The organism is Pseudomonas sp. SAR267 (assembly GCF_052077595.1).
GTDB classification, from domain to species: Bacteria; Pseudomonadota; Gammaproteobacteria; order Pseudomonadales; family Pseudomonadaceae; genus Aquipseudomonas; species Aquipseudomonas vlassakiae.
This window is the reverse complement of record NZ_JBQIHU010000001.1, coordinates 2173233-2229000: the sequence shown is the minus strand read 5'-3', so window position 1 is coordinate 2229000 and position 55768 is coordinate 2173233. Positions and strand designations below refer to the sequence as shown.

Below are 55768 nucleotides of genomic sequence, written 5' to 3'. Positions count from 1 at the left end.
TGATGGGCTTCGCGCAGCAGCTCAAGGAGCTCCTGGCGGTTTTTCGGCTCATGGGCAAAAGCCTGGGTCAGTTTACCCAGCCAGGACTTCTGCCCGTTGCTCGATCGATCTTCGCTCATGGCGGTTCTCGTGATCCTTCGTGTATCAGTGTGTGAGAGGTTCGTTTTCATCGTCGGCGTACGGGTCAGGGTGACCCAGTTCCGCCAGCAATTCCCGTTCCAGCGCTTCCATTTCCTCGGCCTCGTCGTCTTCGATGTGGTCGTAGCCGAGCAAGTGAAGGCAGCCGTGGATGACCAGGTGCGCCCAGTGCGCTTCCAGCGATTTGCCCTGTTCGGCCGCCTCGCGCTCGACCACTGGCACGCAGATCACCAGGTCGCCCAACAGCGGGATATCGAGCAGGTCATCCGGCACGTCGGCCGGGAACGACAGCACATTGGTCGCGTAGTCCTTGTGCCGGTAGGTGTGGTTGAGTTCGCGGCCTTCGCCTTCGTCGACCAGACGAATGGTCATTTCCGAATCGGCCGTGCGCTGGCGCAAGGCCAGTTCGCACCAGCGGCGGAAGGCGGCGTCGTCCGGGGCGGCAGCATCCGTGGCCCGTTGCAGGTCAAGTTCAAGCATCTTTGCCGGGTGCCTCGGGCTTGGCCTGGCGGGCATCGAAGCGGTCATAAGCCTCGACGATACGCTGCACCAGTGGGTGACGAACCACATCTTTGGGTTGGAAGTGGGTGAAGCTGATCCCCGGTACGTCCCTGAGCACCTCGATCACATGGGCCAGGCCCGACTTGGTGCCACGGGGCAGGTCGACCTGGGTGATATCACCGGTGATCACCGCCGTCGAGCCGAAGCCGATACGGGTAAGGAACATCTTCATCTGTTCCAGCGTGGTGTTCTGGCTTTCGTCGAGGATGATGAAGCTATTGTTCAGGGTGCGGCCGCGCATGTAGGCCAGCGGGGCGATCTCGATCACCTGGCGCTCGATCAGCTTGGCCACATGTTCGAAGCCGAGCATCTCGTACAGCGCGTCGTACAGCGGGCGCAGGTACGGGTCGATCTTCTGGGCCAGGTCGCCAGGCAGGAAGCCGAGCTTTTCGCCCGCCTCGACCGCCGGGCGTACCAGCAGGATGCGGCGCACTTGCTCACGCTCCAGGGCGTCGACGGCGCAGGCCACGGCAAGGTAAGTCTTGCCGGTACCGGCCGGGCCGATGCCGAAGTTGATGTCGTTGCCGAGGATTTCCTTGACGTAGCGCTGCTGGTTGACGCCGCGCGGGCGAATATTGCCCTTGCGCGTGCGCAGCGAGACGCTGACTTCATTGACCGCAGGATTGTCGATGTTCTCTACCGTCGACTCCTGCAGGTACAGGTGCACGGTTTCCGGCGACAGGTCCGTGGCCTTGGTCTCGCGGTAGAGGCGGCGCAGCAGTTGCTCGGCAGCGGAAGTGGTCTTGGGTTCGCCGATCAGCTCGAATTGGTTGCCGCGGTTGCGGATTTCGATGGCCAGGCGTTGTTCGATCAGGCGCAGGTGCTCGTCGAACTGGCCGCACAAGTTGGCGAAACGGTGGGCCTCGAAGGGTTCGAGGATGAAACGATGAGGTTGTATGGGTGCGTTCAAGGTCGTTTTTAGCCGCTCGACGGCAATGAATGTGAACTCAAGAATAACCCTTGAAGGGCAGTGGCGAAAGCACTGAAACGATCAAGGGTTGGTTCAGGCTGTGTACCCGCCCGGGCCGGGGCCCGCTCTGCTATGATGCGCGCCTTTTCTTACGCATGTGTTATCCCGCCGAACATGAGCAAACGCGAACCCGCCATCTACAAAGTGATCTTCCTCAACCAGGGGCAGGTCTTCGAGATGTATGCCAAGCAGATCTACCAGAGCGACCTGTGGGGCTTTCTGGAAATCGAGGAGTTCGTTTTCGGCGAACGCACCCAGGTGGTGGTCGACCCAAGCGAAGAGAAGCTCAAGAATCAGTTCGAAGGGGTGATCCGCAGTTTCGTACCGATGCATTCGATCGTGCGGATCGATGAAGTGGAGCGCCTGGGCACGGCCAAGATCAGCGAGGCGAAGGTCAGCGGCAATGTGATGCCGTTCCCCATGCCGATGCCGGAGCGGTAAACATCAGGGCAGCGGCGAGAACGGTGTGCGTCCTTCGGCGTTCTGCAGTTCCAGCAGGTACTTGCGGAAGATCTGGCCAAGCACCTGGGTGGCGTGCTCAAGCTCGTCGCGAGGCATCTGTTCGGTTACTTCGTCGGCCATGTCCAGCGCATCCTCGGCGCCGTTGACCGCGGCCATCTTCAGCAGGATATAGGCCTGCACATTGTTGGCCTTTACCCCTTCGCCATGAAAGAACATGGCGCCAAGGCGGTACTGGGCTTCGGCGTGGCCTTGCAGCGAGGCCTTCTGGAACCAGTCCAGCGCCAACTTCAGGTTTTTCGGCGTAAGCGTGTAGTAGTACTCGCCCAGCTCGAACTGTGCCTGGGCGTCCCCGGTCGCCGCTGTTTCTTCGCAGGCTTTCAGCGCGTTCTGCAGGTCTTCTGGCTGAACGTTGAGCGTGCAGCGCCCCGTTGCCGGAATCAGCAACGAGTTACCGCCCTCCGCCAGGGCCAGCAGGGGCTGAAGAAGCAACAGGCAGCCCAAGGTGAGGGCGCGGCCGGTGCGGTTCATGGGGATCGACTTACCTCTGCAAAGCTGCGGCCAATATCTCTGGTGGCACATTATGGGATAAGCAGCGCCAACCTTACAAAGTTTTACGCGAATTTCTGTCTTGCTGGTGGATTGGATGATTGTGTAGGAGCGACCTTGTGTCGCGAAAGGGCCGCAAAGCGGCCCCGACATTGTCTGTGTCAACGCTAAAACGCTGGGGCTGCTCTGCAGCGCTTTCGCGACACAAGGCCGCTCCTACAGCGGCCGCGTGCTGGCTTATTTCAGCGCGGCAAAGGCTTTTTCGGCCGCATCCAGGGTGATCTGCAGTTCTTTTTCACCATGGGCGATCGACGTGAAGCCCGCCTCGAACGCACTTGGCGCCAGGTACACGCCACCGTCGAGCATCAGGTGGAAGAAGCGCTTGAAGCGTTCGGCATCGCTGGCCATCACGTCGTCGAAGGTGACGATGTCGTCGGCGCCGCTGAAGTACAGGCCGAACATGGCGCCGGCCTGGGTGGTGACGAACGGCACGCCCGCGGCATCGGCACGCTGCTGCAGGCCATCGAGCATACGGCTGGTGAAGGCGGTCAGCTCGTCATGGAAGCCAGCGCGGCTGATCAGCTTCAGGGTGGTAAGGCCAGCGGCCATGGCCAGCGGGTTGCCCGACAGGGTACCGGCCTGGTACACCGGGCCCAGCGGGGCGATGCAGCCCATGATTTCGCGTTTGCCGCCGAAGCAGCCAACCGGCATGCCGCCGCCAACGATCTTGCCGAAGGTCGACAGGTCAGGCCTGATCCCGTAGTAACCCTGGGCGCCGCCGAGCGAGACGCGGAAACCGGTCATCACTTCGTCGAAGATCAACACCACACCGTGCTTGTCGCAAAGCTCGCGCAGGCCTTCGAGGAAGCCGGGTGCCGGCGGTACGCAGTTCATGTTGCCGGCCACCGGTTCAACGATGATGCAGGCAACGGTCTGGCCGACTTCGGCGAGGGTCTTCTCGACTGCGGCGATGTCGTTGAACGGCAGGGTCAGGGTGTGCTTGGCGAAGTCTGCCGGTACGCCTGCCGAGCTTGGCACACCTTGGGTCAGCAGGCCGGAACCGGCCTTGACCAGCAGACTGTCGGAGTGGCCGTGGTAGCAGCCTTCGAACTTGATGATGGCGTCGCGACCGGTGTAGCCACGGGCCAGACGAATGGCGCTCATCGTCGCCTCGGTACCGGAGCTGACCATGCGCACCATTTCCATCGACGGCACCAGCGAGCAGACCAGGTCGGCCATCTCGGTTTCCATCGCGGTCGGCGCGCCGTAAGACAGGCCGTGTTCCAGCTGGCGACGTACTGCATCGAGTACGTCCGGGTGGCCGTGGCCAAGGATCATCGGGCCCCACGAGCCGACGTAGTCGACGTAGCGCTTGTCATCTTCATCGACGACGTAGGCGCCTTCGGCATGCTTTAAGAACAGTGGGGTGCCGCCGACGCTTTTGAAAGCGCGGACTGGCGAATTGACGCCGCCAGGGATGTGCTTCTGGGCTTGGGCAAACAGGGCTTCGGAACGGGACATGGGTCTTCTCTCGAAATCAGGAAGCGAACAGGGCGTTGAAGGCGCGGGCGCGGCGGGTGACTTCCTGCGCGCTGTCGGCACCGAACAAGCCGTGGATGACCGCCAGCAGATCGGCACCGTGGGCGATCAGCGGGGCGGCGTTGTCGAGGGTGATGCCACCGATCACGGCGATCGGCAGTTTTACCTGGGCGCGGGCCTGCTCCAGCAGGTCGACGTTGGCAGCCGGCGCACCGGGCTTGGTGACAGAATTGAAAAAGCGGCCAAAGGCCACGTAGCTGGCACCTTCGTTGGCAGCCTGGGCGGCAAGTTCGACGCTGGCGTGGCAAGTGGAGCCGATGATCGCCTGGCGGCCGAGCAGGGCGCGAGCGGGTGTCAGCGGGCCGTCGGTCTGGCCCAGGTGTACGCCGACGCCCAGGCGTGCGGCCAGTTCGGCGTCGTCGTTGATGATCAGCTGAGTGCCGTAGCGTTCGCAAAGCTTCATCAGGGCTTCGGCCTCGCGCAGGCGGCGGGCGGCGTCATCGCCCTTGTCGCGGTACTGCAGCAGGCACACACCGCCTTCCAGGGCTGCTTCGACGTGGGACAGGAAACGGCCGGCGAGCAGCTGGCTGTCGGTGATTGCATACAGACCGCGTAGCTTCATTGAACGCCTCGTCTCAGGAGCAGAAATCCAGGGGCAGGCGACGCGGAACGTACTGGCCTTTGCCCAGCTGTTCGGCGTCGCGCAGGGTACGCCAGGTATAGTCCAGGGCGCTTTTCACCGCGCTTTGCAATTGCTCGCCGAGGGCCAGGCGACCGGCCAGGGCGCTGGCCAGGGTGCAGCCCGAGCCGTGGTAGCTGCCCGGCAGGCGCTGGCAGGTCCAGGTATGGCTCTGGCCGTCGCGGCTGTACAGGCGATTGTGGATTTCTTCCTCGTCACCGTGCCCACCAGTAATCAGCAGGTTTTTGCAAAACGGCAACAGTTTCTCGGCACACTCGTCGGCGGTGCCTTCAGGGAGTTCGGCCAGGATGCGCGCTTCTGGCAAGTTCGGCGTGGCAATGGTCGCCAGCGGCAGCAGGCGTTCGCGCAGGGCATAGCCAACTTCGTCCTTGCCCAGGCGGCCACCGCCACCGGCTCGCAGCACCGGGTCGCAAACCAGCGGCAGGTGTGGGTGGGCACTGAGCAGTTCGGCGACGGTGTCGACCATGTCGATCGAGCCGAGCATGCCCAGCTTCACGGCGGCGACGGTGGAGTCAGCCAGCACGGCATTGGCCTGGGCCAGGACCCACTCGCGGTCGAGCACACGGAAGTCGGAAACGTTGACGGTATCCTGCACCGTCAGGGCAGTCACGGTAGGTGCGGCGTGACAGCCTTGGGCGAGCAGGGCTTCTATATCTGCCTGCAAGCCGGCGCCGCCACTTGGGTCGTGGCCGGAGAGACAGAGGACAACGGGGCGGGAGCTGTAGGTATTCATGGTCGGCGAGCTTACCACCAAACCCCTTTGTGCGGATCGTCCTACAAACGAGTTTTGTTGATCAAGTGGTCAGATTTTCTCGCGTGCTTGCGCTGAAAGTATTGTCCTAGAGCCTTTTGTTAGAAAATTGGAGTGGCCCGTCGCCAGCCTTGAAAGCTATGCTAGAGTGCTCGGATAACTCGACAAACGGGCTCTGCCGGATTTCGTCGTCTCAAAGGGATTGGAGGCCATCGCGACGCGACCGGACAGGCCATGCTGGGGCTGTATGCGCTATTTGCTGATTATGCTTCTGGGCTTGTTGCCCGTGCTGGCCGGAGCCGTCGAAATCGACGAGGCGACTCGGCATCTTCCCTTGGGCAAGATCATGCAGGTCTACGAAGACCGTGATGGCAGCGCGAGCATCGCCCAGGTCAGTGCGCCTATCTTTGCCAGCCGTTTCCGTACGCATCACCAGGACGTGCTGAACGCCGGTTACTCGCATTCGGTGTTCTGGCTCAAGGTCGAGCTGCATTATGTGGCTTCTGCCAATGCGCAACCGCGCCAGTGGCTGCTCGAGCTGGCATACCCCCCCATGGACCATATCGAGCTGTACCTGCCGGGCAGCGATGGCGAGTTCGTCCTGGCCCGGCGCACCGGCGACGCATTGCCCTACGCCAGCCGCCCGATCCGCCAGAACAATTACCTGTTCGAACTGCCACTGCAGCCCGGGCAGTCGACCACCGCCTACCTGCGCTTGCACAGCCAGGGTTCGGTACAGGCACCGCTGTCGTTGTGGTCTGCCGAAGCGTACCTGGAAGACCAGCCGACCCGCCTCTATGTGCTGGGCATGATCTACGGCGTACTGCTGGTAATGGCGGTGTACAACCTGTTCATCTACCTCAGTGTGCGAGACGTCAGTTACCTCTACTACATCCTCTACATTGCCTCGTTCGGCTTGTATCAGGTGTCGGTGAACGGGGCAGGGGTTGCCTACTTCTGGCCGGACAGCCCGTGGTGGGCCAACGCAGCAACACCGCTGTTCATCGGCGCTGCGGGCTTGTTCGGGTGCCAGTTCGCCCGTCACTTCCTGCAGCTGGGCAAGATCAGTCGCGGCTTTGACCGCTTGCTGCAACTGCTGATGCTGGGTGGCGTACTGGTGATGGTGCTGTCGGTGAGCATGCGCTACGGCATCGCCTTGCGCATGGCCACGGTGCTGGCCTTGCTGTTCACCGTGAGCATCTTTGCTGCCGGCTTGTATGCCTGGGTGCGGGGCCTGCGTGTGGCGCGCTGGTTCATCATCGCCTGGACGGCGTTCCTGCTCGGTGGGCTGGTCAATACCCTGATGGTGCTGGGTTACCTGCCTAACCAGTTCATCACCATGTATTCCAGCCAGCTGGGGTCGGCGCTGGAAGTGGCGTTGCTGTCGCTGGCCCTGGCCGACCGCATCAACAGCATGCGCGAACAGCAGGCACAGACCTTGCGCGATACCGGTGAGGCGTTGGAGCAGATGAACCAGCAGCTGGCCAGGAGCAATCACCTGAAGGATGAATTCCTCGCCACCGTTACCCACGAACTGCGGACACCGATGAATGGTGTGATCGGCTCGCTGGAACTGATGCACACACTGCCCATGACTGCCGAGATGGCCCAGTACCACCGCACGGCGGTCGGCTCGGCCCAGGACATGATGGACATGGTTGACGACATCCTCACGTTGACCGAACTGCAGGCCGGCCGTATGCGCCCGCAGGCGCTGCCGTTCAGCTTGCGGCGCACGCTGCAGGACCTGCGTGCCGGTTATGCCGGAACGGCCTTGGGCAAGGGTCTGTACCTGAGCCTGGACATCCCCGCCGAGCTGCCGGACGAGTTGCTGGGCGATGCGCAGAAAGTGGCCCGCTGCCTGGGCTGCCTGGTGGACAACGGCCTGAAGTTCACCCATCACGGTGGGGTGATGATGCAAGTTCGCGGGCGCCGCCTTGGCCCCGACAGCCTGGCGTTGACCTTTACCATCAGCGACAGCGGCATCGGCTTCGATGATCTGGACCAGGCGATTCTCTATCAGCGCTTCTTCCAGGTCGATGGCTCGATGACTCGCCGCTATGGCGGGCTCGGGATTGGATTGTCGATCTGCCGGCAACTGGCCGAACTGCTTGATGCCAAGCTGTCCCATGAGTCGACGCGGGGACTTGGGAGCCGGTTCGAGCTGGCCTTGAACGTCGCCATTGCCCAGGTGCAGATGCCGCCGGGACGGGCCGTGTCGGGGGCTACGCGGTTCTAGGGTCTGCCTTGAGGGTTTCAGCGCCTGCAAGATCGGGCGCCGCCCTCGCGGCGCTCGATCTTGCAGGCGCTGAAATTATTGTGGCGAACCCTTGGCAGCCCTGAGCCACATGTTTAGTCATTATTGTCACTACTACTCACCGGCAGGGAGTGCTTCACTGGGCCTTTCAGGCATACCCGGATCCAGGAGCTCCCGAATGAACCTCCACCAGTACGCTGAAACCCACGAAGTCACCAACCAGCCACCGTCGCTCGACGGTGCCAACCTGTACCGCCTCGACCTGCCGCTGCAGGAATGGTCGCGGCGTTTCGGGGCTGGTTGGGCCGAAGCGCGGATCGACGCCTATGGTGCCTTGGCCGGCGGTCCGCTGATGGCAGCAGGCTTTCTGGCCAATGCGCACAAGCCGGAATTCAGCAGCCATGACCGCTTTGGCCACCGCATCGACCTGGTCGAGTTCCACCCCGCCTACCACGAGTTGATGCGCACCGCCGTCGAACACGGCCTGCCATCATTGCCCTGGGCCGAACCTCGGCCCGGTGCCCACGTGGCGCGGGCATCGATGACCTACCTGCACAGCCAGGCCGAAGCCGGTACCGGCTGCCCGCTGACCATGACCTTTGCGGCCGTGCCTGCGCTGCGGTTGCAGCCAGAGCTGGCCGAATACTGGCTACCGAAGATCCTCGCCTGCGAATACGACCCGCGCAACGTCGGTGACCGTCACAAAGCCGGCGTGACCCTTGGCATGGCCATGACCGAGAAGCAGGGCGGTACCGACGTGCGCGCCAATACCACCCGTGCTTACCCGGTCGGCAGCCCCGGCCCCGGGCAGCCCTACGAGCTGGTCGGGCACAAGTGGTTCTGCTCGGCACCGATGTGCGATGCCTTCCTGACCCTGGCGCAGACCGACAAGGGCCTGAGCTGCTTCCTGCTGCCGCGCCATCGGCCCGACGACAGCCGCAACCAGTTCTACATCCAGCGCCTGAAGAACAAGCTGGGCAACAGCTCCAACGCTTCCAGCGAAGTCGAGTTCCGTGGCGCGCTGGCGTGGATGGTGGGCGAGGAGGGGCGCGGCGTGCCAACCATCATCGAGATGGTGGCCATGACCCGTTTCGATTGCATGGTCGGCTCCAGCGCGTTGATGCGCCAGGCGCTGACCCAGGCGGCGCACCACTGCGCCCATCGCAAGGTCGGCGGCCGGGTGCTGAACGAACAACCCTTGATGCAGAACGTGCTGGCTGATCTGGCGCTGGAAAGCGAGGCCGCGCTGGCCCTGAGCCTGCGCATGGGGCAGGCCCTGGAACAGCTCGACGACCCGCAGCAGGCGCACTTCGCACGGCTGGTCACGGCGGTGGGCAAGTACTGGATCTGCAAGCGGGCGCCGGCCATGATCAACGAGGCTGCCGAGTGCCTGGGCGGTGCCGGTTATGTCGAAGACAGCATCCTGCCGCGGTTGTATCGCGAAGCGCCGGTCAACTCGACCTGGGAGGGTTCCGGCAATGTGCAATGCCTGGACGTGCTGCGGGCGTTGTCCAAGGAGCCGGGGGTGCTCGATGCGCTGTTCGCCGAACTGGGCGACGGGCATGGCGACCCGCGCCTGGCCGCGCATATTGGCAACCTCAAGGGGGCGTTCGCCGATACCAGCGATATCCAGTACCGGGCACGGCAGCTGACCGAAGACATTGCCTTGGCGTTGCAGGCCAAGCTGCTGCTGGAGGCGGGCAATGCCGTGGTCAGCGATGCGTTCATTGGCAGCCGGCTGAACGGTGGCGGGCGGGTGTATGGCGCATTGCCGCGAGGCATCGATGTCGAGGCACTGGTGGCGCGGGCGACCCCCGCCTGGCCCAGCTGAACACAGCGGCTGACCATCGGGGATGTATTTAGTAACAAAGGCAGGCAAGATGGCTGACATGCATGTCCAGACAGGAAGCCCAGTGTGAGCCAAGCTTTTGTAGTCGTTGATACCCCCGAACAGGCCGTCGACCGTCTGGCGGCCCTGCATGAACAGGCCACCGGGGCTCTGAGCCAGGCCCTCAAGCGATACCTGAAAGACCGTACCGAACCGAGTGCCGACGAGCGCGCCCTGTATCGCTACCCCGCACTGCGCCTGACTTATTACAGCCACGGTGAAGTGGCTGCCACCACGCGCGCCTATGCCAAGGTCCAGGTGGCGGGTACCTACAGCGTCACCGTCACCCAGCCGGCGGCATTCCGCGGTTACCTGCTGGAGCAGCTGCGACCGCTGATGCATGACTACACAGTGACTGTGGAAGTCGGCGTCAGCGAGCAGAACATTCCCTACCCCTACGTGGTTGACCAGGGCGATGAGCTGGCTGGCAGCGGCATTACCGCCGCCGAGCTGGCGCGGGTATTCCCCAGCACCGACCTGTCGGCAGCCACCGACAACATCGCCGATGGCCTGTACGACTGGGGCAATGCCGAAACCCTGCCGTTGGCGCTGTTCGATGCCGCCCGCGTGGATTTCTCGCTGCGTCGCCTGGTGCATTACACCGGCAGTGACTGGCGCCATGTGCAGCCCTGGATCCTGCTGACCAACTATCACCGCTATGTCGACCAGTTCATCAGCCACGGCCTCGAGCAGCTGCGTGAAGACCCGCGCTTCGTGCGCATGGTGCTGCCAGGCAACGTGGTGATCGAAAAGGGCATGGACCACGGCGAAGCACAGGCATTGGTCGCCAGCGTGGTCTGGCACCGCTACCAGATGCCGGCCTATCACCTGATCGCCGGTGACGGTGATGGCGTGACCTTGGTCAACATCGGCGTCGGCCCGTCCAACGCCAAGAACATCACCGACCACCTGGCGGTGCTGCGCCCGCACTGCTGGCTGATGATCGGCCACTGCGGCGGTCTGCGTCAGTCGCAGACCATCGGCGACTACGTGCTGGCCCACGCCTACATGCGCCGCGATGGGATCCTCGACCGCGTGGTGCCGCCGAACATTCCGATTCCGGCCTTGGCCGAAGTGCAGTTGGCACTTCAGGAAGCCGCGGCACAGGTGACCGGCGAGCGTGGCGAAGAGCTGAAGAAGCGCCTGCGCACCGGCACCGTGCTGACCTACGACGATCGCAACTGGGAGCTGCGCTGGGCCCAGGAGCGGCCGTTGATCAACCTGTCGCGTGCCGTGGCAGTGGACATGGAAAGCGGCACTATCGCCGCCCAGGGCTATCGCTTGCGGGTACCGTATGGCACCTTGCTGTGCGTGTCCGACAAACCCCTGCACAGTGAGATCAAGTTGCCCGGCTCGGCCAATGCCTTCTACAACCGTGCGGTCAGCCAGCACCTGAAGATCGGCATCGCCGCCCTCGACCTGCTGCGCACCGAGCTCAATTCGTTGCACTCGCGTAAACTGCGCAGCTTCGATGAGCCGCCGTTCCGCTGAGGATCCATGCCACTGCCACCCCGTTCCAAGCCGCGCCGCCCCCAGGCGCGGCCTGCCGGCCCCCGTCGCCAGGCCAAGGCGCCACCGGCCGAGCCAGGCCTGATCCTGTTCAACAAGCCATTCGACGTGCTGACCCAGTTCAGTGACGGAGAAGGGCGCGCGACGCTCAAGGATTTCATCGATATCCCTGGCATCTACCCGGCCGGTCGGCTCGACCGTGACAGTGAAGGCCTGCTGCTGCTGACCAACGATGGCGGCTTGCAGGCGCGCATTGCCGACCCCAGGCACAAGTTGCCCAAGACCTATTGGGTGCAGGTGGAAGGCGAACCTAGCGACGAGCAGATCCAGCGTTTGCGCGATGGCGTGGAGCTCAATGATGGCCCAACCCTGCCAGCCGAAGCGCGGCGCCTCGACGAGCCCGAGCTATGGCCGCGCAATCCGCCGGTACGGTTTCGCAAGAGCGTACCGACCAGCTGGCTGGAGCTGGTGATTCGCGAAGGGCGTAATCGCCAGGTGCGGCGGATGACTGCCGCGGTCGGCTTGCCGACCTTGCGCCTGGTACGGGTGCGGATCGGCGACTGGGCGCTGGATGGGCTGGAGCAGGGCTGCTGGCGCGAGGTTGCCCCGAAGCTCGCGCGTTGATGGCCTAGACCCCTTCGAGAAACGCCACCACCACGCTCTTGATGATGAAGGCCAGCACTCCCAGCCCGAGCACGAAGAACAGGATCATCGTGCCAAAGCGCCCGGCCTTGGACTTTTTCGCCAGGTCCCAGACGATGAAGCCCATGAAGCCGATCAGTACAGTAACCAGCACGATCATCATCCACTCTTCAAATACGGCGGGATCCATCTGTGTTCTCCAGGCAGGCTGAGCTTGCGATTATACGCGGGCGAGTGGAGGTTTAACGCAGGTGCGTCAGTGGCAGCTCGGTGCTTGCCAGAACCTGGTTGAGCACGAAGCTCGAACGCACGCTGGTCACCCCTTCGATGCGGGTCAGGCTGCCCAGCAGCAGTTTCTGGTAGTGGTCCATGTCTGGCACCACCACCTTCAGCTGGTAGTCGGCATCCATGCCGGTGACCAGGCTGCACTCGAGCACCTGCGGCAGGTTGCGGATGGCGGCTTCGAATGTCTCGAAGCGCTCCGGGGTGTGCCGGTCCATGCCGATCAGCACGTAGGCGGTGAGGCTCAGGCCGAGTTTCTTGCGATCGAGCAGGGCGACCTGGCGCGAGATATAGCCGTCGTCTTCCAGTTGCTTGACCCGACGCGAGCATGGCGATGGCGACAGGCCGATGCGTTCGGCCAGCTCCTGGTTGGAGATGCGCGCGTCGCGCTGCAATTCGGCGAGGATGCTCAGGTCGTAGCGGTCAAGTTTGCTCATGGAAAAGGCCTTTTCTGTTCGGATTGCGGTGAATTATCGATCCAGGGTTAAAAATTGCGCAAGCGCTATTTATCTGAGCAATCTTCGCAATCCTGTGCCGCTACCGCTCCCGTATCGTTAACCCCAGAATCACTGCCCGGACATCAGTCCACGGCGACGCGCCCTAGGCGGGCGGTCGCGGCCAGCCATCCAACAGGATCTGCAGGCCCCCGGGCTACACAGCTTCCAGAAGACGCTGTGAGGTGAGCCGGCGCCACAAGTGCCGAGCACGGACGACAATTCTCAAAGGGAGGCCAATGGCCTCCCTTTTTTCATGGCCGCAATTTCATCTGCCCTTAGTGCCAGCGCGGTAGACTGGCAGCATGCCGTTTTCTTTACCGTGAGGAACAACATGAAGTCGCGCATCTGGCAGTTGGCAGGTGTTGGTTTGCTGGGCTTGAGTATCAGCCTCGGGGCTATGGCCGAAGGCCCGGGCGAGGGGCACGGCAACGAGGGAGCCCCTGGCCGCGCTCTCAACTCGCGTGACGAAGTGCAGCAGACGCAGCCCGCGCGGCAGGGCTATTACCAGGATATCCCCCGGCACAACGGCGACTACCGCCACTGGCAAGCCGGCGGCCCAGGGCAACGGCCCGGCGGCGACTGGCAGGGGCGCCCGGATGGCCACGGTAATGGCTGGGGCCCCGGGCCGCAGTATCGCCCGGGGCATACCATCGACCACTTCCGGGACCGCTACTGGAAGGTGCCCTACCGCGGCGATGATTACTTCTATTCCGGCGGTTACTGGTATCGCCCGCATGGGGGCAGCTACGTGGTGGTAACCCCGCCCTACGGCGTGCGGGTCAACTACCTGCCTTCCTATGCGCGGGAAGTCTGGCTGGGCGGTGCATTGTTCTTCCTTGTAGCCGACACCTACTACCAGTACCTGGCCGACAGCCAGGAGTACGTCGTGGTCAACCCGCCCGCCATGGCCCCGGCACCGTTGTCGGCGGCAGCGCCGGCCGGCAACAGCTACGACGTGATTGCCTACCCGATGCATGGCCAGGGGCAGGAGCAGCAGGACCAGGACCGCTACCAGTGCCACCGCTGGGCGGTAAGCCAGTCAGGCTTCGACCCGGCAACGGCGCCTTATGCGCCTCCCGGCGAAGTGGCGAGCAACTACCGACGGGCGCTGAGCGCCTGTTTCAGCGGCCGCGGCTACAGCGTCAACTGACGCCTGAGAGGAACTGCTCGCTCCCACAGGGATCGAGCCGACCTTGAAAAAATGAGCAAGACAGTGCCTGCCAATGATCACACCGGGTCGGCATGCACCATCACATCCGCCTGTGGATAACGCTGGCGGATGACGTCCGATGCCTGCACGCACAAGTCGTGCGCCGCATTCAGCGGCAGCTGCCCGGGTAGCTCCAGGTGCAATTGCACGAACCACTGGTTACCTGACACCCGGGTGCGCAGGTCATGCACGCCTTCGACACCTGGAATGCCCAGCACCAGTTCGACCATCCCTTCGCCGATGTCGCTTGGCAGTTCCTTGTCCATGAGAATCGCCGTGCTCTCGCGGGCGATCTGCAGTGCACTCCAAAGGATGTACAGCGCGATGCCCAAGCCGAACAGCGCATCCATCTGCGCCCAGCCCAGGCGTGCCAGCAGCAGGGCCAGCAGGATGCTGCCGTTGAGCAGCAGATCGGACCGGTAGTGCAGCGAGTCGGCGCGCACCGCGGTCGAGCCGGTCAGGCGAATCACCTTGCGCTGCAAGGCCAGCAAAGCGACGGTCAGCGCCAGCGACAACAGCATCACGCCGATGCCGATGGCTGTGTCACCCAGCGGTTGCGGGGCTTGCAGGCGCTCATAGGCCTGTATCCCGATCAGTACCGCACTGACCCCGATGAACAGCGCCTGGGCCATGCCCGCCAGCGCCTCTGCCTTACCGTGGCCAAAGCGATGGTCGTCATCGGCAGGGCGCAGGGCGTAGTGCACGGCAAGCAGGTTGAGGAACGAGGCGACGGCGTCCAGCGCCGAGTCGGTCAGCCCGGCCAGCAGGCTGACCGAGCCGCTCAGCCACCAGGCCACGGCCTTGCTTACCACCAGTATGCTGGCCACCGCCAGTGATGCGCGGGTGGCCAGGCGCAGCAAACGCTGATGCTCGGCTGGGGTGATCATGCTCAGGGCGTTGTCCTTGTCAGTGTCAGGCTGCGGGTACCAGCCCCAGGGCCGCCAGTTGCTCCACGCTGCCGCGGTGCTGGATCAGCCGCGGGTCATCCAGCGGCAGGCGCTGGCCCAGTTCGCTTTCCAGAATGGCCTGCAGCTTGAGGTTGTCGACCTTGCCATCCGGGCTGACGGCGTCACGCAGTTTTACCGGATCGACCTGGGCGGTGTGCCCGCCTTTGTAGTAGATGGCGCCCGTGGCGAAGTCGATGCCAAAGGCGATCAGGCCTGGGATGACATAGAACAGGATGCCGATGGCGTCCATTGCCGCCACGACGGGGTCGATCTTGCCGCCGATCTGGCCACGGCGCTCTGGGTAGAAGATGGTGCCGCAGGCCGTCAGTTGGGTCAGCAGCGTGACGATCAGGGCGCCACCGATGACACGGGATGGGATGCGCATGTAAATCTCCGAAAAGTATTCAGCAGGGCAAGCGAAGCGCCAGCACCTGAAGCTAAGACCATGATAGAGCAGGCTGGGTTCGCCGTTATACTCGCCAGACTGTTCGAGGACCACCATGATTTCTTTACCGATCGATGCTGTCTTGCCCGCCTTGCGCGAAGTCCTGCATAACCGCGATGAAGCCGTGCTCGAAGCGCCGCCTGGAGCGGGCAAGACCACCCGCGTACCGCTGGCGCTGCTCAACGAGCCGTGGCTGGCCGGGCAGACCATCCTCATGCTCGAGCCGCGCCGCCTGGCGGCGCGGGCGGCGGCCGAGCGCCTGGCCAGCGAACTGGGTGAAAAGGTCGGTGAAACCGTGGGCTACCGCATCCGCCTGGACAGCAAGGTCGGGCCGACCACGCGCATCGAGGTGGTCACCGAAGGCATCCTGACCCGCCGGCTACAGTCCGATCCGGCGCTGGACGGCGTGGGCCTGCTGATCTTCGACGAATTTCATGAGCGCAGCCTGGATGCTGACCTGGCCCTGGCGTTGAGCCTCAATGGCCGCGAACTACTGCGTGACGAGCCTGCGCTGAAAATCCTGCTGATGTCGGCGACCCTTGAAGGCGAGCGCCTCTCGCGGCTGCTGGGCGACGCGCCGGTGGTGCGCAGCGAAGGCCGCATGCATCCGGTGGATATCCGCTGGGGCCGGCCATTCCAGCCGGGCGAGTTCATCGAGCCGCGGGTGGTGGACAACGTATTGCTGGCGTTGGCCGAACAGCCTGGCAGCGTGCTGGTGTTCCTGCCTGGCCAGGCGGAGATCCGCCGTGTGCATCAAAGCCTGCAGGACGCCCTGGGTGAGCGGCCAGATGTGCTGCTGTGCCCGCTGCATGGTGAGCTTGACCTCAGTGCCCAGCGCGCCGCCATCGACCCGCCGGCCCAGGGCCTGCGCAAGGTGGTGCTGGCCACCAACATCGCCGAAACCAGCCTGACCATCGACGGCGTGCGCGTGGTCATCGATGCCGGCCTGGCGCGGGTGCCGCGCTTCGATCCGGGGAGCGGCATGACCCGCCTGGACACCCAGCGCATTTCCCGCGCCAGCGCCACCCAGCGCGCCGGCCGGGCAGGGCGCCTGGAACCAGGGGTGTGCTACCGCCTGTGGTCCGAGGCCCAGCATGACCAACTGACTGCCCACGGCAGCGCCGAGATCCTCCAGGCCGACCTTGCCGGCCTGGCCTTGCAGCTTGCGCGTTGGGGCGTCACTCCCGACCAGTTGCGCTGGCTCGACCAGCCGCCGGCAGCGGCCTTTGCCCAGGCCCAGGACCTGCTTGCGCGGCTGGGCGCGTTCAAGCCGGGCAGCCGCGACAACCTCAGCGACCACGGCCAGGCCATGGCCGAACTGCCGGCTCATCCGCGCATCGCCCACCTGCTGTTGCGCGGCCAGGACCTTGGCCTGGCAACGATGGCCTGCGATGTCGCGGGCTTGCTTGGCGAGCGAGATATCCAGCGCGGTGGTGGTGCCGACCTGCACAGCCGCCTGGCGCTGGTCAGCGGTGAAAGCAAGGCCAGCCGGGGTGGCCAGGGCGGCGTGCAGCGTGCGCGGCAACTCGCTCGGCAATACCGTGGCCTGTTGCGCGGCCAGGCCACGGCGGCGGTTGCCGACCCCGACCATCCCCGCTGGCTAGGCGCCTTGCTGGCGCTGGCCTATCCCGACCGGGTCGCCCAACAGCGTCGCGAAGGTGGCGCCGAGTATCGTCTGGCCAATGGCCGGGCCGCCTTGTTCGCCGAGGTTGACGCATTGATGAAATGCCCCTGGCTGGTAATCGCCGACCTCGGTAGCCGCCAGGGCCAGCGCGAAGAACGCATCTATCTGGCGGCCGAGTTCGACCCCGCGCTGCTCGAAGATGTGTTGGCCGAGCAGGTCGAGCGCGTCGATGTCCTTGATTGGGACGAGCGCGAGCAAGTGCTGCGCGCCGAGCGCCAGACCAAGGTCGGCGAGCTGATAGTGGGCCGCGAACCGTTGCCCGGCCTGGATGACCAGGCCCGCGCCAGGGCGCTGCTTGGCCTGGTGCGGCGCAAGGGCCTGAACCTGCTCACCTGGACCCCGGAGCTGCGCCAGTGGCAAGCACGGGTGGCGCTGTTGCGTCAGCTGGATCTGGACAAGGACGGGCAAAGCGAATGGCCCGACCTGGGGGACGAGGCGCTGTTGGCGACACTGGAAGACTGGCTGCAGTCCTACCTGGGCAAGGTCTCGCGCCTGAGCCACTTCGCCGCGCTGGACCTTCCGTCGATCCTGCGTAACCTGCTGCCCTGGCCATTGCCGCAGCGCCTGGACGAATGGGCGCCGGCGCATCTGGCGGTGCCGTCCGGCTCGAACATCCGCCTGGACTACAGCGAACACCCGCCGATCCTTGCCGTGCGCCTGCAGGAACTGTTCGGCCTGGCCGATACGCCGCGCATTGCCCAGGGCCGCCAGCAGGTAAAACTGCATCTGTTGTCGCCAGCGCGGCGGCCGGTGCAGGTGACCCAGGACCTGGCCAACTTCTGGCGTACCACCTACGCCGAGGTGAAGAAGGACCTGAAGGGGCGCTACCCGAAGCATTACTGGCCTGATGATCCGCTGGTGGCCGAAGCTACCGCACGGGCCAAGCCGCGCGGTACCTGAAACGCCTCTGGAGAAGGGGATTGCGGGCCGGTGGCAACATCGGTGGTGCACTTGCCGGAGCCTCGGCCCCGTATTTGGCCGGCGTTATCAAGAAAGTAGCGGGTGATAACGAAAACGTCCGGGTCATGGCCCATGCCGTATTGGGTGCCGTGGTGGCTCAGGCCCAGGGCAACTCGGCGGTTGCGGGTGCGGCCGGCGCAGCGACTGGTGAGTTGATAGCTGCTCGGATCTACCCTGACAAGCCTCGGGATCAACTGAGTGAGGAAGAGAAACAGACCATTTCCGCGCTGGCGACGCTTGCTTCAGCGCTGGGAGGCGCTGCAACGGGCGGCGGCTTGGGAGATGCCGTTGCAGCGGGCCAGGCGGGGAGGAACTCTGCGGGAAACAATGCGCTGAGTGATGTTGCCGAGGCCTTGGCGGCAGGCAAGACGCCAGAGGTCGTCGCCGAGGAACGGGTCAAGGCAGAAAACGAACGCTACAAACAGCAGAATTGCGCGGGGTTAAGCTCTGAGACCTGCTCGGTCAAAATGTACGACGAGCGCCCGCGGCCAGGTACGTGGGGCAGGTGTTCAGGCGCCGTCTTGGAGGCAACTGGTTCATGAATGACCAAGACAAGCAGAACATGTTCTGCGGGCGCCCACAGTTGGTCGAGATGAAAGGGCAATTTGCGCAAATACGCCCGTCGAGTATGGTCACGGCTGCGGTTGACCGCAGAACGGGCACTACACCGGCAGAATCCTGAACACCTTGAAGACCAAGGCAGGGGAGTAGGGCGCGGGCGCTGCGCCTTACGCCTTAGGTCAGCTGATCGTCCATCAAGAGGAATTCAACGGGGACCGCTTCAGTCAACCACACGCCATTCTCAGACTGGTAGAACCTGAACCCCCGCCGATGCATGCGCAGGGCATCGATCTTCAACAGCACCGGTTTCCCATATCGCTCGCCGACAGCGACCGCCGTCACGGTTTCCTGCGACAGGTGCACATGGTGGCGTGCACCCGCAATCAGCCCTTGCTGCAGAATTGACTCAAGAAAGCGTGTTGCCGTCCCGTGATAGAGCACCGGCGGCGGCTGCTTTTTCGTGTGCTGAAGATTCACGCCTGAAGCCGAATGCCCTTGTGCAGCCCGAATACGCTGGCCATCTTCGGAGAGCGTGAAGCGCTTCTTGTCGCTGCTTTCGACAACTTCACGGAGCGTTGTCAGGTCCAGCATGCGGCCTGCCTTTGCCGCGCCAGCAAGCAAGGCATCGATATCCACCCAGCCTTCGGCATCGAGTTGCAGGCCGATGGCGTGAGGCTCATGGCGCAGGACATAGCTCAGAAACTTGCGGGTTTCGGTCAGGTGTTTGCTGCTAATAGTCGTCCTTTTCCGGTACTCGGTTCTTCAGGCTTGCTCTTGCGCTTCCAGCAACATGAACAGGCGATACAGCACCACCGTGCTGAACAACTGCAGGAACCCACTCAGGCTGTCCAGGGCCAGTTCGACGCCCGGCGCAGGCTCGGGGAAGGCCATCAGCAGCAGGCCATCGATCAGCCAGATCGGTGCCAGCACGCCGAGCACGCAGATCATGATGCGCAGGAAGTGCCCGGTGGTCATGCGCGCACTTTCACGCATCGACTGCACCACCGGCAGGCCACGCAGCACCAGCAGGTATTCGGCGAACACCAGGTTGATCATGATCCACACGCCCGGGAACACCAGCAGCGCCAGGCCGGCCATGATCAGCAGCGAGCTGATCGTGATCAGCAGGGCCAGTTGCGGCCACAGCTGCACGGCGCGGGCGAACAGGTCGCGCTTGCGAATCTCCTGGCCGTTGCTGCGGGTGTCCAGGTATAGGATCAGCGCCGCGCTGTACAGCGGATAGAACAACAGGCTGATCAGCATGCCGTAGGCCGGCGAGGCCTGCTCGCCCAGCTGGCGGTACAGCAGCTGGGTGGAGAGGGCTTCGAGCACCACTAGCGGCAGGCATAGCGGAATGATGCTGGCCAGGTGGCGGCGGAAGAAGTACAGGGAGTCGCGCAGAACGCTCAGCGGATTCATCAGTCAACATCGCAAGGCAGTAAAAGCAGGGGCCTAACTTTAGCCCAGAGCGGTCGCTTGCTGAAAAAAGTTTCACCCGCGCGGTGATTGAATCCTTGGGCCGGGCGCCCCATCTTTGCCATGTCCGATGTCCTGCTAGCCCATGAGGTAGCCCAATGAACACTGATGAACAAACCCTGATCGACGGCCTGTTCGGCCGCATCAAGCAAGCCGAAGACCCAAGCCAGCCGCGCGATGCGCAGGCGCAGGCACGGATCGAGGAGCATGTCCGCCAGCAGCCGGCAGCGCCTTACTACATGGCCCAGGCGATCCTGGTTCAGGAAGCCGCGATCAAGCGCCTGGATGAGCAGAACAAGCAACTGGAGGCCGAACTGAAGCAGGCCCGTGCCCAGCTTGAGGCGACCCGTGCCAGCAGTGGCAATGGCGGCGGTGGGTTCCTCTCCAGCATCTTCGGTGCCGGTGCGCGCAACCCGGAGCCGGTTCAGCCGCAGCGCCCTAGTGCGCCGGTAGCATCGGGTGGCGGTTGGCGCGAGCCGAGTGCGCCAGGCTTCTCTCAGCCGCAGCCGCAGATGCAGGCTCAAGCACAGCCGCAACAGCCTGGCTTTGGCGCCGCGCCAGCGCGCAGCGGCGCCAGCAGCTTCCTCGGTGGTGCAATGCAGACCGCTGCGGGCGTCGCCGGTGGCGTGTTGCTGGCGCAAGGTATCAGCAGCCTGTTCCACCACAACTCGCAGCCTGAAGAGGTGGTCGAGGTGATCAAGGAAGAGCCGGCACCGGCCAGTGACAACGGCGGCTGGAATGACCAGGGGGCGCAGCAGCAGGTTGCCGACAACGGTGGCTGGGGCAATGACCAGGGCGGCTGGGCCGATACCGACTACGGCAACGATGGTGGTGGCTTCTTCTCGGATGACGATACGTTCGTCTGACCGGTCTGGCATACTGCTGGCATTTCCGAAGGGGCGCATTGCGCCCCTTTTCATGTCGAGGGTATGTGGTGAAAAAGATCGCGCTGTTCGCCGATGTGCAGAACCTCTACTACACCGTGCGCCAGGTCCATGGCTGCCACTTCAACTACACCGCACTGTGGAAGGAGGTCAGCCGCGAAGGCGAGATCGTCGAGGCCGTCGCCTATGCCATCGATCGCGGTGACAGCAAGCAGCAGCAATTCCAGCAGATCCTGCGCAACCTCGGTTTCGACGTGCGCCTCAAGCCGTTCATCCAGCGCAGCGACGGTTCGGCCAAGGGCGACTGGGATGTGGGCATCACTCTCGATGTGATCGATGCCGCCAGCCGGGTCGACCAGGTGGTGCTGGCCTCGGGTGATGGTGACTTCGACCTGCTGCTGGAACGGGTCATCCAGCGCCACGGCACCGAGGCGGTAGTCTATGGCGTGCCCGGCCTGACAGCGTTGTCGCTGATTCGCGCCGCCACCCGTTATGTGCCCATCGAGGGCGCGCTGTTGCTCAAGCACTAAGGTTTTTTCATGGAACGTATCGCTGTCATCGACTTTGAAACCACCGGCATCTCGCCCGGTGCCGGCTGCCGCGCCACCGAGGTGGCGGTGGTGATGCTGGAAGGCGGGCGCATTGTCGAGCGCTATCAGAGCCTGATGAATGCCGGTGTGCCGGTGCCGGCCTTCGTCGCCGGGCTCACCGGCATCACCACCGCCATGCTGCGCACGGCGCCGCCGGTCGATAAAGTGATGAACGAAGTGGCCGAGTTCGTCGGAGGTACCCCATTGCTGGCGCATAACGCCGCCTTCGACCAGAAGTTCTGGGATTACGAACTGAGCCGCATCGGCCGCAGCCGGCAGCAGTCTTTCGCGTGTTCCCTGTTGCTGTCACGGCGCCTCTTGCCGGCGGCGCCGAACCACAAGCTGGGTACCCTGACCCGGTGGGCCGGGCTGCCGCATACCGGTACCGCACACCGGGCCATGGCCGATGCCGAAATGGCCGCCAACCTGCTGCAACACCTGGCAGGCGTGTTGCGCCAGGCCCACGGCGTCCAGCAACTCTCCCACGAATTGCTGTGCCGCCTGCAGAAAACGCCTGCCGCGAAGGTTGGTGAAACCTTGGCCAAATTAGCCTGATGAGCGCAGCAAAAGTGTGCCGCTCATTTCGCACGGTTTTGTAACTTATATTTACCTGTGCACCGCCCTAAACTCGGTCACCCGAAAACGGATTTCTGAGTTACCTGCCATGCCTGCCTCCCGTCGCTTTCCGCTGCTGCTCATCGGCGCCTTCATTGCCCTGTACCTGGTATGGGGTTCCACCTACCTGTTCATTCGCATCGGTGTCGAATCGTGGCCGCCGATGCTGATGGCCGGTGTGCGTTTCATCATCGCCGGCTGTTTGCTGTATGGCTTCCTGCGCTGGCGGGGTGTGCCGGCCCCGACCTGGCCGCAATGGCGTGCGGCAGGGGCGATCGGTTTCCTGTTGCTCAGCTGCGGCAATGGCGGGGTGACAGTGGCCGAGCATGCGGGTGTGGCCTCGGGCGTGGCAGCGCTGGCGGTGGCGACGGTGCCGTTGTTCACGCTGCTGTTCGGTTTGCTGTTCGGCCACCGCAACTCGCGGCTGGAGTGGGCCGGTATCCTGCTCGGGTTGCTGGGTATCGCCTTGCTCAACCTCGGTTCCAACCTGCAGGCCAGCCCAGTGGGGGCGGCGTTGGTGGTGTTCGCTGCGGCGGCGTGGGCGTTCGGTTCGGTGTGGAGCAAGAGCCTTCCTTTGCCCCAAGGCCCGATGGCCAGTGCCGCCGAGATGCTGGTAGGCGGTGCGGTATTACTGTTGGGCAGTGCACTGTCCGGTGAGCGCATGACGCAGATGCCGACCCTTGCCGGCTGGGGGGCGCTGGCTTACCTGGTGCTGTTCGGTTCGATCCTCGCCTTCAGTGCCTACATGTACCTGCTCAAGAACGTGCGGCCGGCAGCGGCCACCAGCTACGCCTACGTCAACCCGGCGGTGGCGGTGCTGCTGGGTATCCTCTTTGCCGGCGAACAGATCGGCACCGAGGAGTGCCTGGCCATGGCGGTGATCATCGGCGCGGTGGTGCTGATCGGCCTGCCGCAATGGCGCAAGGCGCCAGAGCAGCCGATGAAAGGCGAAATCTGCAGCAAGTAGCCAGGGGTGATGCGGTAAACTTGCCGCCTTCGCTGAACCCCCTGACGGTATTGCCATGAATTTCGCCAAACTCGGCCTGATCGAACCGCTGCTGCGCACCTTGCAGCAGCTGGACTACACCACCCCGACCCCAGTCCAGGCCAAGGCCATCCCCGCCGTGCTGGCCGGCCGCGACCTGATGGCCGCAGCCCAGACCGGCACTGGCAAGACCGCCGGTTTCGCCTTGCCGGTGCTGCAGCGCCTTGCCCTGGAAGGTGAGAAGGTTGCCAGTAACTCGATCCGTGCGCTGGTGCTGGTACCGACCCGCGAGCTGGCCGAGCAGGTGCACAACAACGTGCGCGAATATGCCGAAAACCTGCCATTGAGCACCTATGCCGTCTACGGCGGGGTCAGCATCAACCCGCAGATGATGCGCCTGCGCCGTGGCGTCGACCTGCTGGTGGCCACGCCCGGCCGACTGCTCGACCTGTTCCGCCAGAATGCGGTGAAGTTCAATCAGGTACAGACACTGGTGCTCGACGAAGCCGACCGCATGCTCGACCTGGGCTTTGCCGAAGAGCTGCAGTCGGTTTATGCCGCCTTGCCGCGCAAGCGTCAGACGCTGCTGTTCTCCGCCACCTTCTCCGAGCAGATCCGCATGCTCGCCGGCTTGGCCCTGAACGACCCGCTGAGCATCGAAGTCAGCCCGCGCAACGCCGCGGCGACCACGGTCAAGCAGTGGCTGGTGCCTGTGGACAAGAAACGCAAGGCCGACTTGTTCATGCACCTGCTGCGCAAGCAGCGCTGGAAGCAGGTGCTGGTATTTGCCAAGACTCGCAATGGCGTCGATCAGCTGGTCGAGCGCTTGCTGGCTGAAGGCGTCAATGCCGACGGCATCCACGGCGACCGCCCGCAGGCCACCCGCCAGCGTGCGCTGGACAGTTTCAAGGCGCGGGAAATCCAGGTGCTGGTAGCGACCGATGTCGCCGCCCGTGGCCTGGATATCGACGACCTGCCGCTGGTGGTCAACCTCGACCTGCCGATCGTGGCCGAGGACTATGTGCACCGTATTGGCCGTACCGGCCGCGCCGGCAACAAGGGCGAGGCGATTTCGCTGGTGTGTGCCGATGAGGTGCAGATGCTCTCGGCGATTGAAGTGCTGACCCGGCAGACCCTGCCGCGCCTTGAAGAGCCAGACTTCATCCCCGAGCATCGGGTACCGATGACCGATGCCAGCGGCCAGGTGATCAAGAAGCCGAAGAAGCCCAAGAAACCGAAAGAGAACAGCGCCAAGCGTGGGCTGGGGCGCTGGATGGACAGTGCCGAGGCAGGTGCTGCGGAGCCATCGGTGAAGGCTGTGCGCAAGGTGCCGAGCTTCAACGGCGGGCCGCGCAAGCGTAAGCCTTGAGATCCCTGGGGCCGCTCTGCGGCCCTTTCGCGACACAAGGCCGCTCCTACAGGGGATTGCGTACCTCTGTAGGAGCGGCCTTGTGTCGCGAAAGGGCTGCGAAGCAGCCCCGGCAATCGATCAGGCAGGCCGCGCCAACCAATCCACCGCCGCTCGTCCCGCACGAAGCCCGCTGGCAAAGCACGCGGTCAGCAGATACCCCCCAGTCGGCGCCTCCCAGTCCAGCATTTCGCCCGCACAGAACACCCCCGGCATCCGGCGGACCATCAACCCTTCATCCAGCCCTTCGAAACGCACGCCACCGGCACTGCTGATCGCTTCGTCCAGCGGTCGCGTGCGTACCAGCGTGATCGGCAAGGCCTTGATCGCCCGCGCCAGCGCCTGAGGATCGGCAAAGGTCGCCTGATCCGTCAGCTCCCGCAGCAACCCCGCCTTGACCCCGTCGATCCCCAACTGGCTGTGCAGATGCTTGGCCATCGACCGCGACCCGCGTGGTTTGGCCAGCGCCTGGGCAATCTTGTCCACAGGCTTGTCCGGCAACAGGTCGAGCAACAGCCTGGCCTGCCCCTGATGCTCGATAGCCTGGCGCAGTTGCGCCGACCATGCATACACCAGGCTGCCCTCGACACCCTGCGCGGTGAGGATGAACTCGCCTTTGCGCGGCGCCATGCCCGGCACGCTCAGGGCAATGTTCTTCAGCGGCGCCCCCGCAAACTTGTCCACAAGCACTGGACTCCAGCCTTCGACCTCGAATCCGCAGTTGCTTGGCCGCAGTGGCGAGATATCCACATTGCGTTCGGCCAGCAATGGCTGCCAGGCTCCATCAGAGCCCAGCCTGGCCCAGCTGGCGCCACCGAGAGCCAGCACCACGGCGTCGGCCTTGACCTGCAATTCACCCTGTGGATAAGCGATTCGCAAGCTGCCGTCGGCATTCCAGCCCAACCAGCGATGGCGGGTGTGGATAACTACACCGATGTCACGCAGGCGCTTCAACCAGGCGCGCAGCAGCGGGGCTGCTTTCATATCGGTCGGGAAAACCCGGCCCGACGTACCGACAAAGGTTTCGATACCCAGCCCGTGAATCCACTGGCGCAGCGCATCGGCATCGAAGTCGCGCAGCAACCCGTCGATCTCGCTGCACCGCTCGGCGTAGCGCGAAACGAACTGTGGATAAGCTTCCGAATGGGTGATGTTCATGCCACCGACGCCGGCCAGCAAGAACTTGCGGCCCACCGAAGGCATGGCATCGAACACTTCCACCGCCAGGCCCGCCTGGGCCATGGCTTCAGCCGCCATCAGGCCAGCAGGGCCGCCGCCGATCACGACGGCCAGGGGAGGGGATGCGGGGTTTTTATCTGGCATGGTAGGCAGCAGGTTGTGGAAAAGACTGCGCATTCTAGCGCAGCCGGGCCAATCCACGTACTGAACAAAAAATGATCAGTGTTCTGCAGCCCCCACCGGTCAAGGGCTGCAGCGCCTTTCCCGCAGGTTATCCACAAGCGGTTCCACAGTCATTGTGAACAACCTATGACACGCGCCGCACTGTGGTGAAGAATGCCATGGCGCCTGGCCAAGGCTTCGCGGTCCTTGCTATAGCCGCCACCGATGACCCCGACCACCGGGATGTCACGGCCCAGGCAATGGCGCATCACCAGCTCGTCACGCGCCGCCAGGCCATCGTCGGTGAGTTGCAGGTAGCCCAGGGCATCATCCTTGTGCACATCGACGCCGGCGTCGTACAGCACCAGGTCGGGTTGATAGAGCGGCAGTAGGTAGTTCAGCGCGTCTTCCACCACCTTCAGGTAAGCCGTGTCGCCCATGCCGCGTGGCAGGGGAATGTCCCAGTCGCTGTGGGCCTTGCGTGCCGGGAAGTTCTGTTCGCAGTGCAGGGACACGGTGATGGCGTCCGGGGTGTCCTGGAGGATGCGTGCCGTGCCGTCGCCCTGGTGCACATCGCAGTCGAAGATCAGTACCCGGTGCACACGCCCGGCTTCGAGCAGGTAGCGGCTGATCACCGCCAGGTCATTGAAGATGCAGAAACCGGCCGGATGGTCGTAGTGGGCATGGTGGGTGCCACCGGCCAGGTGGCAGGCGATGCCATGCTGCAGCGCCATCTCGGCGGTCAGCAGCGAACCGCCCACTGCACGCACCGTGCGCCGGGCAAGGGCTTCGCTCCAGGGCAGGCCGAGGCGGCGCTGGTCCTCGCCGGACAGTTCGCCGTTCATGTAGCGCTCGATGTAGCTGCGGTCATGGGCCAGGGCGAGGATGTCGTTGGGGCAGATGTCCGGGCGCAGCAGGGCCTGGTCGGTAGTCAGGCCGCTGCCCACCAGGTGGTCGCGCAGCAGGCGGAACTTTTCCATGGGAAAGCGGTGCCCGGCGGGGAATTCCGGGCTGTAGTCTTCGTGGTAGATCAGCGGCAGCGGCATGGGACGTTCGCAATCGGGGCCAGCGCTGATCTTGCCAGTTATTTCCCCACGCTGGCCAATACCCGTTGCCAGTCTGGCTCGTTCAAGCGCCCAAGGATGCGCGCCTTGCCGTTGGCGTCCACCGAGACGAACAGCGCGCTGGCGTAGTTGCTCTCACGCTCACCCCCGGCCACGCCCTGCTGGCGGGCGAAGTGGTCGATGCAGCCATTGTGGGTGACCAGCACCAGGTTATGCCCGGCACGCTTGCGCGCCAGCGCTTCACGGGCGAACTGGTTGTCGCAGCTTTCCAGCCAGGCTTCGCTGGCAACGGCCTGGCCAAGGATGAAGTGCGCCGTCTGCAGGGTACGTACTTTGGGGCTGGCGAGCACCTCGGCATTGCCCAGGCCCAGTTGTTTCAAGCCTTGTCCGACCCGGGTGGCGGCCTCGCTGCCGGCCACGGTGATACCCGTAGGGTCGTTCAGGCAAGGGCCGGGTGCGCTGTCGCAACGTTCGGCATGGCGGATCATCACGATCACTGCACCGTCTGCCCAGTCCTGCAGCAGGCCGCTTTCATTCAACTGCCGCTCGTTGCCAAGGTCCACGATATGGGTCCTCGTTGACAGCCAGGTGGTGACCGCTGCGATGACCATGCACAAACCGAGAGCGGCACCAAGGGCTTTGCGTGACATGCGTCGCTTGCGACGGGCGTGGATGGCGGGATGGCCCAAGGTGTTGCTCGGCTGCATGCGTCACTCCAATGGCGCGGCGGTGGTGTGGGGGCATTGTGCTCAGCCGTCTGTCGGGGGCTAGTGAAGGGGTTGTGAAAATTGCATTCTGGGCGCCGCCGGTTGCGTGTCAAACCTGGCCGCGCCTACGCTGTAAAATGCCATTGGGTAAAACCGGAGCTGTTCTCATGACCCCCATCCTCCACCTGGAAAGCGCCCGCCTGGTGTTGCGCCAATGGCACGATGACGACCTGCGCGAATTTGCGGCAATGTGTGCCGACCCGCAGGTGATGCGTTATTTCCCGGCGCCCATGACGCGGCTCGAAGCGGCGGCGCTGATCGGCAGGATCCGCGGGCATTTCAACGAATACGGCTTCGGCCTGTGGGCGCTTGAGCGAAAAGACAGCGGGGCGTTCATCGGCATGACGGGCTTGCTCAACGTCAATTTCGACGCGCCGTTCGCCCCGGCGGTGGAGATTGGCTGGCGCCTGGCCCGGCGTCATTGGGGCCTGGGCTTTGCCAGCGAGGCGGCATGGACCTGCCTGCGTTGTGCTTTCGCCCAATTGCGCGTGGAAGAGGTGGTGTCGTTCACTAGCGAGAGCAACTTGCCGTCGCAAAAAGTCATGCAGGCCATCGGCATGGTCCAGGACGTCAATGGCAGCTTCGACCACCCCCGCCTGCCCATCGGCCACCCGCTGCGCCCTCACGTGCTGTATCGCATCGACCGCGCACACTGGGAGCAGACCCTGCGCACTGAATGAGCCGGCATGCACGGTGTCGATGACAAACCTTGTATCATTTCCTCATCCCTGAAAGGTGCTTGCCGAAAGATGTTCAGCGCCTGTGAAACCGAGCGCCGCTCAGCGGCGCATCGCGAGCAAGGCTCGCTCCTACAAGGAGAACCCCCGATGAGTCATGTGTTGGACGACCTGGTCGACCTGTTGAGCCTCGAATCGATCGAGGAGAACCTGTTCCGTGGCCGCAGCCAGGACCTCGGCTTCCGTCAGCTGTACGGTGGCCAGGTGCTGGGCCAGTCGCTGTCGGCGGCCAGCCAGACGGTCGAGGATGCGCGCCATGTGCATTCGCTGCACGGCTACTTCCTGCGCCCGGGCGATGCCAGCTTGCCGGTGGTTTATTCGGTCGACCGCGTGCGTGATGGCGGCAGTTTCAGCACCCGGCGGGTGACGGCGATCCAGAAGGGCCAGCCGATCTTCACCTGCAGCGCGTCGTTCCAGTACGACGAGGAAGGCTTCGAGCACCAGGTGCAGATGCCCGACGTGGTCGGCCCGGAAAACCTGGCGACCGAAGTCGAGTTGGCCAGCGCCCACGCCGACAAGCTGCCCGAACGCATCCGCGACAAGGTGCTGTGCGCCAAGCCGATCGAGATTCGCCCGGTGACCGAGCGCGATCCGTTCAACCCCCAGCCCGGCGACCCGGTGAAGTACGCCTGGTTCCGCGCCGACGGCTCTTTGCCTGACGTGCCGGCGCTGCACAAGTACCTGCTGGCCTACGCTTCCGATTTCGGCCTGCTGACGACGTCGCTGCTGCCCCATGGCAAATCGGTGTGGCAGCGCGACATGCAGATCGCCAGCCTCGACCATTCGCTGTGGTTCCACCGTAACCTGCGCGCCGATGAGTGGCTGTTGTACGCCACCGACAGCCCATGGGCTGGTAATGCCCGGGGTTTCTGCCGCGGCAGCATCTTCAACCGCGCCGGCCAGCTGGTGGCGTCGTCGACCCAGGAAGGCCTGATTCGCCACCGCAAGGACTGGGCATGAGCCTGGCCGAAATCCGCAATTGGGTGTTCGACATGGACGGCACCCTGACCGTGGCGGTGCACGATTTCGCCGCCATCCGCGTCGCCCTGGATATCCCGGCCGAGCACGACATTCTCACCCATCTGGCGGCGCTGCCGGCGGCGGAAGCGGCGGCCAAGCATGCCTGGCTGCTGGAACATGAGCGCGACCTGGCGATTGCCTCGACAGCGGCCAACGGGGCCGTGGAACTGGTGCGTGAGCTGGCCGAACGTGGCTGCCGCCTGGGCATCCTGACCCGCAATGCGCGGGAGTTGGCGCATGTGACGCTGGAGGCGATCGGCCTGGCGGACTGCTTCCAGGTCGAGCACATTCTCGGGCGCGATGAGGCCGAGCCGAAGCCGAGCCCGGATGGGCTGTTGAAGATTGCCAGTAGCTGGGGCGTGGCGCCTGGCGAGTTGGTGATGGTTGGGGATTATCGCTTTGACCTGGACTGTGGGCGGGCCGCTGGGGCGCGCACGGTGCTGGTGAACTTGCCGGATAACCCGTGGCCGGAACTGGTGGATTGGCATGCAGCAGATTGCCGGGCGTTGCGGGTGATGCTGGGCTGAATTATCTGTTGCCAGTTCCGGCCCTTTCGCGGGCTCGCCCGCTCCCACAGGATCTCTACAGGCCCGAGTCCAGTGCAATATCTGTTGGAGCGGGCACGCCCGCGAACAGGCCCACACTGGCTATGCTGAACCCCAGTCTTTCTCTGAATGGAGCCCCAGTCATGACCAGCAAGGCCATCTATGTGCAACCCGGCGGCGGCTACGACAAGGTCGAAGTCGGCACCTGCGAGGCGCCTGCGCCCAAGCCGGGCGAGATCACCGTGCAACTGCATGCCAGCTCCCTCAACTACCACGACTTCGCCGTGGTCAGTGGCATGTGGGGCCCGAGCGAGCGGCGTATTCCCATGGCCGACGGCGCCGGCGAAGTGGTCGCGGTCGGCGCAGGTGTGAGTGAATTCAAGGTTGGCGACAACGTCGTCAGCACCTTCTTCCCGGACTGGCTCGACGGCCAGGCCAACGTCGAAGGCTTTGCCCGGGTGCCCGGCGATGGCATTGATGGTTATGCCCGCGAGCAGGTAACGGCCCCGGTCACTTCGTTCACGCTGGCACCCAAGGGGTTCAGCCACGCCGAGGCTGCAACCCTGACCACGGCCGGCCTCACCGCCTGGCGCAGCTTGATGAGCGACGATCACCTCAAACCCGGTGACACGGTGCTGGTGCAGGGCACCGGCGGTGTGTCGATCTTCGCCCTGCAGTTCGCCAAGCTGGCCGGGGCCACGGTCATTGCCACGTCGTCCAGCGACGCCAAGCTCGAACGCCTGAAGGCCCTCGGCGCCGACCACCTGATCAACTACAAGAGCACCCCGGCCTGGGGCGAGAAGGCCCGTGAGCTGACTGGCAATCGCGGCGTCGATCATGTGATCGAAGTGGGTGGGCCGGCGACCCTGGAGCAGTCGATGATCGCCGCGCGCATTGGTGGGCATGTGTCGTTGATCGGCATTCTGACCGGTGTAGCCGGTCAGCTGCCATTGGTGCAGGCACTGGTACGCCAGATCCGCCTGCAAGGTGTGCTGGTGGGCAGCCGTGCGCAGCAGCAGGCGATGGTGCGGGCGATCGATGCCAATGGCTTGCGGCCAGTGGTGGACAAGCATTTCGAGCTGGAGCAGATCGTCGAGGCGTTCCGCTACCAGGAGAGCAACCGGCATTTCGGCAAGATCTGCCTGACCTGGTGAAACGGCAACGACAGCGGCCCTAGTCCGGCAGCAGGCGATCGCGGCTGTTGGACAGGTGCAGGCAGATCGCCGCCCGCGCCGCGTCCGGGTCTTGCCGGCGGATGGCATTGAGGATCGCCTCATGCTCAAGGTTGGCCAGGTAGGCATGCCGCGCCAGGTTGGCGCCGGCGCGTTCGGCCAGGGCCATGCGGTTACGCGGGATCAACCCGTTGCCCAGTTGCGCCATCACCTCGCTGAAATACAGGTTGCCAGTGGCCTCGGCGATCAACAGGTGAAAGCGCCGGTCTGCCTCGATGCAGCTGTCACCGGCAGCCGCCAGGTCCTGGTAGTCATCCAGCGCCTTGCGCATGCGCACCAGGTGCTCGTCGCTGCGGCGCACGGCAGCGAGCGCGGCCGCCTGGCCCTCCAGGCCGATGCGCAGCTCCAGCAGGTCGCGCACGCTCGCGGCATTTTCCGCCCCCACGCGCAGACCCGCCTGGCCCTGGCGCTCCATCACGAAGGTGCCGATGCCGTGGCGCGGTTCCACCAGGCCTGAAGCCTGCAGTTTCGACAGCGCTTCACGGACCACGGTGCGGCTGACGCCATGCTCGCGCACCAGGGTGTTCTCAGACGGCAGTTTGTCCCCCGGCTTGAACGTGCCCAGCAGGATTTGCTGGGTCAGGCTCGACACCAGGTCGTGGGCGCGGCTGTGGCTGCGTTTGGCAGGAGTATCCATGAGTAGTCCGGAGTTGACTGGCTTGTATGACAAGTTAATCGATAAAAATATTTTTTGCCCGTTTTTTCTCTGCACGGTACAGGTCCGACAATCGATTTATCAGCATTTTCGACGCTATTTACTGAGTTATAAGCTTGTATTTTGCCATTTAGGTGATAGCCGGCATCTTGTCGTACAACTTCGCTGCGCCTATGCTCCGTTCCACTGTCATGTCAGACAACCTCGACCCGCACAATAACAATCAGTGGGAGATACACCTGTGAACGACACCCTCGCTCCGTCTGCCCGGAATGAAGGCGACGCTTTGGCCAGTGCCGTGGCCAAGGTCAGGCGCCACGTCCTGCCGCTGTTCGTCATCATGTTCATCGTCAACTACCTTGACCGCGTCAATATCGGCTTCGTCCGTCCGCACCTGGAAAGCGACCTGGGCATCAGTGCCGCCGCCTTTGGTTTCGGTGCCGGGCTGTTCTTCATCGGCTACGCGCTGTTCGAGGTGCCCTCGAACATGCTGTTGCAGAAAGTCGGTGCGCGGCTGTGGCTGACCCGCATCATGTTCACCTGGGGCGTGGTCGCCACCGCGATGGCCTTCGTCCAGAACGAAACCCAGTTCTACGTGCTGCGCTTCCTGTTGGGCGTGGCCGAGGCAGGCTTCTTCCCCGGTGTGATCTACTACTTCACGCGCTGGTTGCCGGCCGCCGAGCGTGGCAAGGCGATTGCCATCTTCCTCAGCGGTTCGGCCTTGGCATCGCTGATTTCCGGGCCGCTGGCCGGCGCGCTGATGCAGATCCAGGGCCTGGGCCTGCATGGCTGGCAGTGGATGCTGTTCATCGAAGGCATGGCCTCGGTGGCCCTGTGCTTCTTCGTGTTCTTCTGGCTCGACTCCAAACCGCAGGATGCCAGGTGGCTTAGCCCGGCCGAACAGGACGCGCTGGTGGCGACCATCGACCGCGAACAGCGTGATCGTGAAGCCGTGGGCGCAGTCAAGCCATCGGCCTGGCGCCTGCTCCAGGACCGCCAGATCGTGCTGTTCTGCCTGATCTACTTTTGCATCCAGCTGACCATCTACGCCGCCACCTTCTGGCTGCCGAGCATCATCAAGCGCATGGGCGATCTCAGCGACCTGCAGGTCGGCTTCTTCAACTCGATCCCGTGGCTGATCTCGATCATCGCCATGTACGCCTTCGCTGCCGGTTCCACGCGCTGGAAGTTCCAGCAGGCCTGGGTTGCCGGTGCCTTGGTTGTCGCTGCCATCGGCATGTTCATGTCCACCACTGGCGGCCCGGTGTTCGCCTTCGTCGCCGTGTGCTTCGCCGCCATCGGCTTCAAGTCCGCCTCGTCGCTGTTCTGGCCGATTCCGCAGGGTTACCTAGACGCCCGTATCGCCGCGGCCGTGATCGCCTTGATCAACTCCGTCGGCAACCTCGGCGGCTTCGTTGCCCCCACCACTTTCGGCCTGCTCGAACAGCAGACCGGGTCGATCCAGGGCGGGCTGTATGGCCTGGCCGTGACTTCGGTGCTAGCGGCCATCGCCGTCTTCTTCGTACGCATTCGCCCAAAGGGCGCTTCCCCTGACCAGCACAAGGCGCCTTCGGCCTTGGGCCAGACCCACTGATGACTGCGAGACAACGACCATGAACATGCAGACCAACCCCGCCGTACACACCAGCACACCCGTCGTCACCGACCTGCGCGTTATTCCCGTGGCTGGCCACGACAGCATGCTGCTCAACCTCAGTGGCGCCCACGGCCCGTACTTCACCCGCAACGTCGTGGTGCTGCGCGACAGTGCCGGCAACACCGGCCTTGGCGAAGTGCCCGGTGGCGAGAAGATCCGCCAGACCCTGGAAGATGCCCGCAGCCTGGTGGTCGGCCAGCCGATCGGCCACTACCAGCGCGTGCTCAACGCCATGCGCCAGACCTTCGCCAACCGCGACTCCGCTGGCCGTGGCCTGCAGACCTTCGACCTGCGCATCACCGTGCACGCGGTGACCGCCATCGAGTCGGCGCTGCTCGACCTGCTCGGCCAGTACCTCAATGTGCCGATGGCGGCACTGCTGGGTGAAGGCCAGCAGCGCGAGGCGGTGAAGATGCTCGGCTACCTGTTCTACATCGGCGACCGCCAGCAAACCGACCTGGCCTACCGCGACGAAGCCGACGCCGATGACGACTGGTTGCGCCTGCGCCATGAAAAGGCCCTGACCCCGGAAGCGGTGGTGCGCCTGGCCGAGGCCGCCAAGCAGCGCTATGGCTTCAGCGACTTCAAGCTCAAGGGTGGTGTGCTGCGTGGCGAGGAAGAAATGGAAGCGGTAACGGCCCTGGCCGAACGCTTCCCCGAAGCGCGTATCACCCTCGACCCGAACGGCGCCTGGTCGCTGAAAGAAGCCATCGCCCTGTGCCGCGACAAGCACGATGTGCTGGCCTACGCCGAAGACCCGTGCGGTGCCGAGAACGGCTATTCGGGCCGTGAGGTGATGGCCGAGTTCCGCCGTGCCACCGGCCTGCCGACCGCCACCAACATGATCGCCACCGACTGGCGGCAGATGGGTCATGCGATCCAGCTGCAGTCGGTGGACATCCCCTTGGCCGACCCACACTTCTGGACCTTGCAGGGTTCGGTGCGGGTGGCGCAGATGTGTAACGACTGGGGCCTGACCTGGGGCTCGCACTCGAACAACCACTTCGACATTTCGCTGGCGATGTTCACCCAGGTGGCAGCGGCGGCGCCGGGTGAGATCACCGCCATCGATACTCACTGGATCTGGCAGGACGGCCAGCGCCTGACCCGTGAGCCACTGCGTATTGTTGACGGCCATGTGCGAGTGCCGGCGCGGCCGGGGCTGGGGGTGGAGCTGGATGAAGACCAGCTGGCCAAGGCCCACGAGTGCTACCGCAACATGGGGCTGGGGGCGCGGGATGACAGCGTGGCGATGCAGTTCCTGATTCCCGGTTGGAGCTTCGACAACAAACGGCCTTGCTTGGTGCGTTAAGGCTGCTGGCCCTTTCGCGGGCAAGCCCGCTCCCACAGGTACTGCACAAGACCCTGTGGGGAGCGGGCTTGCCCGCGAAGAAACCATCACTATTTATCCAGCTTCAAAGAATGCCCGCGCCATCTCGACAAAGCCCCCCAGCACCGGGTTCGGGTTATCCCGGCAAAACGCCAGAAAGATCTCCGCCTGCTGCTCCATCCCCAGCAACGGCTTGAACACCACCTGTTCCAGCCGCAATGCCTGCGCCGAAGCCGGCACCACCGCGCAGCCCAGCCCGACATTGACCAGGCCCAGGATCGAATGCGTCTGCCCCAGCTGGTGCAGGTACCGCGGCTGCACCTCATGCCGGGCAAACAGGTTGGCGATACGGTCATGGAAATAGCGCCCTTCGTTGGCGCTGTACATCACGAACGGCTGCTGGTCGAAATCGCTCGGCCTGAGCCGCTCGCGTGCCGCCAGCACATGCCCGGCGGGCAGGGCGGCGACGAAGGGTTCGCGGTGGATCGGCAGGTACTCCACGCGGGCGCTGGGCAGCACCTGGCGCACCAGGCCGACATCGATCAGGCCAGCTTCCAGGTCATGCACCTGGGTGGACGAGACCCGTTCGCTGAGCAGTAACTCGATGTCGGGCAAGGTCTGGCCGGCGTGCACCAGCAAGCGCGGGATCATGCTGTAGGCGCCGACGGCGGTGAAGCCCAGCGTCAAGCGACCTGCTTCGCCATGGGCGATACGCCGCGCCGACTGGCTGGCCGACTCGGCGACTTGCAGGATACGCCGGGCATCTTCGAGAAAACTTTGCCCGGCCAGGGTCAGGCGCGCCTGGCGGTTGTTGCGCTCCAGCAACAGCACCCCCAGAGAATGTTCCAGCAGCTGGATCTGCCGGCTCAGCGGTGGCTGGGTCATGTGCAGGCGGGTGGCGGCCCGGCCGAAATGCAGCTCCTCGGCGACGGCGACGAAGCAGCGCAACTGGTGCAGCTCCATGATTCAATTCCTGAATTATTCGATCCAGCATCTATATTAGACCTGTATCAAATGTGGGCCTAGCATCGAGTCATGTCTTCGAACTGCCGGATGCCCACGATGAACAACGACGCCATCGACGTGCTGCTGACCCAGCCCGTACCCGATGCCATTGATGCCCAACTGGTGAGTACTTACCGGGTGCATCGGCTGTATCAGCATGACCACCCGCAACAGCTGCTCGGCGAGGTTGGCCCGCGCATTCGCGCGGTAGTCACTGGCGGCGCCAAGGGCTTGTCGAACGCGCTGATGGACCAGCTGCCCAGCCTTGAGATCGTCGCCATCAGCGGCATCGGCACCGATGCCGTGGACCTGCGCCACGCGGCCAGCCGCGGTATCCACGTAACCACCACGCCGGGCGTGCTCACCGCTGATGTGGCAGACCTGGCGATGGGCCTGATCATCAGCACCCTGCGCCGCCTGGGCGAAGGGGAGCGGCTGGTGCGCGACGGTTTGTGGGGTACGGTGGACCTGCCACTGGCGCGCAAGGTCAGCGGCATTGGACTGGGTATCGTCGGGCTCGGCGAGGTGGGCAAGGCCATTGCCCGGCGCGCCGCTGCATTCGACATGCGCATTGCCTACAACGGGCGGCGCGAGCAGCCAGAAACCGGCTACCGCTACGAACCCGACCTGATCGAGTTGGCGCGCTCGGTGGATGTGCTGGTGGTGTCGGCTTCAGCCGATGGCGGCCGGGTGCTGGTGACGGCGCAGGTGCTCGATGCACTGGGGCCGGAGGGGTACCTGGTCAATGTGTCGCGGGGCAAGTTGGTTGACGAGCACGCGCTGGTCGAGGCGTTGCGTGAACAGCGCATCGCCGGGGCCGGGCTGGATGTGTTCGTCGATGAGCCGTATGTGCCACCCGCGTTGCGTGACCTGAACCAGGTGAGCCTGCAGCCCCATCGCGGTAGCGCCACGCTGCAGACCCGGCTGGAAATGGGACGCATGGTGCTGAACAACCTTCAAGCCTGCTTCCGAGGCGAGATGCCGTCGAATCGGGTGATCGACCTCTAGGGCCCTTTCGCGGGTAAACCCGCTCCCACAGGGGCCACACAGGATCGAGACCTGTGCAATTCCCCGTGGGAGCGGCTTTAGCCGCAAAGAGGCTGGCACAGGCAACACAAGGCCCAAGGGCCACACCTTCTCCGCACAAGAACAATCGCTTCCACCGAGAAGCAAGAGGGTCCACATGAACAGCAAATCCGCCGTCGCCCCATCGCAGGCCGTGGCCGGGGTCGGTCGCCATCGTTTCCTGGTCCTGGCGCTGATCTTCGTCATCACCGTGATCAACTACGCAGACCGCGCCACCCTGTCGATCACCGGCACCGAAGTCCTCAAAGACCTGGGCCTGGACCCTGTGATGCTGGGGATGATCTTCTCGGCTTTCGCCTGGGCCTATGCCCTGGGCCAGGTCCCCGGCGGCTGGCTGCTCGATCGCTTCGGCGCGCGCCGGGTGTATGGCCTCAGCCTGGTCCTGTGGTCGCTGTTCACGCTGCTGCAAGGCACCGTAGGCTGGCTGGGCCTGGCCGGGTTTTCCGCGGCAGTGACGCTGTTCTCCATGCGCTTCATGCTCGGCCTGGTGGAGTCGCCCGCGTTCCCGGCCAACTCACGCATCGTCAGCTGCTGGTTCCCCACCCGTGAGCGCGGCACGGCCTCTGCCTTGTTCAATTCGGCGCAGTACATGGCCGTGGTGGTGTTCACCCCGCTGATGGCATGGATGACCCACAGCCTGAGCTGGGAACAGGTGTTCATCTGGATGGGCGTGCTGGGGCTGCTGCTGAGCGTGGCGTGGTTCCGCCTTTATCACGAACCGCACAGCGCGCCGGGGTTGAGCCGCGAAGAGCTGGACTACATGCGCGAGGGCGGCGCCCTGGTCGACCTGGAGAAGCAACGCAAGACCGCCAAGAGCAAACCGACCCGTGCCGAGATCGCACAGCTGTTCACCAGCCGCAACCTGTGGGCGGTGTACCTGGGCCAGTACTGCATCACCGCGCTCACTTATTTCTTCATCACCTGGTTCCCGATCTACCTGATCAAGGGCCGTGGCATGACCATCATGGAAGCCGGCTGGGTCGCTGCGCTGCCAGCCATCTGCGGTTTCACCGGCGGCATCCTCGGCGGCTTCGTTTCGGACTGCCTGATCCGCCACGGCGTACACCCGTCGAAGGCACGCAAGACCCCGTTCGTGATCGGCATGGCGCTGTCCACCAGCCTGGTGCTGGCCAACTATGTGGACGGCAACGCGGCGGTGATCGCTCTGATGACCCTGGCGTTCTTCGGCAAGGGCCTGGCGGCGGTGGGCTGGGCGGTGCTGTCGGATGTGGCGCCGAAGAAGATGGTCGGCCTGTGTGGTGGCGTGTTCAACGGCATCGGCAATATCGCGGGCATCGTCACCCCGCTGGTGATCGGTTACGTGGTTGCCAGTACCGGTTCGTTCCACAACGCACTCTGGTTCGTGGCCGCCCATGGCGTGCTGGGGATCTTCGCTTACCTGTTGCTGGCCAGGCGTTTCGAGCGCACTGGGCAGGCGTAGGCAGACGCCTGAGCAACAGAGGCCCCGGGAGACCGGGGCTTTTTTGTTTGCATTGAGACTTGAATGGGCTTTACCGGCCTCTTCGCGGGCACGCCCGCTCCCACAGGTATTACACAAGATCTGAAATGTGTGCGGTCCCTGTGGGAGCGGGCGTGCCCGCGAAAGGGCCAGGCCTGCCAACACACATCCAGATGAAAAACTAAAGCGCCAGATGGATCCCTGGCGTGATCGGATATGCCATTCGCGACATCTGGCGTTTACGGAAATGCCCTGTCGTGATCGAACAGTTCCAAGGCGTTCTCGTGTAATTTCCCGCAGCCTTACGGGGCTTAAATGAAGCCCGAACCACACCGGCATCTTGCTCTGTGACGTGTGCCAAAGATCAACAACAGCGCACCAGCAACGTGTCGACTTCCTGATTTGAAAGGAGATATTTTCGCCTACGCCTGCCCGTCCTTCCTTGTGTCAGCAAAAAGAGAACAAGATCAATGAACACCGTGGGATCTGATGGCAACCTTGCACAAGGTTTCAAGCCACGTCATGTAACGATGCTGTCCATTGCCGGCATCATCGGTGCCGGACTTTTCGTAGGCTCCGGGCACGCCATCGCGGCTGCCGGGCCAGCCACCATACTTTCCTACTTCGTGGCCGGGACCCTGGTGGTACTGGTCATGCGCATGCTCGGCGAAATGGCCGTGGCGCATCCGGACACGGGATCGTTCTCCACCTACGCTGACCAGGCCATCGGCCGCTGGGCCGGCTATACCATCGGCTGGTTGTACTGGTGGTTCTGGGTGCTGGTGATCCCGATCGAGGCATTGGCGGCAGGGCACGTGCTCAACGCCTGGTTCCCCGATATCCCCAGCTGGATCTTCGCCCTCGCCTCGGTGCTGTTGCTGGCGGGCACCAACCTGTTCAGCGTGGCCAAGTACGGCGAGTTCGAGTTCTGGTTCGCCATCCTCAAGGTCACCGCCATTCTCGGTTTCATCGGCCTTGGCTTCGCTGCGCTGCTGGGCTGGCTGCCCGAGCGTGAAGTCAGTGGGCTGAGCGGGCTGATGGCCGAACATGGTGGCTTCGTGCCCAAGGGCTGGTCGGCGGTGGTCGGCGCGTTCATCACCGTGATGTTCAGCTTCATCGGCACCGAGGCCGTGACCATCGCCGCGTCCGAATCCAGCGACCCATCGCGCAACATAGCCAAGGCCACCCGTTCGGTGATCTGGCGGATCAGCACCTTCTACATCCTGTCGATCTTCGTGATCATCTCGGTGGTGCCGTGGAACGATCCACAGCTGGCAGTGGTGGGTTCTTACCAGCGTGCGCTGGAAATCATGAACATCCCCAATGCGGCTTTCATGGTCGACCTGGTGGTGCTGGTGGCCGTGACCAGCTGCATGAACTCGTCGATCTACATCGCCTCGCGGATGATGTACTCGCTGGCCAAGCGCGGCGACGCCCCGGCGCTGCTGAACAAGACCTCCAAGGTCGGCGTGCCACGTGCCGCAGTATTCGGCAGCACCCTGATCGGCGCCGCCATCGCCATCCTCAACTATTTCGCACCCAAGGGCGTGTTCGAGTTCCTGCTGGCCAGCTCCGGTGCCATCGCGCTGCTGGTGTACATGGTCATCGCCATCTCCCAGCTGCGCATGCGCCGCCGCCTGGAGCGCGGGAACACGGAGCTCAAGTTCCGCATGTGGTTGTTCCCGTACCTGACCTGGGCGGTCATCATTTTCATCGCCGGCGCGCTGGCCGTGATGATGTACACGCCTGAACACCGGGCGGAAGTGAGTTCGACCTTGGGCCTGGCGATCGTGATTTCCTTCCTGGGAATCGTGACCTCCCGGGGCCATACGCAAACGGTGGGGGCGCGGTCGATGGGGTGATTGAATTCACCTTGCAACAAAGGCGAGGGCACCCAGTGGATGGGTGCCCTTTGCTTTTTGAAACACTTGACCGGTACTGCTGGCAGTTGGAGGGTGGTTTGGTGGGGGTAGACTTCCTGCGCAATTCATACAGGGAGTCGAGGCATGAGCGCTAAACAACCAGACGCCAATGCGCCAGTGGCTTCTCCGTCGGTAAAGGATGACCGTTTCGAGGAAGTGCTGGCGTTGATTCACGGGGCCCGGCAGCGGGCGGTGCAGGCAGTCAATACCCAGTTGATCGATTTGTACTGGCAGGTGGGGGGCTATATCAGTCGCAAGCTGGAGCAAGCGGAGTGGGGCGATTCAGTGGTCAGCCAACTGGCGACCCACCTTGCCAAGACACAGCCAGGGTTGCGCGGCTTTACTCGCCGTAACCTATTTCGAATGCGCCAATTTTATGAGACCTACAGAGGCGACGAGAAAGTGTCAGCACTGCTGTCACAATTGCCCTGGACCCATAACCTAATAATTTTCATTCAGAGCAAGCTGCCGCAGGAGCGCGAGTTCTATTTGCGCATGGCGATTCAGGAGAAATGGTCGAGTCGGGAGTTGGAGCGCCAGTTCAAGACGTCCCTTTTCGAGCGGAGCATCGCCACCCCGGCAAAAACATCGGCAGTTTTGAAGGAGCAGTATCCGAAAGCCATGGGCGTCTTTCGTGATGCCTACATGGTGGAATTCCTCGGCCTGCCAAAGGGGCATGCCGAAGCGGATCTGCAGGGTTCGCTGATGGACCGGCTGAAAGAGTTCCTCATCGAGCTGGGCAGAGACTTCTGCTTCGTGGGCTCCCAATACCCATTACAGGTAGGCGGCCGCGACTTCGCTCTGGACCTGCTGTTCTTCCACCGTGGTCTCAATTGTCTGGTGGCGATCGAGCTCAAGGTCGGTCGCTTTGAGCCGGAATACCTGGGCAAGCTCGATTTCTATCTGGAAGCCCTGGATCGCAATGAGCGCAAGCCTCATGAAAACCCTGCCATCGGTGTATTGCTGTGTGCCAGCAAGGACGACGAAGTGGTCGAGTACGCGCTCAACCGCAGCTTGTCACCCGCTTTGATTGCGGAGTACCAGACACGACTGCCAGACAAGGCACTACTGCAGGCCAAGTTGCACGAGTTCTACGCCTTGGGAACTGTTTCTGATGACGGCGCTTGAGCTCGGGTCAAACCATCGTGCCCCTCGTGCAGCAGGCCTTCATGGATGGATGCCAGGCGCAGCTGCCCTGTGCCTGAAGCGCGGCCCTGGTGTTCGCTGAGCTTGTCGGTGCGCTGCTGAACTGCTCGCTGCCCCACCTGGGTGTTGAGACAGCGCGCTGATATGGCCCATTGCGACTATCTTTCCCGTGCGCCACAACTATTTGAATGTGAAGATGTCACTCTCAACAGACTGGCGCCCACCTGAGGATGCCGACCTTAACGCACAGGAGCGAAAGGCACATGGCAGCATTGCAAGGCAGCACGTTGGAAGCGATCAAGGTAAACCAGGCTCAGCTGATCAATGGGTGGCTTACGGCCCTGGAAGCCAGCGGCGCCACGCGCAACATCAAACAGCAGACGCTCAACCAGGAAGCCCGCGAATTCATCCAGCTGCTGTCGCAAGGCATGCAATCGGATGGCGACAGCAATGTCGCCACGGGTGAATGGGAGGAAACCCGGCGCTTTTTGGAGAAGTTGTCTGCCAGCCGCGCCCAGCTCGGTCATGATTCGCACCAGACGGTGTTCTTCATCTTCGCCCTCAAAGGCCCGTTGTTTGGCTTGCTCCAGGCCCATTACAGCGATGAGCCTGCGCGCCTCGCCGAGCAGCAGTGGGCCATCTCTGAGCTGCTCGACAGCCTGGGCATGCACACCATGCGCACCTACCAGAAAACCCGCGAAGCGGTGATCAAGCGTCAGCAGGAAGAGCTGCTGGAGCTGTCCACCCCCGTGGTCAAACTGTGGGACGGCGTGCTGGCGCTGCCGCTGATCGGCACTCTGGACTCGCAACGCAGCCAGACCGTGATGGAATCGTTGCTGCAACGCATCGTCGACACCGGTTCGGAAATCGCCATCATCGATATCACCGGCGTGCCGACCGTCGATACCCTGGTCGCCCAGCACCTGCTCAAGACGGTGACTGCAATCCGCCTGATGGGTGCCGACTGCATCATCAGTGGGGTGCGCCCACAGATCGCCCAGACCATCGTTCACCTGGGGCTCGACCTGGGCACGCTGACCACCAAGGCCAACCTTGCCGACGCGCTGAAACTGGCCCTGTCACGCCTGGGTGTGAGCCTGGCCGAGCGGGGATAAGGCCATGGAACGCATACCGATCCTGCAAATGGGCGAATTCTTGCTGGTGACCATTCAGGTCGACATGCATGACGAACTGGCCATGCGCCTGCAGGACGATCTTACCGACCGTATCAGCAGCACCTCGGCCCGTGGTGTGCTGATCGACATTTCAGCACTCGACATGGTCGACTCCTTCATCGGCCGGATGATCGCCGACATCGCCAGCCTGTCGCGGCTGATGGACGCCCAGGTGATGGTGGTGGGCATGCAGCCAGCGGTGGCCATCACCCTGGTGGAGCTGGGCCTGAACCTGCCCGGTGTCAACACGGCATTGAACGTCGAGCGTGGCATGCAGCGCCTGCGCCAGACCGTGAGGCGCGTATGAATGCCCATGACAGTGGCAGTCTGCCGGTGCGTATCGAGCAGGACGTGGTGCTGGCCCGTCAATTGGCCCGCAAGCTGGCCGGCGAATGCGGCATGCGCCTGGTGGACCTGACCAAACTGGTGACCGCGGTCAGCGAGCTGGCGCGCAACACCGTGGTCTACGGCGGTGGCGGCGACATGGACTGGCAGGTGCTGGAAGAGGCCGGGCGAACCGGCTTGCGCCTGGTGTTCCGCGATGAAGGCCCGGGCATCCCCGACATCAACCTGGCGCTGACCGACGGCTGGACCTCCGGCAATGGTCTGGGCCTTGGCCTGACCGGAGCCAGGCGGCTAGTCGACGAATTCGAACTGGACACCGCGCCAGGCGAGGGCACACGAGTGACGATCACGCGATGGGCATGAACATCCATGCCAGCCTCACGCTGGTGTTGCCGCTGGAAGACAGCAGCCAGGTCGGCCACGCCCGGCGCATGGCGCAGAAGCTGGCCGAGCAACAAGGCTTCGACAGTGAAGATGCCGGGCGCGTGGCCCTGCTGGCGACCGAACTGAGCAGCAATGTGCTCAAGCATGCACAACGCGGCGAGCTGCACCTGCGCGCGATACCCGGCGCCAACGGCTGCGGCGTCGAACTGCTGGCCGTGGACCGGGCGCAGGGCTTCGATACCGCCACCTGCCTGGCCGACGGTTATTCCACCGGCGGCACCCAAGGCATTGGCCTGGGTGCCATTGCGCGCCTGGCGCAGGTGTTCGACGTATATACCGATGCGCGAGGTTCGGTGATCATGGCGCGCTTGTACCGGCGCCAGGACGCCGGTCACGACATCCGTATCGGCGTGAGCCATCACGCCCTGCGTGACGACCCGGCCTGTGGCGACACCTGGCACGTGGCGATCGACGGCGACCGCCTCAGCGCGCTGCTGGTGGATGGCCTGGGCCACGGGCCAGATGCCGAGACGGCCGCGCAGGTAGGCGCTGTGGCCTTCGCTGCCGATGCATTCATCGATCCGCTGCTGCTGATCGAGCGGCTGCACCGGGCAATGGTCGGCACCCGCGGTGGCGCTGTCGCCATCGCCCAGCATGATGCCAGCCAGAACCGCCTGTCCTTCACCGGCATCGGCAATATCGGCGCCAGCCTGATCCAGGGCGCCCAGGCACGTGGCCTGGCCTCGCTGCCGGGCATTGTCGGCGGCCAGTACCGCAAGGCGCAGGCCTTCGACTACGCTCAGGTAAACGGCAACCTGCTCATCCTGTACAGCGACGGCCTGCAATCGCGCTGGAACCTTCAAGACTACCCTGGCCTGGTGCATCGCCATCCGGCCGTGATCGCGACCGTGCTGCACCGTGATTTCTGCCGTGGGCGGGATGATGTGACAGTGCTGGTCGTCGACCTGGAGGCCACCCATGGCTGAACCCTTGACCGACCCATTGGCACTGGTCGCCCGCCTGCAGGCCGAAAACCAGGCACTGCGCGCCGAACTCGACGAGACCAACCAGGGCGTGCTGGCGCTGTATGCCGAACTGGACATCCAGGCTGAACAACTGCGCCAGGCTTCGGACCTGAAAAGCCGCTTCCTGTCCTACATGAGCCACGAATTCCGCACACCGCTGGGCTCGATCCTGAGCATCACCAGCCTGCTGGCCGACGAACTGGATGGCCCCTTGTCCGAAGAGCAGCACCGCCAGGTCGCGTTCGTCAGTACCGCCACCCGCGAGCTGTCGGACATGGTCGACGATCTCCTCGACCTGGCCAAGATCGAGGCCGGCCGCATCACCATTTCGCCGGCCTGGTTCGACATGCTCGACCTGTTCGCGGCCCTGCGCGGAATGTTCCGGCCAATTGTCGACGCCAGCGCGGTGGACCTGATTTTCGAAGAGCCGGTCGGCCTGCCAAGGTTGTACACCGACGACAAGAAGCTTGCGCAGATCCTGCGCAACTTCATCTCCAACGCCGTGAAATTCACCTCGCGCGGAGAGGTGCGCGTTTCTGCCCGACTGCAAGGCGAAAACAAGATCCGCTTCGCCGTCAGCGATACCGGCATCGGCATCCCTACCGGGCTGTTGAACACCTTGTTCGAGGATTTCGCCCAGGTCGACTCGCCGCTGCAGAAACGCCTGCGCGGCACCGGCCTGGGGCTGTCGCTGTGCAAGCGCTTCGCCACGCTGCTGGGCGGTGAGGTGGGCGTGACCAGCGAACCAGGGATCGGTTCATGCTTCTTCGTGATCATCCCGCTGGCCCTGGCCCAGGAGAACGCCGATGAAACCTGATGTGCGCCTGCTGATCGTCGACGACAACGCGGCCACCCGCTACGCCTTGCGCCGGCGGTTGGACGTGCATGGCTATGAGGTGCTCGAAGCCGGCACCGGCGGCGAAGGGTTGGCGCTGATCAGGGAGCAGCAGGTGGATGCACTCATCCTCGACGTCAACCTGCCCGACATGAGCGGTTTCGATATCGTTCGCCTGCTGCGCCAGGACCCGGGCACAGCCTTGTTGCCGGTGATCCACGTGTCGGCAGCATCGATCCAGAGCGGCGACATCATCACAGGCCTCAACGCCGGTGCCGATGCCTACCTGATCCACCCGGTCGACCCGGACGTATTGCTGGCCACCCTGCGTACGCTGTTGCGGGTACGCGACAGCGAACGTGCGCTGCGCGAAAGCGAGGCGCGTTTTCAGGAAATCTTCCGCAGCGTATCGGCGCCTATCGCCGTGCTCGACGCCGCCTTCAAGGTGCATGAATGCAACCACGCATTCGCCCACCTGATGCAGGACAACCGCGACCCGCAGCAACTGCGCGAGTGCTTTGCCGAAGGCCAGGCACTGGTGCTGGAAGAACTGCGCGAGCACCTGCGCGCCGGCAAGCGCTGGCGCGGCAACCTGGGCATGCGCCTGCACGGCGAGCGGCGCGATACCGAATGGCAGCTGTCACCGTATCGCGCGCCTGGGCTTTGCCTGGTGTTCATCGAAGACATCACCGAGCACCTCCATCGCGAACGCTCGCACCTGGCGCGCCTGGACGACGCCACCACGCAGTTGGCCAAGGAAGTCGCCGAGCACGCCCGCACCGAGGCCCAGTTGCTGCAGTTGCAGAAGATGGAAGCCCTGGGCAGCCTGACCGGTGGCATCGCCCATGACTTCAACAACCTGCTGACGGGCGTGATCACCAGCCTCGAGCTGATCCGCAAACGCGTCACCGAAGGCCGCATGGAAAAGGTGCCGAAATACGTCGATGCAGCGCTCAGTTCCGCCAACAGCGCCGCCGTGCTGACCCACCGCCTGTTGGCCTTCGCTCGCCAGCAACCGCTGGACACCCGGCCGGTGGACGTCAATCAGCACGTCAGCTCGCTGGAGGAGCTGCTCACCCGCACCATCGGCGAACGCGTCACCCTCAGCCTGGATTTGTCTACCCATCCTGCCATCGCCCTGGTCGACCCCGTGCAGCTGGAAAGTGCCGTGCTCAACCTGGTGATCAACGCCCGCGATGCCCTGCCCAAGGGCGGGCAGATCTGGGTCAAGACCTGTATGGCGTTGGTCCATGGCGACCCCAACCTGCAAGACGGTCCCTATGTAGCGGTGACGGTGCGTGACAACGGCAGCGGCATCGAGCCTGATGTGCTCGACAAGGTTTTCGACCCGTTCTTCACTACCAAACCGCTGGGCCAGGGGACCGGTTTGGGGCTGTCGACCATATACGGCTTCGCCCGGCAGTCGGGCGGCCACGTAGTGCTGCGCAGCGTATTGGGTGAAGGCACCGAAGTGACCCTGATGTTGCCCGCCACCGAGGATATCGCCGTGCCCCCGCACCGCGAAGTGGCGGAAGATGCCCGCGGCAATGGCGAGCATGTGCTGATTGTCGAGGACATGGCTTCGGTGCGCCTGTCGGTGGCCGAGGCACTGACCGATGCGGGGTACCGCTGCACACTGGCTTCGACGATCGACGAGGCGCTTTTCCATCTGCGGCACGAGCCAGGGCCGGATTTGCTGTTGACCGATGTGGGGCTGCCGACCCTGAGCGGGCGCGAACTGGCGGATATGGCCAGGGTTTGCAGGCCAGGGTTGCCGGTGGTGTTCATGACCGGGTATGCCGATGAAGCGCTGGACCGGCAGGCGTTTCTGGGGGTGGGGATGGATATGCTGGTGAAGCCGTTTCGGTTGGGCGAGTTGCTGGACAAGGTGAGGCGGGCGGTGGGGCGCGTTTGAACAGCCGCCCTCAGGAGCAGAGCGGCTCAATGTTGATTCAGGGCGTTGTCGTCATGCCCAGTTCCGCGTCATCCAGCAGGGCCTTGGCCATGGCGCTTAGGTAGTGCGAGGCCCAAAGCAGCTGGGGTTTGTCTTCCATGAGGCCATCGATGGACAGGTCGCGCACGTAGCCCATCAGTTCTGAAGCCTGTTCGCGGGCGGCCTGGCAAGGGATGCCGGGTTCGATGCGGAATAATGGGTGGGTCTGGTTTTCGCCTTGGAAGAAGGTGGTTTTGCCAACGGTGAATCGGGTTTCTTCGGTGGCCATTGTTTGATCTCCCTGAAGTCGTAGAGGCCTGGCCTGGCCTGGCAGGCGAGGCTGAGCATGCTGCGGATCAGTGCAGTGTCTGCGGGGCGGCGGGTTTCTGGATCTGGGCCAGGGCCGTTTCGAGCAGTTTGCGCAAGCTGTCGAGCTCGTGCATCGACGTCATGATCAGCAGCGACACAGGTGACTTGGGCTGCATCAGCATTGCCTGCTGGACGACGGCTTCGGCGCGGAGCGCGTAGTCGGCGGCCATCATCAGCGTGTCTTCCAGGGCGTGGAGGAGGTGGGGTGGATCGGGGACTGTCTTCAACATGATTGCTTCCATTTCAGGGCCGTCACCATCTGCTGTCAAACAGAGGGTGGCAGCTGTACGCGGGTTGACAGACCGGCGGAAACAACAAGTTCCGGCGCACGCAAGCGTGCCCGCACGTACAGCCGCCATAACGACGAACCGCTTTGTTGTTTACCGTCGCGACCTGTCAAAGTCATGCCGTTGATGTGCAACGACCCATCGAGACTAAGACCCTGAAAAACCGATCGCAACGGAAAACAGCGGCCGAGAGTATCTTTGGGAAATGCCCTACAAGAAAGGGAATAAATCTGTTTTTTTCGCGGCATTTCGAAACAATCTGTAACGCCCAAGCCGGTGAGGTAGATTATTCCAGACACAAAAAAAGACGCCCTAGGGCGTCTTCTTTTTTGGAATTTGGTGGGCCGGGGTAATCTGAATCAAGCTTGTATCTATTTGAAAGAAAAGGAAAAGTTACGGTTAACTATTTCTGTGGAATACTTTTTGGAATACCAAGCGACTGGATTTGAACTCAGGATGTCGAGTGCGCTTTGGCTTGGCCCTATGGTTCCCGGACATGGTAACGCGGCGTGCGCTCTTTCTCTCGGCAGCCTCCCTTTCGCTGCTGACTAAGAGGCGCGCTCTGTGAACACTGAGTCTCTGAAGGCAACGTAGTCTATGGCGTCTTTCAGATCCTTCAGTTTGGGCTCAACAAATTTGGCGATGTCTTCATCGCTGGCGGCGGGTGGTGTCTCGTTTGGGTGCGCCAGCTCCCACTGAGCAAGAAGCTTTAGGTATCGCTCGGCGTACTTCAACGCCAGGTCCTGTTGAGTGGTCATGGTCGCAACTGTCTGGGCTGCTTTCTTTTGCTCGCGCGCGACTGATTCCTTGAGCTGCTTTTTGTAATCCCTCTCGGCCTCGGCGGCCAGTCCTTCTCTTTCTATGAGCGCTGTGATTACAGCTGTCTCGTCAGTGTTATTTCGCTTTGCGATTGAGTCCAGCTTGGAAAGGGTTTGTTTGCTGAGGGTGAATGTTCGAGGTTTTCGGCCATTGCTGTCAGAGCGGTAGCGACGCTGCCGTATAGCTCCCTGCAGTCTTATGACCAGGTCCAGCCTGTCCTCTTGGATCTGCCTGATAGCAGCAACGACGTTCTCGTAGGTCGCAAACCGGGTAAACGCATCGCCCTTGAGCCTCCTCATGTACTCGGCATCGAGCCGGTGCCTGAGGTAATCGGCTGCCCATTCCCACTCACCATCCTGCTTGCGCAGCCACTTCAGTGGTTTCTCATTTTCTGACATCTCATCCTCCAGGCGGGCCATTTGGGCTATGAGCCAAAGCCAAGCCTTCGGGAAAATTTATATCGTTACTGTTTCGTTGCGCAACCGTTATCAGCTTTGACACTGATATGTTAGTAAAACGTTACGTGTTGTTATGTGAGTCGTTACTGTAACTAAGGCATCGTAGATATAGGGTATATTTACGAGTTAAAAATTGGAGGTTATATGCTTGGTAGGCTTCTTGATGCGAAGCTAATGGCTGCTGATCCAGATGCTAAATTTTTGCTCATTGCATTCTGGGAGAATTATGGCGCGGTAACGCCTAAGCCTCGTTCGCAGAAGCAATTGGCTGAAGACCTGCGGCTTCCGGTTCAAGCCGTTTCAAAAGCGGTTGCCCAACTGGTTGATGTGGGGGTGCTGCGAGTCGTTACTCAGCCCGAAGGGAAGGGGCGGCCAAGGTGTACCTACGAGATGAGTAAAGCTATCCAGTCGGCTCTGCGGGATGTCGAGGAAAGGACGCTGAACCACCCCGGTTTGGTCAAGCATGTCTTGGGTGGCGAGTGCATCAGGGCCATCTGGTCTGGCTGGAAGGACGATGCGCCGACTGCGAAGGAGCTCAACACACGCTCGCGAGACGAGAAGCGAGTTGCTCCAGTGCGGGCGGGGAAGCTCAGCTTAGCGAATCGTTTGCTGCTCATGATCTTGCTAAGCCACGCAGATCCCTTTGGGGTTGCTAGGGGGCTGAGTAGCAAGGAGCTCTGCTTGCTGACGGGAATGGATGCGGCCTCTCTCAAGCAGCGATTGCGCAGGCTTACGAAGCTGGGGTTCATTCGGAGACACATACCTGGGCTGGCGAGTCCGATTTTCGCGGAGAAGCTCAGGAGCGTTTACTGGCTTAATCTGAACCATCTTCAGCTTTCACCTGCTGACGACGTTGTTTCCGTCGTGGTGCATAAGAAGGTCGCCGATCAAGACATCGACTACAAGTTTTTGGCTGGCGTCAAACTCGATCGAAACTCCTTCCTAAAGGGAGGGGAATACTTGGCACCTCGCAGCGTGGTTCGTCTCTTCAGGCGAGCGCCAGATCATGCGTTTGATCAGCTTGAGCTTTTTATTTGTGACTGCGTATTGGGCTTACTGTCGCGCCACTGGGTTCAGACTGATTCTGCTGGATGGAGAAAGGTGCGCTGTGTGGACTCGACGGTGACGGAGCAAGTGGCGGCATTCTTTCGACTGCCGATGCTTGACCCCAAGGACAAAGCGAGTCTGGACCACGAGGAGATTTTCGACTTCCTCCACCAACAAGTCCTTGAGCTGGCCAGAGAGGTGGTCCAACGTTTTTCGCAGGTATCCAGCATTGATCTGGCCAGGGTTAGCTACATCTTGGTGCCGGCGCATGTGTCGACTGGCCACCGTTGCATCGCTCTGTTGACTGAAAGAGCCTCGGGCCAAGGTCTGGCCAAGCATTGGATGGTCACCAAGGGGTACGATGATCCTGTGGTGAAAAGCGTGTTGAGGGAGGTGGATATTCCGCTGGAGCTGCGCGAAAAGTCAGGGTTGCTCACGCCAGCACGAGCTGCCGGGTAACAGGCAGTATTTTTATACGGCCTCCGCAGATCCTCTGAGCCACAGAGGAGCCTGCTCATGCGAATCATCCGTCTTAAAGAAGTCATCGACTCGACTGGCCTGGCGCGGTCGACCATCTACAAATACATCTCGGAAGGCACCTTCCCGAAACCGGTATCGCTCGGCGACCGCTGCGTCGGCTGGGTTGATAGCGAGGTGCACGACTGGATCCTGGCCCGGATCGAGGAGCGTGACCAAGCTGAGGGAGCGTCCACACGTCCCGTCGGCCATCTGAGCATGGCCAGCTAGAACCGCCACCTGCACCATGACCGGCTACGGCTGGTCATGGCGCTTATGCCGCCGTTCAGTTACTGGCTGTTCAGCCTCGCATGGCAAGTCGGGGTGGTGTCGCTCCCGCCGCCTCAACAGCCTCTGTTCCGATATCTGGCTCCGGCCTCTTCGGCTTGATTTATTTCCGAAATCCGAACTCGGCAAAAATTGCCGCTATGGCGGGAGGATTGAGGTGGCTTTGCCCGAGCTGGTCGGAGAAGGAAATTGCGGTGCGGGTATTATGCTTTTACTAGCTGTTACCACCCGAAGGGTTCACGCCTACCCGAGTAGTAATCTTCACGTACCTACACAGGGAGTCGGACACTGAGCCAATACCAGAAGGGCTAACACTACAGCGTATCCAGAGAGATCAACCAACTGATCAGGCGAGGACAGGTAGCGGTTAAAAAGTACACAGCAGACACAGGTTATGAAACTCAACCAACGAGAGGTCATAACCATGCTCAACGATAACGAACCCACCCGGCGCTACCCACTCCGTCACCCTGACAATCCCAACCTCCATCTGTACTACGGGAATACCTTCGAGGGCTTTCCCATACAGAGCGAAGTAGGCCCCTTTATTCGGGAGTACCTGTCTGATCTCCAGCGCACTATCGACCTGGCATTGGCTGAGTATCCGAGGATCTTGGCCTACAGGGTGGATCTCCGTTTGCCTCAGGGTGTCGAGCTACCCGACTTCGCCTATACGAACCAGGTCATCAGCCGGTTTTTCGAATCGTTTACTAAGAAAATCCAGTACCACCAAGAACGGTTGGCTGAGCGTAGCTGCTCGCGTGGCTGCAAAGTACGGTATGTCTGGTCGAGAGAGATCGGTCATGGCGGCCGGCAGCATTATCATCTGCTGATCCTGTTGAACCGCGATGCTTACTACACCATTGGACGCTTGGGTTCAGGCCGGGTGAACATGATCAGCCGTATAGAGGAGTCCTGGGCACGTGCGCTGCGTCTTCACGTCGACCACGTCAGGGGGCTGGTGCACATCCCGAAGGATGCTGAGTATCGAATCGATCGAGTAAAGCGTCGAGGCAAGGGCGACGAGCTGACCGATCTGTTCTACCGAGCCAGCTACCTGTGTAAGAAAGCGACCAAGTCCTACGGGAATCGTCAGCGGGGATTCGGCACCAGCCGAGGGTAGTGGCTACCTACTGCGCAATAGCGTCATGCGCATGGAATCCTGGCCGGCCGATGGTTTAGGCTCCGGCCAGGAATAGAATGCTGACGAGAGCGCTGCGGGATGACGGAAAATGGAGAGTGCTGCCGGCGGCATTACCAGTCGGTATACGAACGGAATCAGTCAGAGATTAGCAAGGGCCGTGCTCTTGATGAGAGCCTGCATCATTTCCTCGACCAGCGCCCGGCTGGTAAGAACCAGTCAGCACTTGAGCGTGCGCAAGGCCTGGCAACAGCATCGTTTTGGCTTGATGCGGATGCGGTTGCTCAATCCGAGCTCGCTAGCCTGGCACTCAGCCGGGTGCTGCATTTCGATAATGCAGTCAGCATCGAGCTGCTGTTGCACCTTGCCAGCCATAACCCGGAAACCCTCAGATGGGCGATTCGCTACTCGAAGCTGTTTGAGCGTATCGAGTCGCCCCTCTGGCTTGCGCTGCGTGTGGCGCTCACAGGGGAGGACTGGCAAGTCTTCTTCGGTGTCTGTGATCGGTTGCTGGATCAGCTCAAGCCCTTTGATGAGCTGATTGCTCACGCCGAAAAACAGCTAAAGCACTTGTCGCTGCTGGAGCTGTTTTCCTACCTAAGTGTGCTGGCCTACCAGGCATTTACCGAAGACGGTTCCGATGATCCTTCCGGTCAGCAGTGGAAGGTCTACAACCGCATTATTTTGAACAAGCTTCGCGCTTGCTCGGAAGAGGATTTCCGCCTTAGCGAGTCACGGCTTGGGCAATCGCTGAAACGGCACCTGTCACCGATTATCTTTCCCGGATCCAGCAATTCTGACGGGGTGAGATGTCGTCAAAATCTCGAATCTCTGGCCCTACTGATTGACGCCACTCAAGAGCGGATCGACTACGAAGGCTCCATCGACTGGTTCTGCTTTGATCCTGAATGCTGTTACCAGCTAAAACCCGGTGAGCCGGTTATCTACAACCAGTCGGAGGCGGGAACAGAGCGGTGGCTGCGCACCGGGCGTAAGAGTGATTTGCTTTGGCACTACTGGATGAATCGCGCCGTGCATGCCTTCGCTCTCTCCGGCATGGCTGAACAAATCATCGGTTCACCTGAGAATCATGAGCTGAACCAGCTGGCCTTTATCAAGGCGGTTCGCAGCAAGCTGCAGCTGCAGCAAATCTACGGCTTGGGTGACCGGCTCTCGCTCAGTGATGGCTCCCAGGTTCAGCTTCACCACTTGCTGCTGGCGAGTGAGCTGACCTCGGTTTTCTTTGAAAATCAGTTCATTCAGCCATTCCAGCATTATCTCCGCAATTCGGGCGTGCTAGCCCAGGCGCTTGGCCATCTGGCCATGGATGGCTTGTTGTCGGGAGAGAACAGGTTCCCCATGACCTGGTCCGAAGAGGAAGAAAAGATCCGTAGGATTAAAGGTTGGACGGTCTGCGAGGATCATCCGCTAGGCAGTGCTGATTCAGCCAAGGCCATTCTCAAGTTCTGGACCAGCGACCTCAAAGCACTAGCGCAGCAACTCAAGCAGCAGCCAGGGATGCCAACGCCACGCCTGTACGAGCAGCCCTTCTACAAGATCGGTCGATACAGCTTTCAGTTTCCTTGGGTCGGTGCGCAGCAAAACAACCTGACGGCGGCGATCAATAATCTGCGGCGCGTGAATGCTCGCAGAGCGGATGTGCAGACAGAAACCCAGCGCGTGGAGCTGGCGTTGGCCGAGAGTCTCCGGCAACGAGGCTTTGCCGTTGAGGTGGGTTATCGACCACTGGCGACCGAAGAGGACGATGCCGGCGAGGTGGATCTGATATGCCACCAGGATGGTGTGCTACTGCTGCTTGAGGTCAAGTCAGGCTATATCCGCTCGACCAGGCATGAGGTTTGGCTGCATCGCACCAACACATTGCGCAAGGCCGCCTGGCAGTTACGGCGCAAGCAGGTGGCGGTACTCAGTGCGCTGATGACTGATCAAGACCTACGCGCCAGATTGGACTATCACGGCCAGCAGCCTGAAGCGGATCTGCGTGCCTGGATCGTCGACACCTCCATTGAGCTCGATGGGCAGTCTGTCGATGGCTTCAGGGTGGTATCCCGCGAAGCGATGGAAGTTATTCTTCGTGATGAGAAGCAGCTCCTCAGGCCGATAGATCAGCTTGACGAGGAGAGTCGGAGCTCGTTGTTTCCTGACGGGTTTACTGCTGGTCGATTTGTCACCGTGGTCGAGTCGGATGAGCTGTGGCGCGGCATCTGTTAGGGCCCTGCGGGTAATGGCTTGGCATACCTGGGGGCGGAAGAACACACAAAAGTTCGTCTCCAAAAAGCCTAGATACCGCTTAAAGCCGGATGGCTAGGATGCGGCTTCCTAACCATCCAGCAGGAGACAATCATGTCCAAGCAACCCAACACCACCACCCAGCAGCGCCAGCAGCATAACCACCGCTCGGATGCGCTGAACAATAATCGCGGCACGTCGGGAACCAATCCGACCAACGCTCACGTTCATGGCAATCGCGGTAAACAGCTCAACCCCAACCAGCGCTAGGAGTGCGTTCCCCCGGTCGTCACTGGCCGGGGGTATCAAGGATTTCAGATGAGTAGAGATACTTGCTTTGCCACCCAGGGCGAGCTGGTCAAGCTGGCCTACGATGCATTCGGCGTGCTTCCCCGCAAGGAGGCCAGCCATGACGACATCGACGAGACGCAGAAGAAGGCCATTCAAAAGCAGTTGGCGAGACTGGCTAAAGAAGAAGGCGGGCTGCTATCGAATTTCGAGCAGGTGATTCAAACGCTCAGCAGCATCCTGACGGCGTATTTGCCCAGCATCCAGGTCATGAGCGCCATAGGCGATCCGCTCGATGATCTGCTAGAGGCATACAGCCGACTGGTTCGTGAAGAGGGTACCTACCTCAGCAAGGCGGAAACCCTTCGGTACTTCATCTCGATCAGGGCAATCCCTTTGCTGGTCGTGTCGCTGAATCAGAGCCTGCTCAAACACAGAATTGCAGACCTGGCGCTCGAAGTGCCGGAAGAAGAATTCTGGTACCTGCCGACGGTCGCTGAAGATGGCCGCCTAGTAATGCCGCTGGAAAAGGTCATGCGCTGGGTCTATGCGCGCTGTGATCTCTCGCAGACGCAGTTCCACTACCCAGGCAAGAACCCGCGAAGCGACAACAATACGCTTCAGCAGAACCTCGACAACGCCATCAAGTGGACGCGGGGTGCAAGACTGCCGGCGCTTCCTGCCCTGTTTAGAAATTTCGAAGAATCCTTCGCCGCGCTCGCGCAAATCGGGCGAGAGATACCCAAAGAGCTTCAAGTCAGCATCTTCGTAGCATTGATGGTGGCGCGGGTGTCGAGCTACCTCGCAAGGGAAATTGCGGACGCCTACGATCATCACTACCTCGCCGATGTCTGCGAACAATTTCGCGAGCACGCCCTGTGGATTGCTGATGACGTCAATGAGTTCAAGGCTGAGCTTGCACCGGTAATGCAGCGACAAGAATCACCTGAGTCAGCGCTGTATACGTGGCTAAATGCTTGCAGCCATTACTGGACTTTTTTCGACGGCAAATTGGCTGCCGTCGTCGACACTGTGCAGCGGCTCATGGATGCTCGTCCGGGAGTGCCACTACGAGACGATGTTCTCGCTGCGCTCAAGAGTAAGTACGGCCTTTATGCCGTGTGCTCCCTTTTAG

At 62.5% G+C, this 55768-nt stretch carries 56 protein-coding genes (2 of these 56 only partly in view); 35 read left to right on the top strand and 21 right to left on the bottom strand.

Annotated features, from left to right (window positions below; translation table 11 throughout):
* The 3 genes in view from ACTORR_RS10705 to ACTORR_RS10695 are tightly spaced (at most 25 nt apart) and all read right to left on the bottom strand, a layout consistent with a single transcriptional unit that may run on beyond the window.
* Nucleotides 1-119, bottom strand: partial view of an HlyC/CorC family transporter gene (locus tag ACTORR_RS10705; protein WP_027917759.1) — the beginning only. Its footprint begins 721 nt before the window's first position; 119 of the gene's 840 nt are visible here — the first part of the coding sequence; the start codon lies at nt 117-119; its stop codon lies off the left edge, out of view.
* Nucleotides 120-144: 25 nt separating this feature from the next.
* Nucleotides 145-618, bottom strand: coding sequence for an rRNA maturation RNase YbeY (gene ybeY, locus ACTORR_RS10700; protein ID WP_099814656.1), 474 nt, complete (start codon nt 616-618; stop codon nt 145-147).
* Complete coding sequence (locus tag ACTORR_RS10695; RefSeq protein ID WP_054886147.1) at nt 611-1609, bottom strand: PhoH family protein; 999 nt, start codon at nt 1607-1609, stop codon at nt 611-613. Before ACTORR_RS10695 ends, ybeY begins: the two co-directional genes overlap by 8 nt.
* Nucleotides 1610-1783: 174 nt before the next feature.
* On the opposite strand from ACTORR_RS10695, the gene ACTORR_RS10690 reads away from it, so the two are divergent.
* On the top strand, nt 1784-2110 hold the full coding sequence (locus ACTORR_RS10690; protein WP_054886146.1) for a DUF1820 family protein: 327 nt from the start codon (nt 1784-1786) through the stop codon (nt 2108-2110).
* Between the two features lie 3 nt (nt 2111-2113).
* On the opposite strand, the gene ACTORR_RS10685 is transcribed toward ACTORR_RS10690, so the two are convergent.
* The 4 genes from ACTORR_RS10685 to ACTORR_RS10670 form a co-directional block, all read right to left on the bottom strand.
* Nucleotides 2114-2659, bottom strand: coding sequence for a tetratricopeptide repeat protein (locus ACTORR_RS10685; RefSeq protein WP_054886145.1), 546 nt, complete (start codon nt 2657-2659; stop codon nt 2114-2116).
* A 255-nt stretch (nt 2660-2914) separates the two neighbouring features.
* Entirely contained in the window at nt 2915-4198 is a 1284-nt protein-coding gene (hemL, locus tag ACTORR_RS10680) for a glutamate-1-semialdehyde 2,1-aminomutase (RefSeq protein WP_286934239.1), read from the bottom strand.
* A 16-nt stretch (nt 4199-4214) separates the two neighbouring features.
* Nucleotides 4215-4838: a thiamine phosphate synthase gene (gene thiE / locus ACTORR_RS10675; RefSeq protein WP_054886726.1), complete on the bottom strand. Its 624-nt coding sequence runs from the start codon at nt 4836-4838 to the stop codon at nt 4215-4217.
* Between the two features lie 13 nt (nt 4839-4851).
* Entirely contained in the window at nt 4852-5649 is a 798-nt protein-coding gene (locus ACTORR_RS10670; protein ID WP_054886727.1) for a hydroxymethylpyrimidine/phosphomethylpyrimidine kinase, read from the bottom strand.
* 265 nt (nt 5650-5914) lie between these two features.
* On the opposite strand from ACTORR_RS10670, the gene ACTORR_RS10665 reads away from it, so the two are divergent.
* From ACTORR_RS10665 to ACTORR_RS10650, 4 genes are all read left to right on the top strand, one after another.
* A complete protein-coding gene (locus tag ACTORR_RS10665; protein ID WP_286934236.1) occupies nt 5915-7906 on the top strand; it encodes a sensor histidine kinase in 1992 nt (663 codons plus the stop codon).
* 196 nt (nt 7907-8102) lie between these two features.
* Complete coding sequence (locus ACTORR_RS10660) at nt 8103-9755, top strand: acyl-CoA dehydrogenase family protein (RefSeq protein WP_286934233.1); 1653 nt, start codon at nt 8103-8105, stop codon at nt 9753-9755.
* Between the two features lie 84 nt (nt 9756-9839).
* Nucleotides 9840-11303 (top strand): AMP nucleosidase, encoded by a 1464-nt coding sequence (gene amn / locus ACTORR_RS10655; protein WP_176507091.1) that lies wholly within the window; start codon nt 9840-9842, stop codon nt 11301-11303.
* Between the two features lie 6 nt (nt 11304-11309).
* The gene (locus tag ACTORR_RS10650) at nt 11310-11945 is read left to right on the top strand and encodes a pseudouridine synthase (protein ID WP_313364566.1); all 636 of its coding nucleotides are present in this window, start codon (nt 11310-11312) and stop codon (nt 11943-11945) included.
* Nucleotides 11946-11949: 4 nt separating this feature from the next.
* On the opposite strand, the gene ACTORR_RS10645 is transcribed toward ACTORR_RS10650, so the two are convergent.
* Complete coding sequence (locus tag ACTORR_RS10645) at nt 11950-12153, bottom strand: DUF2788 domain-containing protein (protein ID WP_027917747.1); 204 nt, start codon at nt 12151-12153, stop codon at nt 11950-11952.
* 52 nt (nt 12154-12205) lie between these two features.
* Nucleotides 12206-12682 (bottom strand): Lrp/AsnC family transcriptional regulator, encoded by a 477-nt coding sequence (locus ACTORR_RS10640; protein WP_003249795.1) that lies wholly within the window; start codon nt 12680-12682, stop codon nt 12206-12208.
* Between the two features lie 391 nt (nt 12683-13073).
* Here ACTORR_RS10640 and ACTORR_RS10635 point away from each other — a divergent pair, with 391 nt between their 5' ends.
* A complete protein-coding gene (locus tag ACTORR_RS10635; protein ID WP_286934228.1) occupies nt 13074-13892 on the top strand; it encodes a DUF6515 family protein in 819 nt (272 codons plus the stop codon).
* Between the two features lie 77 nt (nt 13893-13969).
* Here ACTORR_RS10635 and ACTORR_RS10630 read toward each other — a convergent pair whose 3' ends face one another.
* Both ACTORR_RS10630 and ACTORR_RS10625 read right to left on the bottom strand, forming a co-directional pair.
* Complete coding sequence (locus ACTORR_RS10630) at nt 13970-14839, bottom strand: cation diffusion facilitator family transporter (protein WP_262108844.1); 870 nt, start codon at nt 14837-14839, stop codon at nt 13970-13972.
* 25 nt (nt 14840-14864) lie between these two features.
* Nucleotides 14865-15284, bottom strand: a complete 420-nt coding sequence (locus tag ACTORR_RS10625; RefSeq protein ID WP_054886744.1) for a hypothetical protein — start codon at nt 15282-15284, stop codon at nt 14865-14867.
* A gap of 115 nt (nt 15285-15399) precedes the next feature.
* On the opposite strand from ACTORR_RS10625, the gene hrpB reads away from it, so the two are divergent.
* Both hrpB and ACTORR_RS10615 read left to right on the top strand, forming a co-directional pair.
* Entirely contained in the window at nt 15400-17928 is a 2529-nt protein-coding gene (gene hrpB, locus ACTORR_RS10620) for an ATP-dependent helicase HrpB (RefSeq protein WP_313364567.1), read from the top strand.
* 20 nt (nt 17929-17948) lie between these two features.
* Nucleotides 17949-18530: a VENN motif pre-toxin domain-containing protein gene (locus tag ACTORR_RS10615; protein WP_286934222.1), complete on the top strand. Its 582-nt coding sequence runs from the start codon at nt 17949-17951 to the stop codon at nt 18528-18530.
* Nucleotides 18531-18723: 193 nt separating this feature from the next.
* On the opposite strand, the gene ACTORR_RS10610 is transcribed toward ACTORR_RS10615, so the two are convergent.
* Nucleotides 18724-19284, bottom strand: coding sequence for an RNA 2'-phosphotransferase (locus tag ACTORR_RS10610; RefSeq protein WP_286934245.1), 561 nt, complete (start codon nt 19282-19284; stop codon nt 18724-18726).
* A gap of 27 nt (nt 19285-19311) precedes the next feature.
* The gene (locus ACTORR_RS10605; protein ID WP_099814668.1) at nt 19312-19968 is read right to left on the bottom strand and encodes a YciC family protein; all 657 of its coding nucleotides are present in this window, start codon (nt 19966-19968) and stop codon (nt 19312-19314) included.
* A gap of 155 nt (nt 19969-20123) precedes the next feature.
* On the opposite strand from ACTORR_RS10605, the gene ACTORR_RS10600 reads away from it, so the two are divergent.
* From ACTORR_RS10600 to ACTORR_RS10580, 5 genes are all read left to right on the top strand, one after another.
* A complete protein-coding gene (locus tag ACTORR_RS10600) occupies nt 20124-20891 on the top strand; it encodes a DUF2076 domain-containing protein (protein WP_054883933.1) in 768 nt (255 codons plus the stop codon).
* 68 nt (nt 20892-20959) lie between these two features.
* Nucleotides 20960-21439 carry an NYN domain-containing protein gene (locus ACTORR_RS10595; RefSeq protein ID WP_286934218.1) on the top strand — a complete coding sequence of 160 codons (480 nt, stop codon included), beginning with the start codon at nt 20960-20962 and terminating at the stop codon, nt 21437-21439.
* 9 nt (nt 21440-21448) lie between these two features.
* Complete coding sequence (locus ACTORR_RS10590; protein ID WP_099814670.1) at nt 21449-22054, top strand: 3'-5' exonuclease; 606 nt, start codon at nt 21449-21451, stop codon at nt 22052-22054.
* 109 nt (nt 22055-22163) lie between these two features.
* On the top strand, nt 22164-23081 hold the full coding sequence (gene yedA / locus ACTORR_RS10585) for a drug/metabolite exporter YedA (protein WP_286934215.1): 918 nt from the start codon (nt 22164-22166) through the stop codon (nt 23079-23081).
* A gap of 55 nt (nt 23082-23136) precedes the next feature.
* Entirely contained in the window at nt 23137-24468 is a 1332-nt protein-coding gene (locus tag ACTORR_RS10580; protein WP_286934212.1) for a DEAD/DEAH box helicase, read from the top strand.
* Between the two features lie 120 nt (nt 24469-24588).
* Here ACTORR_RS10580 and ACTORR_RS10575 read toward each other — a convergent pair whose 3' ends face one another.
* From ACTORR_RS10575 to ACTORR_RS10565, 3 genes are all read right to left on the bottom strand, one after another.
* A complete protein-coding gene (locus tag ACTORR_RS10575; RefSeq protein WP_286934209.1) occupies nt 24589-25830 on the bottom strand; it encodes a TIGR03862 family flavoprotein in 1242 nt (413 codons plus the stop codon).
* Between the two features lie 149 nt (nt 25831-25979).
* A complete protein-coding gene (locus ACTORR_RS10570) occupies nt 25980-26894 on the bottom strand; it encodes a histone deacetylase family protein (RefSeq protein WP_054883938.1) in 915 nt (304 codons plus the stop codon).
* 38 nt (nt 26895-26932) lie between these two features.
* A complete protein-coding gene (locus ACTORR_RS10565) occupies nt 26933-27619 on the bottom strand; it encodes a histidine phosphatase family protein (RefSeq protein ID WP_099814671.1) in 687 nt (228 codons plus the stop codon).
* 167 nt (nt 27620-27786) lie between these two features.
* Between ACTORR_RS10565 and ACTORR_RS10560 the strand changes: the two genes are divergently transcribed.
* The 4 genes from ACTORR_RS10560 to ACTORR_RS10545 all read left to right on the top strand — a co-directional run bounded on the left by ACTORR_RS10560 (nt 27787) and on the right by ACTORR_RS10545 (nt 31135).
* Nucleotides 27787-28359: a GNAT family N-acetyltransferase gene (locus ACTORR_RS10560; RefSeq protein WP_054883940.1), complete on the top strand. Its 573-nt coding sequence runs from the start codon at nt 27787-27789 to the stop codon at nt 28357-28359.
* Nucleotides 28360-28506: 147 nt separating this feature from the next.
* Nucleotides 28507-29376, top strand: a complete 870-nt coding sequence (tesB, locus tag ACTORR_RS10555) for an acyl-CoA thioesterase II (RefSeq protein WP_054883941.1) — start codon at nt 28507-28509, stop codon at nt 29374-29376.
* Entirely contained in the window at nt 29373-29963 is a 591-nt protein-coding gene (locus tag ACTORR_RS10550; protein ID WP_054883942.1) for an HAD family hydrolase, read from the top strand. The genes tesB and ACTORR_RS10550 overlap by 4 nt, the downstream gene beginning before the upstream one ends.
* A 161-nt stretch (nt 29964-30124) precedes the next feature.
* Entirely contained in the window at nt 30125-31135 is a 1011-nt protein-coding gene (locus ACTORR_RS10545) for a zinc-dependent alcohol dehydrogenase family protein (protein ID WP_262108848.1), read from the top strand.
* A gap of 19 nt (nt 31136-31154) precedes the next feature.
* Here the strand turns inward: ACTORR_RS10545 and ACTORR_RS10540 are convergent, their stop codons facing one another.
* The gene (locus ACTORR_RS10540) at nt 31155-31850 is read right to left on the bottom strand and encodes a FadR/GntR family transcriptional regulator (protein ID WP_286934203.1); all 696 of its coding nucleotides are present in this window, start codon (nt 31848-31850) and stop codon (nt 31155-31157) included.
* Between the two features lie 259 nt (nt 31851-32109).
* On the opposite strand from ACTORR_RS10540, the gene ACTORR_RS10535 reads away from it, so the two are divergent.
* Nucleotides 32110-33462 carry an MFS transporter gene (locus ACTORR_RS10535; protein ID WP_054883945.1) on the top strand — a complete coding sequence of 451 codons (1353 nt, stop codon included), beginning with the start codon at nt 32110-32112 and terminating at the stop codon, nt 33460-33462.
* A gap of 19 nt (nt 33463-33481) precedes the next feature.
* On the top strand, nt 33482-34837 hold the full coding sequence (gene gudD / locus ACTORR_RS10530) for a glucarate dehydratase (protein WP_286934199.1): 1356 nt from the start codon (nt 33482-33484) through the stop codon (nt 34835-34837).
* Nucleotides 34838-34930: 93 nt separating this feature from the next.
* Here gudD and ACTORR_RS10525 read toward each other — a convergent pair whose 3' ends face one another.
* Nucleotides 34931-35818, bottom strand: a complete 888-nt coding sequence (locus ACTORR_RS10525; protein ID WP_054883947.1) for a LysR substrate-binding domain-containing protein — start codon at nt 35816-35818, stop codon at nt 34931-34933.
* A 99-nt stretch (nt 35819-35917) separates the two neighbouring features.
* On the opposite strand from ACTORR_RS10525, the gene ACTORR_RS10520 reads away from it, so the two are divergent.
* The 10 genes from ACTORR_RS10520 (at nt 35918) to ACTORR_RS10475 (ending at nt 47152) form a co-directional block, all read left to right on the top strand.
* Nucleotides 35918-36868: a 2-hydroxyacid dehydrogenase gene (locus ACTORR_RS10520; protein WP_286934196.1), complete on the top strand. Its 951-nt coding sequence runs from the start codon at nt 35918-35920 to the stop codon at nt 36866-36868.
* A gap of 175 nt (nt 36869-37043) precedes the next feature.
* Nucleotides 37044-38387 carry an MFS transporter gene (locus ACTORR_RS10515; protein ID WP_286934194.1) on the top strand — a complete coding sequence of 448 codons (1344 nt, stop codon included), beginning with the start codon at nt 37044-37046 and terminating at the stop codon, nt 38385-38387.
* Between the two features lie 488 nt (nt 38388-38875).
* On the top strand, nt 38876-40267 hold the full coding sequence (gabP, locus tag ACTORR_RS10510; RefSeq protein ID WP_286934192.1) for a GABA permease: 1392 nt from the start codon (nt 38876-38878) through the stop codon (nt 40265-40267).
* 144 nt (nt 40268-40411) lie between these two features.
* Entirely contained in the window at nt 40412-41455 is a 1044-nt protein-coding gene (locus ACTORR_RS10505; RefSeq protein ID WP_286934189.1) for a PDDEXK nuclease domain-containing protein, read from the top strand.
* 281 nt (nt 41456-41736) lie between these two features.
* Nucleotides 41737-42588: an STAS domain-containing protein gene (locus tag ACTORR_RS10500; protein ID WP_286934186.1), complete on the top strand. Its 852-nt coding sequence runs from the start codon at nt 41737-41739 to the stop codon at nt 42586-42588.
* 4 nt (nt 42589-42592) lie between these two features.
* On the top strand, nt 42593-42955 hold the full coding sequence (locus ACTORR_RS10495) for an STAS domain-containing protein (protein WP_286934183.1): 363 nt from the start codon (nt 42593-42595) through the stop codon (nt 42953-42955).
* Nucleotides 42952-43356, top strand: a complete 405-nt coding sequence (locus tag ACTORR_RS10490) for an anti-sigma regulatory factor (RefSeq protein WP_054883953.1) — start codon at nt 42952-42954, stop codon at nt 43354-43356. The genes ACTORR_RS10495 and ACTORR_RS10490 overlap by 4 nt, the downstream gene beginning before the upstream one ends.
* Complete coding sequence (locus ACTORR_RS10485; RefSeq protein ID WP_286934180.1) at nt 43353-44363, top strand: ATP-binding protein; 1011 nt, start codon at nt 43353-43355, stop codon at nt 44361-44363. Before ACTORR_RS10490 ends, ACTORR_RS10485 begins: the two co-directional genes overlap by 4 nt.
* Nucleotides 44356-45219 (top strand): sensor histidine kinase, encoded by an 864-nt coding sequence (locus ACTORR_RS10480; RefSeq protein ID WP_286934177.1) that lies wholly within the window; start codon nt 44356-44358, stop codon nt 45217-45219. The genes ACTORR_RS10485 and ACTORR_RS10480 overlap by 8 nt, the downstream gene beginning before the upstream one ends.
* A complete protein-coding gene (locus ACTORR_RS10475) occupies nt 45209-47152 on the top strand; it encodes a response regulator (protein WP_286934174.1) in 1944 nt (647 codons plus the stop codon). The genes ACTORR_RS10480 and ACTORR_RS10475 overlap by 11 nt, the downstream gene beginning before the upstream one ends.
* 37 nt (nt 47153-47189) lie before the next feature.
* Here the strand turns inward: ACTORR_RS10475 and ACTORR_RS10470 are convergent, their stop codons facing one another.
* The 3 genes from ACTORR_RS10470 to ACTORR_RS10460 form a co-directional block, all read right to left on the bottom strand.
* A complete protein-coding gene (locus ACTORR_RS10470; RefSeq protein ID WP_254481512.1) occupies nt 47190-47459 on the bottom strand; it encodes a DUF3077 domain-containing protein in 270 nt (89 codons plus the stop codon).
* Nucleotides 47460-47526: 67 nt separating this feature from the next.
* Nucleotides 47527-47769, bottom strand: coding sequence for a hypothetical protein (locus tag ACTORR_RS10465; RefSeq protein ID WP_286934170.1), 243 nt, complete (start codon nt 47767-47769; stop codon nt 47527-47529).
* 605 nt (nt 47770-48374) lie between these two features.
* Entirely contained in the window at nt 48375-49043 is a 669-nt protein-coding gene (locus ACTORR_RS10460; RefSeq protein ID WP_202120136.1) for a hypothetical protein, read from the bottom strand.
* Between the two features lie 204 nt (nt 49044-49247).
* Between ACTORR_RS10460 and ACTORR_RS10455 the strand changes: the two genes are divergently transcribed.
* From ACTORR_RS10455 to ACTORR_RS10430, 6 genes are all read left to right on the top strand, one after another.
* Nucleotides 49248-50609, top strand: coding sequence for a hypothetical protein (locus ACTORR_RS10455; protein ID WP_160468543.1), 1362 nt, complete (start codon nt 49248-49250; stop codon nt 50607-50609).
* Nucleotides 50610-50666: 57 nt separating this feature from the next.
* The gene (locus ACTORR_RS10450) at nt 50667-50897 is read left to right on the top strand and encodes a helix-turn-helix transcriptional regulator (RefSeq protein ID WP_160468542.1); all 231 of its coding nucleotides are present in this window, start codon (nt 50667-50669) and stop codon (nt 50895-50897) included.
* A gap of 481 nt (nt 50898-51378) precedes the next feature.
* On the top strand, nt 51379-52077 hold the full coding sequence (locus ACTORR_RS10445) for an inovirus Gp2 family protein (RefSeq protein WP_237047052.1): 699 nt from the start codon (nt 51379-51381) through the stop codon (nt 52075-52077).
* Nucleotides 52078-52176: 99 nt separating this feature from the next.
* On the top strand, nt 52177-54327 hold the full coding sequence (locus tag ACTORR_RS10440) for an NERD domain-containing protein (RefSeq protein ID WP_202120135.1): 2151 nt from the start codon (nt 52177-52179) through the stop codon (nt 54325-54327).
* A 132-nt stretch (nt 54328-54459) separates the two neighbouring features.
* Nucleotides 54460-54615 (top strand): hypothetical protein, encoded by a 156-nt coding sequence (locus tag ACTORR_RS10435; RefSeq protein ID WP_196456828.1) that lies wholly within the window; start codon nt 54460-54462, stop codon nt 54613-54615.
* A gap of 48 nt (nt 54616-54663) precedes the next feature.
* Nucleotides 54664-55768, top strand: the 5' portion of a protein-coding gene (locus ACTORR_RS10430; RefSeq protein WP_237047050.1) for a hypothetical protein. The gene runs 194 nt beyond the window's last position; the window shows 1105 of its 1299 coding nt (coding positions 1-1105); the start codon lies at nt 54664-54666; its stop codon lies off the right edge, out of view.

Bases quoted from the DNA above. Each gene is read 5' to 3' on its own strand.
- ybeY (WP_099814656.1), bottom strand. From the start codon at position 618: ATGCTTGAACTTGACCTGCAACGGGCCACGGATGCTGCCGCCCCGGAC.
- ACTORR_RS10690 (WP_054886146.1), top strand. From the start codon at position 1,784: ATGAGCAAACGCGAACCCGCCATCTACAAAGTGATCTTCCTCAACCAG.
- ACTORR_RS10685 (WP_054886145.1), bottom strand. From the start codon at position 2,659: ATGAACCGCACCGGCCGCGCCCTCACCTTGGGCTGCCTGTTGCTTCTT.
- hemL (WP_286934239.1), bottom strand. From the start codon at position 4,198: ATGTCCCGTTCCGAAGCCCTGTTTGCCCAAGCCCAGAAGCACATCCCT.
- thiE (WP_054886726.1), bottom strand. From the start codon at position 4,838: ATGAAGCTACGCGGTCTGTATGCAATCACCGACAGCCAGCTGCTCGCC.
- ACTORR_RS10670 (WP_054886727.1), bottom strand. From the start codon at position 5,649: ATGAATACCTACAGCTCCCGCCCCGTTGTCCTCTGTCTCTCCGGCCAC.
- ACTORR_RS10665 (WP_286934236.1), top strand. From the start codon at position 5,915: ATGCGCTATTTGCTGATTATGCTTCTGGGCTTGTTGCCCGTGCTGGCC.
- ACTORR_RS10660 (WP_286934233.1), top strand. From the start codon at position 8,103: ATGAACCTCCACCAGTACGCTGAAACCCACGAAGTCACCAACCAGCCA.
- ACTORR_RS10650 (WP_313364566.1), top strand. From the start codon at position 11,310: ATGCCACTGCCACCCCGTTCCAAGCCGCGCCGCCCCCAGGCGCGGCCT.
- ACTORR_RS10645 (WP_027917747.1), bottom strand. From the start codon at position 12,153: ATGGATCCCGCCGTATTTGAAGAGTGGATGATGATCGTGCTGGTTACT.
- ACTORR_RS10640 (WP_003249795.1), bottom strand. From the start codon at position 12,682: ATGAGCAAACTTGACCGCTACGACCTGAGCATCCTCGCCGAATTGCAG.
- ACTORR_RS10635 (WP_286934228.1), top strand. From the start codon at position 13,074: ATGAAGTCGCGCATCTGGCAGTTGGCAGGTGTTGGTTTGCTGGGCTTG.
- ACTORR_RS10630 (WP_262108844.1), bottom strand. From the start codon at position 14,839: ATGATCACCCCAGCCGAGCATCAGCGTTTGCTGCGCCTGGCCACCCGC.
- ACTORR_RS10625 (WP_054886744.1), bottom strand. From the start codon at position 15,284: ATGCGCATCCCATCCCGTGTCATCGGTGGCGCCCTGATCGTCACGCTG.
- hrpB (WP_313364567.1), top strand. From the start codon at position 15,400: ATGATTTCTTTACCGATCGATGCTGTCTTGCCCGCCTTGCGCGAAGTC.
- ACTORR_RS10605 (WP_099814668.1), bottom strand. From the start codon at position 19,968: ATGAATCCGCTGAGCGTTCTGCGCGACTCCCTGTACTTCTTCCGCCGC.
- ACTORR_RS10600 (WP_054883933.1), top strand. From the start codon at position 20,124: ATGAACACTGATGAACAAACCCTGATCGACGGCCTGTTCGGCCGCATC.
- ACTORR_RS10590 (WP_099814670.1), top strand. From the start codon at position 21,449: ATGGAACGTATCGCTGTCATCGACTTTGAAACCACCGGCATCTCGCCC.
- yedA (WP_286934215.1), top strand. From the start codon at position 22,164: ATGCCTGCCTCCCGTCGCTTTCCGCTGCTGCTCATCGGCGCCTTCATT.
- ACTORR_RS10580 (WP_286934212.1), top strand. From the start codon at position 23,137: ATGAATTTCGCCAAACTCGGCCTGATCGAACCGCTGCTGCGCACCTTG.
- ACTORR_RS10575 (WP_286934209.1), bottom strand. From the start codon at position 25,830: ATGCCAGATAAAAACCCCGCATCCCCTCCCCTGGCCGTCGTGATCGGC.
- ACTORR_RS10570 (WP_054883938.1), bottom strand. From the start codon at position 26,894: ATGCCGCTGCCGCTGATCTACCACGAAGACTACAGCCCGGAATTCCCC.
- ACTORR_RS10565 (WP_099814671.1), bottom strand. From the start codon at position 27,619: ATGCAGCCGAGCAACACCTTGGGCCATCCCGCCATCCACGCCCGTCGC.
- ACTORR_RS10560 (WP_054883940.1), top strand. From the start codon at position 27,787: ATGACCCCCATCCTCCACCTGGAAAGCGCCCGCCTGGTGTTGCGCCAA.
- tesB (WP_054883941.1), top strand. From the start codon at position 28,507: ATGAGTCATGTGTTGGACGACCTGGTCGACCTGTTGAGCCTCGAATCG.
- ACTORR_RS10550 (WP_054883942.1), top strand. From the start codon at position 29,373: ATGAGCCTGGCCGAAATCCGCAATTGGGTGTTCGACATGGACGGCACC.
- ACTORR_RS10545 (WP_262108848.1), top strand. From the start codon at position 30,125: ATGACCAGCAAGGCCATCTATGTGCAACCCGGCGGCGGCTACGACAAG.
- ACTORR_RS10540 (WP_286934203.1), bottom strand. From the start codon at position 31,850: ATGGATACTCCTGCCAAACGCAGCCACAGCCGCGCCCACGACCTGGTG.
- gudD (WP_286934199.1), top strand. From the start codon at position 33,482: ATGAACATGCAGACCAACCCCGCCGTACACACCAGCACACCCGTCGTC.
- ACTORR_RS10525 (WP_054883947.1), bottom strand. From the start codon at position 35,818: ATGGAGCTGCACCAGTTGCGCTGCTTCGTCGCCGTCGCCGAGGAGCTG.
- ACTORR_RS10520 (WP_286934196.1), top strand. From the start codon at position 35,918: ATGAACAACGACGCCATCGACGTGCTGCTGACCCAGCCCGTACCCGAT.
- ACTORR_RS10515 (WP_286934194.1), top strand. From the start codon at position 37,044: ATGAACAGCAAATCCGCCGTCGCCCCATCGCAGGCCGTGGCCGGGGTC.
- gabP (WP_286934192.1), top strand. From the start codon at position 38,876: ATGAACACCGTGGGATCTGATGGCAACCTTGCACAAGGTTTCAAGCCA.
- ACTORR_RS10505 (WP_286934189.1), top strand. From the start codon at position 40,412: ATGAGCGCTAAACAACCAGACGCCAATGCGCCAGTGGCTTCTCCGTCG.
- ACTORR_RS10500 (WP_286934186.1), top strand. From the start codon at position 41,737: ATGGCAGCATTGCAAGGCAGCACGTTGGAAGCGATCAAGGTAAACCAG.
- ACTORR_RS10495 (WP_286934183.1), top strand. From the start codon at position 42,593: ATGGAACGCATACCGATCCTGCAAATGGGCGAATTCTTGCTGGTGACC.
- ACTORR_RS10490 (WP_054883953.1), top strand. From the start codon at position 42,952: ATGAATGCCCATGACAGTGGCAGTCTGCCGGTGCGTATCGAGCAGGAC.
- ACTORR_RS10485 (WP_286934180.1), top strand. From the start codon at position 43,353: ATGAACATCCATGCCAGCCTCACGCTGGTGTTGCCGCTGGAAGACAGC.
- ACTORR_RS10480 (WP_286934177.1), top strand. From the start codon at position 44,356: ATGGCTGAACCCTTGACCGACCCATTGGCACTGGTCGCCCGCCTGCAG.
- ACTORR_RS10475 (WP_286934174.1), top strand. From the start codon at position 45,209: ATGAAACCTGATGTGCGCCTGCTGATCGTCGACGACAACGCGGCCACC.
- ACTORR_RS10470 (WP_254481512.1), bottom strand. From the start codon at position 47,459: ATGGCCACCGAAGAAACCCGATTCACCGTTGGCAAAACCACCTTCTTC.
- ACTORR_RS10465 (WP_286934170.1), bottom strand. From the start codon at position 47,769: ATGTTGAAGACAGTCCCCGATCCACCCCACCTCCTCCACGCCCTGGAA.
- ACTORR_RS10460 (WP_202120136.1), bottom strand. From the start codon at position 49,043: ATGTCAGAAAATGAGAAACCACTGAAGTGGCTGCGCAAGCAGGATGGT.
- ACTORR_RS10455 (WP_160468543.1), top strand. From the start codon at position 49,248: ATGCTTGGTAGGCTTCTTGATGCGAAGCTAATGGCTGCTGATCCAGAT.
- ACTORR_RS10450 (WP_160468542.1), top strand. From the start codon at position 50,667: ATGCGAATCATCCGTCTTAAAGAAGTCATCGACTCGACTGGCCTGGCG.
- ACTORR_RS10445 (WP_237047052.1), top strand. From the start codon at position 51,379: ATGCTCAACGATAACGAACCCACCCGGCGCTACCCACTCCGTCACCCT.
- ACTORR_RS10440 (WP_202120135.1), top strand. From the start codon at position 52,177: ATGACGGAAAATGGAGAGTGCTGCCGGCGGCATTACCAGTCGGTATAC.
- ACTORR_RS10435 (WP_196456828.1), top strand. From the start codon at position 54,460: ATGTCCAAGCAACCCAACACCACCACCCAGCAGCGCCAGCAGCATAAC.